55 protein-coding genes, 2 tRNA genes and 1 riboswitch (1 of these 58 only partly in view) are annotated in these 55,029 nt (G+C 63.8%); of the genes, 34 read left to right on the top strand and 23 right to left on the bottom strand.

Going from position 1 to position 55,029, the window contains the following annotated elements; translation table 11 throughout:
- Both NKJ08_RS19030 and NKJ08_RS19025 read left to right on the top strand, forming a co-directional pair.
- Positions 1–291, top strand: partial view of an endonuclease/exonuclease/phosphatase family protein gene (locus NKJ08_RS19030; RefSeq protein ID WP_352776626.1) — the 3' end only. 822 nt of this gene lie to the left of the window's left edge; 291 of the gene's 1,113 nt are visible here — the last part of the coding sequence; its start codon lies beyond the left edge, outside the window; it ends in the stop codon at positions 289–291.
- Between the two features lie 7 nt (positions 292–298).
- Complete coding sequence (locus tag NKJ08_RS19025) at positions 299–1,015, top strand: hypothetical protein (RefSeq protein ID WP_352782670.1); 717 nt, start codon at positions 299–301, stop codon at positions 1,013–1,015.
- Between the two features lie 11 nt (positions 1,016–1,026).
- Here the strand turns inward: NKJ08_RS19025 and NKJ08_RS19020 are convergent, their stop codons facing one another.
- The 4 genes from NKJ08_RS19020 to NKJ08_RS19005 all read right to left on the bottom strand — a co-directional run bounded on the left by NKJ08_RS19020 (position 1,027) and on the right by NKJ08_RS19005 (position 4,711).
- The gene (locus NKJ08_RS19020; RefSeq protein ID WP_352524430.1) at positions 1,027–1,269 is read right to left on the bottom strand and encodes a hypothetical protein; all 243 of its coding nucleotides are present in this window, start codon (positions 1,267–1,269) and stop codon (positions 1,027–1,029) included.
- 101 nt (positions 1,270–1,370) lie between these two features.
- The gene (locus tag NKJ08_RS19015; protein WP_352782667.1) at positions 1,371–2,588 is read right to left on the bottom strand and encodes an ABC transporter permease; all 1,218 of its coding nucleotides are present in this window, start codon (positions 2,586–2,588) and stop codon (positions 1,371–1,373) included.
- Between the two features lie 118 nt (positions 2,589–2,706).
- A complete protein-coding gene (locus NKJ08_RS19010) occupies positions 2,707–3,414 on the bottom strand; it encodes an ABC transporter ATP-binding protein (RefSeq protein ID WP_352782664.1) in 708 nt (235 codons plus the stop codon).
- Positions 3,415–3,418: 4 nt separating this feature from the next.
- Positions 3,419–4,711, bottom strand: a complete 1,293-nt coding sequence (locus NKJ08_RS19005) for an efflux RND transporter periplasmic adaptor subunit (RefSeq protein WP_352782662.1) — start codon at positions 4,709–4,711, stop codon at positions 3,419–3,421.
- 111 nt (positions 4,712–4,822) lie between these two features.
- Here NKJ08_RS19005 and NKJ08_RS19000 point away from each other — a divergent pair, with 111 nt between their 5' ends.
- Positions 4,823–5,728: a PhzF family phenazine biosynthesis protein gene (locus NKJ08_RS19000; RefSeq protein ID WP_352782659.1), complete on the top strand. Its 906-nt coding sequence runs from the start codon at positions 4,823–4,825 to the stop codon at positions 5,726–5,728.
- 106 nt (positions 5,729–5,834) lie between these two features.
- Positions 5,835–5,910 (top strand) — tRNA-Lys (locus NKJ08_RS18995).
- Positions 5,911–6,054: 144 nt separating this feature from the next.
- Here the strand turns inward: NKJ08_RS18995 and NKJ08_RS18990 are convergent.
- The 8 genes from NKJ08_RS18990 to cbiE all read right to left on the bottom strand — a co-directional run bounded on the left by NKJ08_RS18990 (position 6,055) and on the right by cbiE (position 12,759).
- Positions 6,055–6,324, bottom strand: a complete 270-nt coding sequence (locus tag NKJ08_RS18990; protein WP_352782656.1) for a hypothetical protein — start codon at positions 6,322–6,324, stop codon at positions 6,055–6,057.
- Positions 6,325–6,400: 76 nt separating this feature from the next.
- Positions 6,401–7,411: a nicotinate-nucleotide--dimethylbenzimidazole phosphoribosyltransferase gene (cobT, locus tag NKJ08_RS18985; RefSeq protein WP_352782654.1), complete on the bottom strand. Its 1,011-nt coding sequence runs from the start codon at positions 7,409–7,411 to the stop codon at positions 6,401–6,403.
- A 24-nt stretch (positions 7,412–7,435) separates the two neighbouring features.
- Positions 7,436–8,209, bottom strand: coding sequence for an adenosylcobinamide-GDP ribazoletransferase (cobS, locus tag NKJ08_RS18980; protein WP_352782652.1), 774 nt, complete (start codon positions 8,207–8,209; stop codon positions 7,436–7,438).
- 3 nt (positions 8,210–8,212) lie between these two features.
- The gene (locus tag NKJ08_RS18975; protein ID WP_352782651.1) at positions 8,213–9,562 is read right to left on the bottom strand and encodes a cobyrinic acid a,c-diamide synthase CobB; all 1,350 of its coding nucleotides are present in this window, start codon (positions 9,560–9,562) and stop codon (positions 8,213–8,215) included.
- Positions 9,559–10,374: a uroporphyrinogen-III C-methyltransferase gene (gene cobA, locus NKJ08_RS18970; protein WP_352782649.1), complete on the bottom strand. Its 816-nt coding sequence runs from the start codon at positions 10,372–10,374 to the stop codon at positions 9,559–9,561. The genes NKJ08_RS18975 and cobA overlap by 4 nt, the downstream gene beginning before the upstream one ends.
- Positions 10,371–11,135 carry a precorrin-4 C(11)-methyltransferase gene (gene cobM / locus NKJ08_RS18965; protein WP_352524441.1) on the bottom strand — a complete coding sequence of 255 codons (765 nt, stop codon included), beginning with the start codon at positions 11,133–11,135 and terminating at the stop codon, positions 10,371–10,373. Before cobM ends, cobA begins: the two co-directional genes overlap by 4 nt.
- Positions 11,132–11,518: a cobalamin biosynthesis protein gene (locus tag NKJ08_RS18960; protein ID WP_352524442.1), complete on the bottom strand. Its 387-nt coding sequence runs from the start codon at positions 11,516–11,518 to the stop codon at positions 11,132–11,134. The genes cobM and NKJ08_RS18960 overlap by 4 nt, the downstream gene beginning before the upstream one ends.
- Positions 11,515–12,759, bottom strand: a complete 1,245-nt coding sequence (gene cbiE, locus NKJ08_RS18955) for a precorrin-6y C5,15-methyltransferase (decarboxylating) subunit CbiE (protein ID WP_352782647.1) — start codon at positions 12,757–12,759, stop codon at positions 11,515–11,517. The genes NKJ08_RS18960 and cbiE overlap by 4 nt, the downstream gene beginning before the upstream one ends.
- Before the next feature lies 1 nt (position 12,760).
- Here cbiE and NKJ08_RS18950 point away from each other — a divergent pair, with 1 nt between their 5' ends.
- Positions 12,761–13,528: a cobalt-precorrin-6A reductase gene (locus NKJ08_RS18950; protein WP_352524482.1), complete on the top strand. Its 768-nt coding sequence runs from the start codon at positions 12,761–12,763 to the stop codon at positions 13,526–13,528.
- Here NKJ08_RS18950 and NKJ08_RS18945 read toward each other — a convergent pair.
- The 8 genes from NKJ08_RS18945 to NKJ08_RS18910 form a co-directional block, all read right to left on the bottom strand.
- The gene (locus tag NKJ08_RS18945; protein ID WP_352782645.1) at positions 13,492–14,256 is read right to left on the bottom strand and encodes a precorrin-3B C(17)-methyltransferase; all 765 of its coding nucleotides are present in this window, start codon (positions 14,254–14,256) and stop codon (positions 13,492–13,494) included. The genes NKJ08_RS18950 and NKJ08_RS18945 overlap by 37 nt on opposite strands.
- Entirely contained in the window at positions 14,253–15,014 is a 762-nt protein-coding gene (locus tag NKJ08_RS18940; RefSeq protein WP_352782644.1) for a precorrin-2 C(20)-methyltransferase, read from the bottom strand. The genes NKJ08_RS18945 and NKJ08_RS18940 overlap by 4 nt, the downstream gene beginning before the upstream one ends.
- Complete coding sequence (locus NKJ08_RS18935; protein WP_352524447.1) at positions 15,011–15,664, bottom strand: precorrin-8X methylmutase; 654 nt, start codon at positions 15,662–15,664, stop codon at positions 15,011–15,013. The genes NKJ08_RS18940 and NKJ08_RS18935 overlap by 4 nt, the downstream gene beginning before the upstream one ends.
- Entirely contained in the window at positions 15,661–17,145 is a 1,485-nt protein-coding gene (gene cobG / locus NKJ08_RS18930) for a precorrin-3B synthase (RefSeq protein ID WP_352524448.1), read from the bottom strand. Before cobG ends, NKJ08_RS18935 begins: the two co-directional genes overlap by 4 nt.
- Positions 17,142–20,660 (bottom strand): cobaltochelatase subunit CobN, encoded by a 3,519-nt coding sequence (cobN, locus tag NKJ08_RS18925; RefSeq protein ID WP_352524450.1) that lies wholly within the window; start codon positions 20,658–20,660, stop codon positions 17,142–17,144. Before cobN ends, cobG begins: the two co-directional genes overlap by 4 nt.
- A gap of 16 nt (positions 20,661–20,676) precedes the next feature.
- Complete coding sequence (gene cobW, locus NKJ08_RS18920) at positions 20,677–21,714, bottom strand: cobalamin biosynthesis protein CobW (RefSeq protein ID WP_352782641.1); 1,038 nt, start codon at positions 21,712–21,714, stop codon at positions 20,677–20,679.
- Positions 21,711–22,145, bottom strand: coding sequence for a DUF1636 family protein (locus tag NKJ08_RS18915; protein WP_352524452.1), 435 nt, complete (start codon positions 22,143–22,145; stop codon positions 21,711–21,713). Before NKJ08_RS18915 ends, cobW begins: the two co-directional genes overlap by 4 nt.
- 37 nt (positions 22,146–22,182) lie before the next feature.
- A riboswitch (cobalamin riboswitch) is annotated at positions 22,183–22,388 on the bottom strand.
- Positions 22,389–22,406: 18 nt separating this feature from the next.
- The gene (locus tag NKJ08_RS18910) at positions 22,407–23,615 is read right to left on the bottom strand and encodes a winged helix-turn-helix domain-containing protein (RefSeq protein WP_352524483.1); all 1,209 of its coding nucleotides are present in this window, start codon (positions 23,613–23,615) and stop codon (positions 22,407–22,409) included.
- Between the two features lie 334 nt (positions 23,616–23,949).
- Between NKJ08_RS18910 and NKJ08_RS18905 the strand changes: the two genes are divergently transcribed.
- From NKJ08_RS18905 to NKJ08_RS18795, 23 genes are all read left to right on the top strand, one after another.
- Positions 23,950–24,315, top strand: a complete 366-nt coding sequence (locus tag NKJ08_RS18905; protein ID WP_023798850.1) for an NADH-quinone oxidoreductase subunit A — start codon at positions 23,950–23,952, stop codon at positions 24,313–24,315.
- Positions 24,306–24,887, top strand: coding sequence for a NuoB/complex I 20 kDa subunit family protein (locus tag NKJ08_RS18900; RefSeq protein WP_192257659.1), 582 nt, complete (start codon positions 24,306–24,308; stop codon positions 24,885–24,887). The genes NKJ08_RS18905 and NKJ08_RS18900 overlap by 10 nt, the downstream gene beginning before the upstream one ends.
- Before the next feature lie 5 nt (positions 24,888–24,892).
- Positions 24,893–25,495: an NADH-quinone oxidoreductase subunit C gene (locus NKJ08_RS18895; RefSeq protein WP_352524453.1), complete on the top strand. Its 603-nt coding sequence runs from the start codon at positions 24,893–24,895 to the stop codon at positions 25,493–25,495.
- Positions 25,496–26,686, top strand: coding sequence for an NADH-quinone oxidoreductase subunit D (locus NKJ08_RS18890; protein WP_352524454.1), 1,191 nt, complete (start codon positions 25,496–25,498; stop codon positions 26,684–26,686).
- 2 nt (positions 26,687–26,688) lie between these two features.
- Positions 26,689–27,063, top strand: a complete 375-nt coding sequence (locus NKJ08_RS18885; RefSeq protein ID WP_352524455.1) for a hypothetical protein — start codon at positions 26,689–26,691, stop codon at positions 27,061–27,063.
- A complete protein-coding gene (gene nuoE, locus NKJ08_RS18880) occupies positions 27,064–28,131 on the top strand; it encodes an NADH-quinone oxidoreductase subunit NuoE (RefSeq protein WP_352782638.1) in 1,068 nt (355 codons plus the stop codon).
- 10 nt (positions 28,132–28,141) lie between these two features.
- On the top strand, positions 28,142–29,446 hold the full coding sequence (nuoF, locus tag NKJ08_RS18875; protein WP_352524458.1) for an NADH-quinone oxidoreductase subunit NuoF: 1,305 nt from the start codon (positions 28,142–28,144) through the stop codon (positions 29,444–29,446).
- 77 nt (positions 29,447–29,523) lie between these two features.
- Positions 29,524–30,219 (top strand): helix-hairpin-helix domain-containing protein, encoded by a 696-nt coding sequence (locus NKJ08_RS18870; protein ID WP_352782636.1) that lies wholly within the window; start codon positions 29,524–29,526, stop codon positions 30,217–30,219.
- A gap of 74 nt (positions 30,220–30,293) precedes the next feature.
- Positions 30,294–32,375 carry an NADH-quinone oxidoreductase subunit NuoG gene (gene nuoG, locus NKJ08_RS18865; protein WP_352782634.1) on the top strand — a complete coding sequence of 694 codons (2,082 nt, stop codon included), beginning with the start codon at positions 30,294–30,296 and terminating at the stop codon, positions 32,373–32,375.
- Positions 32,376–32,377: 2 nt separating this feature from the next.
- Positions 32,378–33,421, top strand: coding sequence for an NADH-quinone oxidoreductase subunit NuoH (nuoH, locus tag NKJ08_RS18860; RefSeq protein WP_352524461.1), 1,044 nt, complete (start codon positions 32,378–32,380; stop codon positions 33,419–33,421).
- A complete protein-coding gene (gene nuoI, locus NKJ08_RS18855; protein ID WP_023676622.1) occupies positions 33,421–33,912 on the top strand; it encodes an NADH-quinone oxidoreductase subunit NuoI in 492 nt (163 codons plus the stop codon). Before nuoH ends, nuoI begins: the two co-directional genes overlap by 1 nt.
- Before the next feature lie 118 nt (positions 33,913–34,030).
- Positions 34,031–34,651, top strand: coding sequence for an NADH-quinone oxidoreductase subunit J (locus NKJ08_RS18850; RefSeq protein WP_352782632.1), 621 nt, complete (start codon positions 34,031–34,033; stop codon positions 34,649–34,651).
- 1 nt (position 34,652) lies between these two features.
- The gene (gene nuoK / locus NKJ08_RS18845; RefSeq protein ID WP_023676620.1) at positions 34,653–34,961 is read left to right on the top strand and encodes an NADH-quinone oxidoreductase subunit NuoK; all 309 of its coding nucleotides are present in this window, start codon (positions 34,653–34,655) and stop codon (positions 34,959–34,961) included.
- Between the two features lie 10 nt (positions 34,962–34,971).
- Positions 34,972–36,945 (top strand): NADH-quinone oxidoreductase subunit L, encoded by a 1,974-nt coding sequence (gene nuoL, locus NKJ08_RS18840; protein WP_352524463.1) that lies wholly within the window; start codon positions 34,972–34,974, stop codon positions 36,943–36,945.
- The gene (locus NKJ08_RS18835) at positions 36,945–38,450 is read left to right on the top strand and encodes an NADH-quinone oxidoreductase subunit M (RefSeq protein ID WP_352776650.1); all 1,506 of its coding nucleotides are present in this window, start codon (positions 36,945–36,947) and stop codon (positions 38,448–38,450) included. The genes nuoL and NKJ08_RS18835 overlap by 1 nt, the downstream gene beginning before the upstream one ends.
- An 18-nt stretch (positions 38,451–38,468) precedes the next feature.
- Positions 38,469–39,905 (top strand): NADH-quinone oxidoreductase subunit NuoN, encoded by a 1,437-nt coding sequence (nuoN, locus tag NKJ08_RS18830; protein WP_352524465.1) that lies wholly within the window; start codon positions 38,469–38,471, stop codon positions 39,903–39,905.
- Positions 39,906–39,909: 4 nt separating this feature from the next.
- Positions 39,910–40,731: a biotin--[acetyl-CoA-carboxylase] ligase gene (locus tag NKJ08_RS18825; protein WP_352782629.1), complete on the top strand. Its 822-nt coding sequence runs from the start codon at positions 39,910–39,912 to the stop codon at positions 40,729–40,731.
- Between the two features lie 66 nt (positions 40,732–40,797).
- On the top strand, positions 40,798–42,468 hold the full coding sequence (locus NKJ08_RS18820; RefSeq protein ID WP_352524468.1) for a ribonuclease J: 1,671 nt from the start codon (positions 40,798–40,800) through the stop codon (positions 42,466–42,468).
- 108 nt (positions 42,469–42,576) lie between these two features.
- The gene (gene mce, locus NKJ08_RS18815; protein ID WP_352524469.1) at positions 42,577–42,981 is read left to right on the top strand and encodes a methylmalonyl-CoA epimerase; all 405 of its coding nucleotides are present in this window, start codon (positions 42,577–42,579) and stop codon (positions 42,979–42,981) included.
- Positions 42,978–43,262, top strand: a complete 285-nt coding sequence (locus NKJ08_RS18810; protein WP_292663027.1) for a DUF1467 family protein — start codon at positions 42,978–42,980, stop codon at positions 43,260–43,262. The genes mce and NKJ08_RS18810 overlap by 4 nt, the downstream gene beginning before the upstream one ends.
- Positions 43,263–43,823: 561 nt before the next feature.
- Positions 43,824–45,152, top strand: coding sequence for a proline--tRNA ligase (gene proS / locus NKJ08_RS18805; RefSeq protein ID WP_352776652.1), 1,329 nt, complete (start codon positions 43,824–43,826; stop codon positions 45,150–45,152).
- A complete protein-coding gene (locus tag NKJ08_RS18800) occupies positions 45,149–46,435 on the top strand; it encodes a lipoprotein-releasing ABC transporter permease subunit (RefSeq protein ID WP_352776653.1) in 1,287 nt (428 codons plus the stop codon). The genes proS and NKJ08_RS18800 overlap by 4 nt, the downstream gene beginning before the upstream one ends.
- On the top strand, positions 46,432–47,115 hold the full coding sequence (locus NKJ08_RS18795) for an ABC transporter ATP-binding protein (protein WP_254818120.1): 684 nt from the start codon (positions 46,432–46,434) through the stop codon (positions 47,113–47,115). The genes NKJ08_RS18800 and NKJ08_RS18795 overlap by 4 nt, the downstream gene beginning before the upstream one ends.
- Before the next feature lie 388 nt (positions 47,116–47,503).
- On the opposite strand, the gene lipB is transcribed toward NKJ08_RS18795, so the two are convergent.
- Entirely contained in the window at positions 47,504–48,247 is a 744-nt protein-coding gene (gene lipB / locus NKJ08_RS18790; RefSeq protein ID WP_352782625.1) for a lipoyl(octanoyl) transferase LipB, read from the bottom strand.
- A 177-nt stretch (positions 48,248–48,424) separates the two neighbouring features.
- Between lipB and NKJ08_RS18785 the strand changes: the two genes are divergently transcribed.
- The 4 genes from NKJ08_RS18785 to NKJ08_RS18770 all read left to right on the top strand — a co-directional run bounded on the left by NKJ08_RS18785 (position 48,425) and on the right by NKJ08_RS18770 (position 50,747).
- Positions 48,425–48,509, top strand: a tRNA-Leu gene (locus NKJ08_RS18785).
- 117 nt (positions 48,510–48,626) lie between these two features.
- On the top strand, positions 48,627–49,400 hold the full coding sequence (locus NKJ08_RS18780; RefSeq protein ID WP_352782623.1) for a DUF6538 domain-containing protein: 774 nt from the start codon (positions 48,627–48,629) through the stop codon (positions 49,398–49,400).
- Positions 49,357–50,031, top strand: coding sequence for a site-specific integrase (locus tag NKJ08_RS18775; RefSeq protein WP_352782690.1), 675 nt, complete (start codon positions 49,357–49,359; stop codon positions 50,029–50,031). The genes NKJ08_RS18780 and NKJ08_RS18775 overlap by 44 nt, the downstream gene beginning before the upstream one ends.
- Positions 50,032–50,552: 521 nt before the next feature.
- A complete protein-coding gene (locus tag NKJ08_RS18770; RefSeq protein ID WP_352782621.1) occupies positions 50,553–50,747 on the top strand; it encodes a hypothetical protein in 195 nt (64 codons plus the stop codon).
- A gap of 215 nt (positions 50,748–50,962) precedes the next feature.
- Here the strand turns inward: NKJ08_RS18770 and soxR are convergent, their stop codons facing one another.
- A complete protein-coding gene (gene soxR, locus NKJ08_RS18765) occupies positions 50,963–51,397 on the bottom strand; it encodes a redox-sensitive transcriptional activator SoxR (RefSeq protein ID WP_127862987.1) in 435 nt (144 codons plus the stop codon).
- Between the two features lie 86 nt (positions 51,398–51,483).
- On the opposite strand from soxR, the gene NKJ08_RS18760 reads away from it, so the two are divergent.
- Positions 51,484–52,206, top strand: coding sequence for an SDR family NAD(P)-dependent oxidoreductase (locus NKJ08_RS18760; protein WP_352782619.1), 723 nt, complete (start codon positions 51,484–51,486; stop codon positions 52,204–52,206).
- Entirely contained in the window at positions 52,203–53,375 is a 1,173-nt protein-coding gene (locus NKJ08_RS18755) for an S-adenosylmethionine:tRNA ribosyltransferase-isomerase (protein ID WP_352782617.1), read from the top strand. Before NKJ08_RS18760 ends, NKJ08_RS18755 begins: the two co-directional genes overlap by 4 nt.
- Positions 53,376–54,285: 910 nt before the next feature.
- Here the strand turns inward: NKJ08_RS18755 and NKJ08_RS18750 are convergent.
- Positions 54,286–54,519 (bottom strand): GcrA family cell cycle regulator, encoded by a 234-nt coding sequence (locus NKJ08_RS18750; RefSeq protein WP_352530957.1) that lies wholly within the window; start codon positions 54,517–54,519, stop codon positions 54,286–54,288.
- Between the last annotated feature and the right edge of the window lie 510 nt (positions 54,520–55,029).

Below are 55,029 nucleotides of genomic sequence, written 5' to 3'. Positions count from 1 at the left end.
GGCGGTTTTTGCGAAAACGCGGTCGAGCGGCGGCCGGAAATGGACCGCTGGACTTTCTATCACACGCGCGGACCGGAAGAGCGGCATCTCTGCCAGCTCGACTACATCCTTTTGTCGAGGGCGCTAGCCAGGCAGAACGCCACCGCCGTTCCCGATATCATCCGTAACGGGCAGCCTTGGCGCACCATATTTCCGGCGGGCCAGGAGGTCGAGCGCTTCCCACGCGCCGGGTGGGACCGGCCGAAGGCATCCGACCATTGCCCGGTAGCAATTGCCCTCGACATGGCGTGAGACAGGCGTGAGTTTCGATCTGCCGCGCAACGTCATCCTGCCGGTCGATGCCATCGACGTCAGGCTCGATCCCGGCCCGCATCCGTTCGAGCGCGATAATGCCGAGGCGATCGCGGCGAACTGGCGGCGTGAGACCGCAGCCAGGCCGGCGCTTTTCGACGGCACCGTGGTGCTGCTTTCCGCACTCAGCTACCGCGACAATCGCCTCGTCGGCCGCTGCCATGCGGTGCGGTATTCGACCTTCATGCTTTGGCGCAGCAATAGACAGGTGCCTGGCGCCGAACATGCCTACGCGCACGCCATGCTGGTCGCTGGCGACAATGCGCTGGTGGCGATCCGCATGGCGCCGCATACGGTCAATGCCGGGCGCATCTACTTCGCCGCCGGTTCGTTCGAGCCCACCGATTTCCGCGACGGCCTTGTCGACGTCGACTTCAACATGATCCGCGAGGTACGGGAGGAAACCGGGCTCGATCTATCAGGCGCGACACGCGGCAGGCGCCACTACGCCCTGTCGACGGCAAGCGGCACGGTGATCTTTCGCCGCTACCGCGAGACGGCCTCCGCCGACGAGATCGCGCAGCGCATCAGCGACTTTGTCGCCACCGAGCCAGAGCCGGAAATCGAAGGACCCGTCATCATCCGCAATGCCGCCGACCTGCCGGACGGGCTGATGCCGCATATGGGGCCGCTGATAGAGTGGCATTTTGCGAGCAGGGATTAGAACATCCGACTCTAACGTCGCGACCTGCCTTCAATGGCCTTGCGGTCGTTGCGGGCGGCGACAAAATACAAGAGCGCGCCGAGACCCAGGAGCGCGCCCATCGCCGTTCCCATCGTCTGTCCAATAACCTGCTGGAAGTCAGGGGTGACGCGATCGGGATTGTCCATCCCATAACGGATCAAATTCCACCAAAGCCCTGCCAAGGCGGCTTCGACGATCACCATCGCCAGAGCCAGTCGCCCTTTCTTGCTCATCCATTATTCCCCCCTTATCCCCAACAGCATTGCTATCATTGCAGATTGTGCCCCGACAAGGGCAGGCTGCATAAAAAATTGGCAGCGTCTGGAGGCGCTCTCTACTCGTGCCTCAGCGCATCGATCGGGTCGAGCCGGGCGCCGCGCAGTGCCGGGAAGAAGCCGAACACCATGCCGATCAGTGCGGAAAAGCCGACGGCAAGCAGGATGACCGCCGGGCTCGGCGCAAACGGGATCGTCAGCGTCACCGAGGCGAGGCCGGCCAGCGCCAGGCCGATCAGGATGCCGATGATGCCGCCAAGCAGCGACAGCACCGTCGCCTCGACCAGGAACTGGATGAGGATGTGCTTTTCGTGGGCGTCGATGGCGAGCCTGATGCCGATCTCGCGCGTGCGCTCGGTGACCGAGACCAGCATGATATTCATGATGCCGATGCCGCCGACGAGCAGGCTGACGCCGGCGACGGCGCCGAGCATGCCGGTCATCGTGGTGGTGGCGCTGGCCATGGCGTCGGCAATCTGGGTCATGTCGCGGATCGAGAAATCATCGTCACGGTCTGGCGTGATGCGGCGCGCGTCGCGCAATATGTCCTCGACGCGCTGCTGCAGCACCGTGGTTGGCGTACGGTCGTCGGCGGCGACATAGATCGATTCGATGTCGCGATTGCCGGCAATGCGACGCTGATAGGCCGCAAGCGGCATCAGCACGACATTGTCCTGGTCTTGACCGAAGCCGGTATAGCCCTTTGGTTCGAGCAGGCCGATAATCTTGCAGGAGGTGCGGTTGACGCGGATGATCTCGCCTTCTGGGTCGCCCGCGCCGAAGAACTGCTGGCGCACCGTCTCGCCGATGAGGCAGACGCCGGTGCCCGAGCGGGTTTCCGAATCGCTGAACGGACGGCCCGAAACCAGCTTCCAGTCGCGCGCATCGAGATAGGCGCTGTCGGTACCGGTGACGCCCGAGGTCAGGCTTTCGGTGCCGAAAATGACGCGCACCTGTTTTTGCGAGGCCGGCGAGACCGCGCGCGCGCCGTCCAGATGCGCGACAAGTGCTGCAAGATCCTTGTCGCCCAGCGGCCGGACTACCTGGTCGAGCCCTCCCGGTCCGCCGGGCCCGGCCGGGCGGCCGGAACGGATGACGAGCAGGTTGCTGCCGAGCTTGGAGATGTCGGACTTGACTTTCTCGGTGGTGCCCGAGCCGATGGTCAGCATGGCGATGACGGCGGCAACACCGATGACGATGCCGAGCAGCGTCAGGAACGAGCGCAGCACGTTGCGGCGGATGGAGCGGAGCGAGAGGCGGACGGTTTCCCAGATCATGAGCCTGATCCATCCCGATAGAGCCGGGATGGGGCTCTATCTTTTTGTTTGGCCATGATCTCTTCCGAAAACCGGATTCCACTTTTGGCTGACGCGGTCCTTCGGTTCGGGATCATGGCTAGGCCATCTCGAGATTGGCTGTATCCGAGGCGACGTGGCCGTCGAGGAAGCGGATCGTGCGCTGGGCGTAGCCGGCAACATCGGCTTCGTGCGTGACCATGGCGATGGTCAGGCCGAGCTCGGTGTTCAGCTGCGTCAGGAGCTCCATGATCTCGTGTGTGCGGGCGGTGTCGAGATTGCCGGTCGGCTCGTCGGCGACGAGCAGCATCGGCCTGGTGACGATGGCGCGGGCGATCGCCACGCGCTGCTGCTGGCCGCCGGAGAGTTCGGCCGGCGTATGATGCTCGTGGTCGACAAGGCCGACCTCGGCAAGTGCCTGCATTGCAAGATCGCGGCGCTCGCGGGCACCAACGCCGCGATAGATCAGCGGCAGTTCGACATTCTCGGCGGCCGTGGTGCGCGGCAAGAGGTTGTAGCCCTGGAAGACGAAGCCGACATAGAGGTTGCGCAGCACGGCGCGGCGGTTGCGGTCGAGACGGCCGGCGTCGATGCCTTCGAAGCTGTAAGTCCCGGCGGTCGGCGTGTCGAGGCAGCCAATGATGTTCATCGCCGTTGATTTGCCTGAGCCAGACGGCCCCATGATGGCGACGAATTCGCCGCGCCTGATGGCGAGGTCGACGCCGGCCAGCGCGTGCACCCGGGCCTCGCCCTGGCCATAGCTTTTCCAGACCTTGTCGAAGCTGATGAGGGCCGCGCCCGACGCCACAGTCTCAGCTCCGCTGCTGCGAGGCGGTAATGACTTGTGCGCCTTCCTCCAGGCCGGAGACGATCTCGGTCAGTTCGCCGTCGGTCGAGCCGACCCTGACGTTGACCGGATGCGGCAGGCCGTTCTCCAGCACGTAGAGCGTGCGCGAGCCGTCGGTGGGCTTCGTCGCCACCTGGCGCTGGCGGTTGCCGCCGGGGCGTCCCATGCGGCCGGTAAACAGGTCGGTGAGGCTCCAGCCGCGCTCCGCCGTCTGCGCCGGCCGGTAGCGGAAGGCGATCGATGGCACGGTGAGCACGTTCCTGGCCTGCTTGGTGACGACCGAGACGGTGGCGGTCATGCCGGGCCGCAACAGAAGCTCGCTGTTGTCGACATCCAGCCTTGCATCGTAGGTGACGACGCCGTCGGTGGTGACCGAAGCATAGGAAATGTCGCGGATTTCGGCGTCGAACGGCCGTTCCGGGAAGGCATCGACGGTGAAGCGCGCATGCTGGCCGGGCCTGACGGCGCCGATATCGGCCTCGTCGACTGCGGCTTTCAGTTCCATGTTCTTCAAATCCGCGGCGATGACGAACAGCACCGGCGCCTGCAGCGAGGAGGCGACCGTCTGGCCGGGATCGACCGAGCGCGTCAATATGATGCCGTCGATCGGAGCGTAGATGGTGCTCTTGGCAAGATCCGTCTGCTGCGCCTTGAGATCGGCACTGGCCATGGCGAGGTTGGCTCTGGCAATATCGAGCGCCGCCTTCGAGCGGTCGCGCGTGGCGGTCGCCGCTTCAAGCGACTGGTCCGTCGCCATGCCGCGCTTGGTCAGTTGTGCCGCGCGCACCAGACCCATTTCGTTTTCGGCGAGGGTTACGGTGGCGTCCTCGACGCTCGCCGCTGCTGCCTTTGCGGAAGCCTGGGCGCGCTCGATCTGTACCTCCAGCTTGGCAGTGTCGAGCGCAGCCAGCACATCGCCTTTCTTCACCAGCTGGTTCTCGTTGACCGAGACCGAGCGGACGACGCCCGAGAGTTCGCTGGAAATATCGACCTGGGTGAGGGGCTGCAGCGTGCCGGTAGCCGAAACCGCGACGGTAAGATCGGCCATGGCGGCCGGTGTCGTGGTATATTCGATCTTGGCGGGCGAGCCGGAATACCACTGGTAGCCGACAACCGGCGCGGCCACTGCGAGTAGCGCAAGCAGCGCGTAAAGCCAACCGCGACGGCGTTTTGTCTTCAGGCCCTGGTGGTCAAGCCCGAGCGCCGTCTCGATGGCGGAAGCGGATTCCGTCTTTGGCAGATTGACAATCTGGTCCACGCCGGACCCCTATGTTCAGTGATATCCCATCAGTGCACAAATCAGGCCTTATGGTTCAAAATTCAAATTAAATTTCGCTCATGTTGGGAATGAGGCAGAGGACTTACTGAAATGCAGCCGCGGAATTACTTGCTTTACGACGTATTTACCACCAACCGGCTGGCCGGCAATCCGCTGGCCGTCGTGCTGGACTGTGACGGGCTGGACGTCGCGGCGATGCAGGCGGTGGCGCGCGAGTTCAACCTGTCCGAAACCGTCTTCGTGCTGCCGCCCGATAATCCCAAACACCGGGCCCGCATCCGTATCTTCACACCCGACTATGAAATGCCGTTCGCCGGCCACCCGACCGTCGGCTCGGCGATAGCGCTCGCCGAAATGGCGGGAGAGGCCGCCGGCATCTTCGTGCTCGAGGAGAATATCGGCCCGGTGCGCTGCGCTGTCAGCAAGCACGATGGTTCGACCTTTGCCGAGTTCGACCTGGCGAAACTGCCGGCGCAGCTGGAATTGTCCGCCGATCCCGAGGCGATCGGCGCCGCACTTGGCCTTGGGCCGCACGAGCTCGGCTTCGAGAACCACCGCGTTTCGTTCTGGTCGGCGGGCGTGCCCTACGTGACCATCCCCGTCGCCAATCTGGAGGCGGCCGCCCGGATCAGGCTGGACAACCAGGCGTGGACGGAACTGGGGCCGCGCAAGAGCGAATGGGCCTTCGCCAGCCCCTATGTCTATTGCCGCGAGACGGTGCACCATGACAGTGCCTTCCATGTCCGCATGATGGTGCCCGGCAATCCGTCCTACGAAGACCCGGCGACCGGCTCGGCGGCGGCCGCCTTCGCCGGCGCGATCATGCATTTCGACCGGCCGACGGATGGTGCGTCGCAGCTGTGGATCGAGCAAGGGCTGGAGATGGGCCGGCCGTCGCGCATCCGCCTCGAACTGAATGTCGAAGGCGGCAAACTGGCGGCCGCCCGCATCGGCGGCCATGCGATCAAGGTGGCTGAAGGTAAGTTGTACGTCTGACCAGGTGGGGCACTTCGGCGATTTGTCGGGAAATGAATCCCACGGGGCTGGACATGGCGGATGTCGGCGGCTATATGCCCGCCAACGCCGGTTTTACCGGCCGAGTGGGTGCGTAGCTCAGTTGGTAGAGCAGCTGACTCTTAATCAGCGGGTCCACAGTTCAATCCTGTGCGCACCCACCAAAAATCTCCAGGATTTGGTGGAAAGACCTTAAAACGAGCCGGTTTCATTCGCCGCGCTCGTTTCATCAACTTTGGGTTGCCTTTGGAGTCCGATGGTCTTTGGCGAGGCGTGCTCTTAGCTCGCAGCGCTCGCAGCCGACTGGATCAAACGCTGCGATTGCCGCGCCCAAAAACGCGGCTCAGAAACTTGCCGAACGGAAAAGCGATGCCATTGTCAGCACTCTGACGTCTGTCAGCATCAACATCGGCTTTTCCCCCGGAAAAGTCGCTGATAAGCCACCAGAAGAAGATCAAGAACAGGACGAGAATCGCGGTGTCGATCGGACCGTAGCTGGAATATCTGCCGCGCGAAATTAGCGCACCGCTACCGACAATGAGAAACGCAGCAGAGTAGGTGGGGTGAAACTTTTTCATCCCACCAGATTTATCTGAGAATCACTGCGAACGGAAGCTGCTGCCTTAGTGGATCGAGTTCATCGGCCGAATCCGATCACTTCTCCGAAACACCAGCTTCCGCAAAACTTGCCATGCGGGCATGGCATTCGAGAGCCGAGCGGACGATGTTGACGGCGAGGCAGGCGCCGGAGCCTTCGCCGAGCCGCATGCCGAGGTCGAGCAGCGGCGGCAGGTCGAGCGCTTCCAATAGACGACGGTGGCCCGATTCGGCCGAGACATGGGCCGCCAGCGTGTGAGCGAGGCCGGCGGGGTGCAGCCTCGCCAAGGGTGCTGCTGCGGCGGTGCAGACGAAGCCGTCGAGCAGCACCGGCACGCTCAGATGGCGCGCCGCCAGCGTTGCACCCAGGATCGCGGCAAGTTCGCGTCCGCCAAGGGCTGCAGCTATCTTCAGCGGATCGGCTAACACCGTGGCCTGGTGCTTCAGGCCAGCCTCGATGGCGACGATCTTGCGCACAAGGCCGGCGTCGTCGACGCCGGTGCCGCGCCCGGTCCACCTTTCCGCGCCGCCGCCGAACAGCGCGGTTGAAATGGCCGCCGCCGGCGTGGTGTTACCGATACCCATTTCGCCGAAGCAGACAAGGTCGAGTTCCCTGCTGATCGCGTCGTAGCCCGCGGAGACGGCGGCGAGGAAGGCCTCGTCGTCCATTGCGGGCTCTTTCGTGAAATCGCCGGTCGGGCGGTCGAGGTCGAGCGGGATGACGTCCAGCTCCGCGCCGGCGATGCGGGCAAGCTGGTTGATGGCGGCGCCGCCACCAGCGAAATTCGCCACCATCTGCACTGTGACCTCCGAGGGGAAGGCCGATACGCCCTGCGCGGTGACGCCGTGATTGCCGGCGAAGACCAAGACCTCGACGCGATCGAGCCTTGGCATGTCGCGGCCCTGCCAGCGCGCCAGCCAGGCGGCAATTGTCTCCAGCCGGCCGAGGCTGCCTTGCGGCTTGGTCAGCGTGTCCTGGCGGCGGGCGACGGCATTGGCCGCGGCGTCGCTGCCGTTGGGCAGGTCGAGGCAGGCGGTGCGCAGTTCATCGAGCGATTTGAAAGGCATGGGGGCAAAATCTCCGAAACAGAGTCAGGATAGGGAAACGGAAGCGACGAGCAGGATTGCGATCTCGCCGAGCTGCTGAAGGGCGCCGACGGTGTCGCCGGTCTGGCCGCCGATCTGGTTGAGGCAAAGCGCGCGGAAGGCGAGGAATACCAGCCCAAGCAGGATGAGTGCTGTGAAGGCGCCGCCGAGCCCAAGCGCCAGCAGCGCGACCGCGCTAAGCATGGCACCGATACCAGCGGTTTCGGCGGAAACAGTGCCTGCTTCGGCCGAAAGGCCGTCGCTGCGGGCCGGCGGCAGCAGGTGCATGAAGGCGCCGAGCAGACCGCGCGACGCGGCATGCGCGGTAATGAGGGCCAAGAAGACATGAGCCGGGCCGGCGAGTTCCGAGAGCACGCTCCAGCGGATCAGCAGCGAGACAGCAAGCGCACAAGCGCCGTAGGCACCGATGCGGCTGTCGCGCATGATCTCCAGCTTTCTGTCGCGTGTCTTGCCGCCGCCAAAACCGTCGGCGACATCCGAAAGCCCGTCCTCATGCAGGCAGCCGGTGGCGAGCAAGATCGCCGCAAGGGTCAATGCGGCGGCAGACCCTCCGGCCAGGCCGAGCCTTGTGCCGACGGCGTAGACCAGCGCACCGACGAGAGCGACGGCGAGGCCGGCCACGGGCGCCGCCCAGATCGCGGCGGCAAGGCTGCGGCCGCGGAAGTCGGTTCCGGGCAGCGGCAGCCGGGTGAAGAAGACGAGGCAAAGCGCGACGTCTTCGAGGATCTGCCGTTGCGAGGGGATCTGGAGTTTGAGCATGATCTATTCCGAAAACCGGCTACCACTTTTCGGGATCATGCTCTCGCCCCTCGCAATGGCATGAAAGAACGTGCCGCTGACATTGCCGCGCCGGTAGCCGGAGGGGCCGAGCGGATTGCCTTGACCGTCGGCGAGGTCGGCCAGCGGCTCGTCATTGCCAGTCGCGATCATCTGCGCGTAGTGGAATTCGTGGCCGCGGATCAGCGTGCCTTGGCTGCCGAGCGGACACTCGGAACGCAGCCGTGCCTCTCGGTAGCCGAGGTTCATCTTGCGCTTGGCGAAGCTGGTCGAATGGCCGAGCAGGCCAAGCATCAGATGCGTCTCGCCCGATGCGTCCTCGAGCGCCTCGCCGAGCACCATGAAGCCGCCGCACTCGCCATGCACCGGCCGCGTGGCGGCGAACCTCGCCATGCCCGCCCTGAAATTCGCGGCGGCGGCGAGGCGGCCGGCGTGGAGCTCGGGATAGCCGCCGGGCAGCCAGCAGACATCGCAATTGTCGCCGGGCGCTTCATCGGCGAGCGGCGAGAATGGGACGATCTCGGCGCCGGCCTTGCGCCAATGCGCGGCGACATGCGGATAGAGGAAGGTAAAGGCGGCGTCCTCGGCCAACGCAATGCGTTGGCCTGGCGGCGGCAGCGCGTCGCCGAAGTTGCCGGGCGCCGGCGTGAAAGGGGCCGCCAGCGCCATGATCGCGTCGAGGTCGAGCGAGCGCTCGACCATGTCGGCCAGCCGGTCGAGATGCGCCATCAGATTCTCATATTCGCCGGCCTGGACGAGGCCGAGATGGCGCTCGGGCAGGTTGAGCGAGGGATCGCGCAGGATGGCGCCGACGACGGGCAGGCCGAGCGCTTCGATGGCATCGCCGCAAAGCCGGCGATGGCGCTCGCTGCCCAGCCGGTTGAGCACGACGCCGGCCATGCGCACATCCGGATCGTAGGTGGCAAAACCCTTGGCGACCGCCGCTGCCGTGGTCGACTGGCCGGAGACGTCGAGCACCAGCAGCACCGGCAGGGCGTAGAGCCGGGCGAGGTCGGCCGCCGAGCCAGAACGGCCTGGAGCAGCAGGGATCCCGTCGAACAGGCCCATGGCGCTTTCGAGGAAGATGAAGTCGGCGTCCTCGGTCGCTTCGCCGGCCAGCGAGTTGAGCAGTGCGGGCGGCATCGCCCAGCTGTCCAGATTGACGCCGGACAAGCCCGTGGCGGCGGTGTGGAAGCCGGGATCGATATAGTCGGGGCCGGATTTGGCGCCGCGTACTTTCAGGCCACGCCGGGCGAGGGCGCGCAAAATGCCGATGGTGACGCTGGTCTTGCCCGAGCCCGAGCGCGGCGCGCCGATGATGATCGCGCGGGTCATGGCTCACCCGCCAGTGCAGCGCGCATCGCGACGATGCCGCCAATGACAATCAGCGCCGGCGAGGTCAAGCCGGCTGCCGCCGCTTCCTCGGCAATGGTCGCGAGCGTGGCGATGACGATCCGTTCCTGCGGTGTCGTCGCAGCGACGATCACCGCGGCGGGCGTCGAAGGCGCCAGTCCGCCCTCGAGCAGCGAGGCGGCGATCAGCGGCAGATTGGCCATGCCCATATAGATGACCACCGGCTGGCCGGTACGGGCGATGGCCGCCCAGTCGAGATCGTCATCGGTGCCGGCGGCATGGCCGGTCGCCAGAATAAGCGCCTTGTTGATGCCGCGCATCGTGCCGGGAATGCCGGTGGCAGCCAGCGCGCTGAGGCCGGACGTCAGGCCAGGCAGAATGCGGAATGGGATGGTTTCCCCTGCCAGCGCCAGCGCCTCTTCGCCGCCACGCCCGAAAACATAGGGATCGCCGCCCTTCAGTCGGACGACGCGCCGTCCCTCGCGCGCCAGCCGGACCAGCAGATCGGTGATGTCGTCCTGCTTCATCGATGGCTTGCCACCGCGCTTGCCGGCATAGAACAGTTCCGCGCCCTCGGCGACGGCGACGACTTCGGGCGAGACCAGCGCATCATAGACCAGCGCGTCGCACTGTCCGAGGGCGGCCAGCACTTCCAGCGTCAGGCAGCCGGGATCACCGGGGCCGGCGCCGGCCAGCCAGACATGGCCGGGCTCCAGCTGGCGCGGCTTGAAGTTCAGCCGGGCGAGCGCCTGCTCGACCGTGTTGGTTTCGTTTCTGTTGCCGCCGCCGCTCACAATCTGTCCCGCCCGCGAAAACGCCGCTGGTAGTGGGCGTCGTAAAGTGAACTTTCGCCAAAGTCTTCCGCCGCCAGCGAGCGGCCGACGAAGATGATCGCCGTGCGCTCCATCGGGTCGGCAGCCAATTGCGCTTCAATTGTCGCCAGCGTGCCGGTCAGCACGCGTTCGTCCGGCCAGGAGGCGCGGAAGACGACCGCGACCGGACAGTCGGCGCCGTAGTAGGGCGTCAGCTCGGCGACCACACGGTCGACGGCATGGATGGCGAGGTGGATTGCGAGCGTGGCGCCGGTGCGGCCGAAGCCGGCCAGGGTTTCGCCGGGCGGCATTTTCGAGGCGCGGCCGGAGATGCGGGTCAGCACCAGGCTTTGCGCGACTTCTGGAATGGTCAGCTCGCGGCGCAGCGCTGCCGCCGCGGCGGCGAAGGACGGCACGCCTGGCGTCAGCGTATAAGGGATACCATGCTTCTCCAGCCGGCGGATCTGCTCGGCAACTGCGCTCCATACCGAAAGATCGCCGGAATGCAGGCGGGCGACATCATGGCCGGCCTCGTGAGCTGCCAGATATTCCGCCTCGATCTCGTCGAGCGACATCGGCGCGGTGTCGATCAACCTCGTTCCGGGCGCGCAGTGCTGCAACAGCTCCGGCGCGACGATCGATCCGGCATAGAGGCAGACCGGACAGCTCGCCAGCAGCCTGCTGCCGCGCAAGGTGATCAGGTCGGCAGCACCTGGACCGGCGCCGATGAAATGGACGGTCATGCCGCGTCTCCGCTGATGGCGATGGCGCAGGTGACAGGACCGAGCACGGTGCGCGGCCCGAGCAGTTTCGCGCCTTTGCCGGCAGCAGCAAGCGCGGAGGCTTCGGAAACCGACGGCGTGCCGGCATGCGCCTGCGACAGGTCGGAATTGCTGGTTGTCTGGGACGATACGGCTTCGAGCTCGTCCTCTTCGATAACGATCACCGGAAGGCGGAGTTGTCGTCCGGCGGCGGAGATTGCGTTTTCGTCACGCTTGAGAGAAGCGGTGGCGAGTGCCGAAAGCGCCGTCAGCGCCAATCCGTGCGCTTCCAGCGCGGTTTCTATCGCGGCTAGCACGTCTCTTGCGCTGACGCCTTTGCGGCTGCCGATGCCCGCGACCATCATGGCTTGATCCAGCTCCATTGGGTGACCGGCATAGCCGGCCGCCAGGCCTGCATCGAACCAACTGGCGAAGCACGGGACATGGCGATGCGGGTGAGCTCGCCGCCGAGCGCGGCGTGACGGGAAAGCAGCAGCGCCTCCATCTCCAGCGTAACGGCGTTTGCGACGAGGCGGCCGCCGGCGGACAAGGCATCGATCGCGCCGTCCAGCACGCCGGCATCGCTGCCGCCACCGCCGATGAAGATCGCAGCCGGCGTTTCCAGTCCGGCAAGAGCCTGCGGTGCCGCACCTTTGACGACGGCGAGACCGGGAACCCCGCAGGCAGCAGCGTTGCGCCGGATGCGGGCGGCGCGGGCCGGATCGGCCTCAACGGCTATGGCGCGCATGGAGGGATGGGCCAGCATCCACTCGATGCCGATCGAGCCTGAGCCAGCCCCGATATCCCACAGCAATTCGCCGCGCCTGGGGGCGAGGGCGGACAGGGTGATGGCGCGGATCTCGCGCTTGGTGATCTGGCCGTCATGCTCGAACAAATGATCGGCAAGGCCCGCCGTCAGCGGCAGGATGCGTGCTTGCGGAGTCGAATCAACTTCGATCGCGAGCACGTTGAGCGGATTGATCTTTTCAAGATCGAAGGCGTCGGCCCGAGCTGTGCGCAGCCCTTCATTCGGCCCGCCCTGCGCCTCCAGCACGGTCAGCCGCGACGCGCCGAAGCCGAGCTCGGTCATGAGACGGGCAATCGCTCCCGGCGCATCGCCGTCCGAGGTCAGCGCGAGAATGCGAATGGCGGGATGCAGCAAAGGCCGGATCAGGTCGAGCGGGCAGCCATGCAGCGAGACGGTCTCGACATCCTGCAGCGCCCAGCCCAGGCGGGAAGCGGCCAGCGAGAAGGCCGAGGGCGCGGGGATCACCCGCATATCCTCCACCGCCACCTTGCGGGCTAGAGTGACGCCGACACCGTGGAAGAACGGATTGCCGGAGGCCAGCACACAGACGCGTCTGCCGGCGAGCGCCAGCACGTCGCGCATCTCGGCATCGAAAGGGGCCGGCCAGGCGCGCGCTTCACCTTTGACGAGCGAGGCGACAAGGGCAAGGTGGCGTTTGCCGCCGAAGACGAATTCCGCCTCTGCAATCAACCGCTTGGCCTCGTCGCCGAGACCCGCTACACCGTCCTCGCCGATGCCGACGATCGTGAGCCATTTTGGAGTGAGCACGGCGGCGCGCGATTGAGCTTCAGCAGGCATGATGACCCACCGCATTCTGATCCTCGGCGGAACCACCGAAGCCCGGCAACTGGCCGGAAAGCTGGCCGCGCGCACGGATATCTCGATCACGCTGTCGCTGGCGGGCCGCACCGAAAACCCTGTCGCGCAAGGGGTGCCGGTGCGGGTCGGCGGGTTTGGCGGCGTCGACGGGCTGGCGGCGTATCTCAGCGAAACACGCATTGACCTGCTGATTGACGCCACGCATCCCTATGCGGCGCAAATCTCCGCCAATGCGGCGGAGGCGGCGCGCCGATCCGGCGTGCCGATCATGGCGCTTAGACGCCCAGGCTGGGAGAGGGTCGAAGGCGACCGCTGGGTCCTGGTCGATACCGTTGTCGATGCAGTCAAAGCGCTGGGACCGATGCCGCGCCGCGTGTTGCTGGCGCTCGGCCGGCAAGAAGTCGCCGCCTTCGAGGCCGCACCTCAGCATCATTATGTCATCCGCAGCGTCGATCCTGTTGAACCGGAACTCGCGGTGCCGAATGCGGCGTACCTGCAGGCGCGCGGGCCATTCCCGGAGGCGGACGAACAGGCTCTGCTTCAGGAACATCACATAGATGTCGTCGTTTCCAAGAACAGCGGCGGCGAGGCGACCTACGGCAAGATCGCGGCAGCGCGGGCGCTGGGTCTTGAGGTGGTCATGATCCGCAGGCCGGCGCTGCCGGACGTTGCGTCGGCTGACACCGTCGAAGTCCTTGCCGCGATGGTCGATCATGTCCTCGAGCCCGCTGCCGAACGCGGCGTATAGACCAGGAGCTGCCGCTCGCCGCGCTTGATGATTCGGGTTTCCGGCGAGCCGATGATGATGCAGGTCGCCATGTCGGCTCTTTGCGCGTCGATGTCCGCCAGCAGGAAAACCTCGATGCGCTCGTCGGGGCGGCCGGCGGCGCGGCCGAAGATGACCGGCGTGGTGCCGGGCAGGATCGCGGCAAGGCATTCGAAGGCGCGGCCTAGCTGCCAGGGGCGCGCCTTGCTGATCGGATTATACAGCGCGATGACGAAGCCGGCGCCGGCCGCAGCCAACAGGCGCAGTTCGATCAGTTCCCACGGCTTCAGATTGTCGGACAGCGAGATGGCGCAGAAATCATGGCCGAGCGGCGCGCCGATGCGGGCGGCGACGGCGAGCATGGCGGTGATGCCGGGCACGATGGCGATGTCGACCGCGCACCATTCGGCCGGCCCTGCCTCGATCGCCTCACAGACGGCCGCCGCCATGGCGAACACGCCGGGGTCGCCGCCCGATACGACCGCAACCTCGTGGCCTTCGGCGGCCTTCAGCAGCGCGTCCCTGGAACGGGCGAGTTCCTCGCGATTGTCGGAGGCGACACGAATCTGGTCCGGGCGCAGCTCGAGCCGGTCGAGATAGGGCTTGTAGCCGTAGAAGAATTTTGCCTCGGCAACGGCGCGGCTTGCTTCCGGCGTCATCTGGTCGGCATTGCCGGGCCCGAGGCCGATGACGGTCAGGCGGCCGCTCATACCCCCGCCTCCATCAATGCTTCGGGACGGCCGGACCAGCCGGCCACCAGCACGATGGCGAAATAGGGCGCCTGGTCGTCCTGCTTGTCGGCAAGCCGCATCGAGACGCCGCCGGGCATGGTGCCGCGTTCCACGTAGATTGCCCGAGCCAGCTTGTCGGTGGCTTCCAGTGCGCGCCGGATCTTGGGCAGGTTGCGGCCGACCTTCATGATCACGGCGGCATCGGTATCGGCGAGGCGGCGGGTCAGCTCGAATTCGCTCATTGTGCCGGGCAGCACGGTCAGCACGTCGTCGCCCTGGACGATCGGCAGACCGGTTGCCGACCAGCAGCCGGACATGGCGGTGATGCCGGGAATGACTTCGGTCGGGAAGCGGTGCGCCAGCCTGACGTGGAGATGCATGTAGGAGCCGTAGAAAAGCGGGTCGCCTTCCGAAAGCACCGCGACCATCCTGCCGGCGCTGAGGTGCGCGGCGACCTTTTCGGCCGATTCCTCGTAGAAATCGGTGATCTGCGAGCGGTAATCGCTGTGATCCTTGTTAATTTCGGTGGTCACTGGATAAAGCAGCGGCAACTCTATCAAATCAGGGCGAAAATGGACGCCGACGATGGCGCGCGCATTGCTGTTGTTGCCGCGCTTGGCGAAATGCGCAACGACATCGGTCTCGGCCAGCGCGCGCACCGCCTTCAGCGTCAAAAGTTCGGGGTCGCCGGGACCGGTGCCGACGCCGACCAGTCGACCTTTTGCGATCGCGTTCATAGGCCCGGCCTCGCCAAAGCGTTGAGGGCTGCGGCGGTCATGGCGCTGCCGCCGAGCCTGCCGCGCACGATGGCGTAGGGCACGCCATAGGAATTTTCGGCCAGCGCAGCCTTCGATTCGGCGGCACCGACGAAACCGACCGGCATGCCGATGATTGCCGCTGGCTTGGGCGCGCCGTCGCGCAGCCTTTCCAGCAGATAAAACAGGGCGGTCGGCGCATTGCCGATGGCGACGACCGAACCACCCATGCGCTCACCCCACAGGTCGATGGCCGCGGCCGAGCGGGTGTTGCCGATCCTTTTCGCGATATCGGCGGTCCGGGGATCGCGCAGCGTGCAGATCACCTCGTTGCCGGCCGGCAGCCGGGCACGGGTGACGCCATGCGAGACCATCTGAGCGTCGCAGAAGATCGGCGCGCCGGCCCCCAGCGCCGTGCGCGCGGCGGCTACGAAATCGCTCGAGAAAACGAAGTGCCTGCAAGCCTCGACCTGGCCGCATGCATGGATCATGCGGATAGCGACGTCGGCCTCGGCCTCGGAAAAGCGCGACAGGTCGGCCTCGGCGCGGATGATGGCGAAAGAGCGCTCATAGATCGCCGTACCATCATGGATGTAGTCGTAGGCGATGGAGTTCTGGGCGGGCATGCTCATTCCTGTCGGTAGATTTCGGTGATGCCGGCCGTGCCAAGCCTTGCCAGGCAGGCAGCAGTGGTTTCGCCGGGATATCGTGCGCTGCGGATTGCCGTTGCAACGCGGCCGATGCCGTGCGCGACGTCGTAGCCCGGCCTGTATCCGGCGGGCAGTGCCTTTGCCGTCCCGTCCACGACAAGTCCGGCTCCGTTTTCGCCGCCGACCAATGTCAGTGCCGCCGGACCGGGATGGGCGCAGCCCTTGGCGCAGCCGGAGATGTGCAGCGTCAAGGAAGAATCGAGGATGTCGCGGTTTTCCACGGCGATGGTCTCGGCGATTTCGCGCGTCGCGATGCGGCCGGAGGCACAAGCCGGTGCGCCGGGGCAGGCGGCGATCCTGGTGCGCGGATCGGCAGCGTCGATGACGAAGCCGAGGGTTGCGGCGGCTTGCTGAAGCAGCAGGCAGGCGGCTGGCGCAAGGCCAAGGAAAAGCAGCGCGCGCTGCGGCGCCGAGCGGACTTCGGTTGCGCCAAGGGTGAGGGCACTCTGCACGAGAGCGATGATTTGGTCCGCCGGCATGCTGCCGAAGGGCAGGCCGATGCCGAGGGCGGTTCCGGCTGCAGCCAAGTCGAAAACTCCGATGGGCCGGCGATCCGTCGCGCCCCCCTCTGTCCTGCCGGACATCTCCCCCACTTGGGGGGAGATCGGCAGCTTCGCCGGCGGCTCACCCTTAGCATCCTTTGCGATTGGCGAAAGCTGAGACGAGGGCGCAATCTCCCCCCCTGTGGGGGAGATGTCCGGCAGGACAGAGGGGGGCGCGACGGAACGCCAATTTGCCAGAGATCTCAGCTGTCTCTCCGTCAAATCCCGCGCATGGGCATCGCGGCCTTTTTCGGCAATCATCCTTAGAATGGCGAGGGCGATGTCACAGGCCGCATCTTCCTCGCCCACGGCGAGCGGCGTCGCACCCTGTGCATCTCCGGCGACGGACACGCGCCATCGAGTTCCCTCGTGCTTCCGCGTGGCGACCAACCTGACATCGGCGCTCACCGTACCTATGCCAAGCTGACCGCCACCATCGACAACGACCGAAACCTTCGGCCCGAGGCGTTGCGTCAGCCCGGCCGCCTCGATGGTTTTGCGAATCCGCTCCGCCAGCGGGCGCGGGTCGGCGATCTCTTCGGGGTCGAGCCCCGCAAGTGGGCCGGTCTCGACCGGCACGCCGATGCGCACCGCGATGCCTAGCGCATCGACCTCCGTCGCCAGCAGCCGGGCGCTTTCGGGCGTCAGGCCGCGTATTTGCAGGCTGCCGCGGGCGGTCACTTCCATGATGCCGTTGCCCTGCCGCAGAGCCGATTCACCGAGTCTGATCAACGACTTCGGCGACAATCCTCCAGCAATCGGGCCTCCAGCAATGGGGTTGAGCCGCACCAGCAGCCCGTCGCCGGTTTCCATCGGCGCCGACAAAGCGGGGCAGGCGCCGCGGCGGGAGAAGGCGTTCATGCCGCCACCCCCAGCGCTTGCGCTTCGGCAATCAGTGCCGCGAGATCGTTATCGATTGAATTGCGCAGCGGATGCCAGAGACCGCGCCGCCGTGCCGACAATAAGCGCTCGGCGATGACTTTCGCCGCCACCGGGTTCTCGCGCAGTATGAAGGCGCGGACCACGGGGTCGCCGAGATAGGCGTCGTGCACGGCTTCGATCAGCGTGCCTGATATGGCATTTGTGGTTTCGGCAAAACCGACCAGCCGGTCGACGGTCTCGGCGAATTCCGAGGCGCCGCGCGGCCCGTGCCGCATCTGGCCGGCGATGAAGCGTGGATTGACGGCACGCGCCCGCACGACGCGCGACACGGCCTCGCTCACCGAGCGTGGCTTTGGCTTTTGCGGGTCCGTGGTGTCGAGGACGATGACGTCGGCGTTCTTGCCGAGTGTTGCAAGGGCTGCCGAAAAGCCGCCGATGAAGGCGACATCGGCCGAGCCTTCGAGGATGTCGCGGCCGGGATCGTCGCCGGTGTGGACGAGAAGGTCGGCCTCGGCGATGCGGCCCTCGAACGCGCCGGGTACCGAAACCCCTTCGCCCTCTGCGCCGCCATAGGCATGCGAGGTGGCGTCGAGATAGGCGCGGCCGATCTCTTCGCGCCCCGCCCAGTCGCCGCTCGACAATAAGTCCTCGACGCCGGCGCCGTAGGTGCCGGGCGAGGTGCCGAAAATGCGTGGGCTGATCTTGCCGTCGGCGCGAGTCTTGGCGGCAAGCGGGTTTTCCGACGCGTCCTCGTCGCGGGCGGCGACGGCGTTGGCTGCAGCGTCGATCAGCGCGATCTGGGTCGGGAACATGTCGCGGAACAGGCCTGAAATGCGCCAGGTGACGTCAACACGCGGGCGGCCGAGCGCTGCCGGCGGCAGCACCTCGATGCCGGTGACGCGGCCGGTGACGGAATCCCATTGCGGCCGGCAGCCCATCAGCGCCAGGCCTTGCGCGATCTCTTCGCCACCGGTGCGCAGCGAGGCCGAGCCCCAGAGATCGATAACCAGCGAGCGCGGCCAGTCGCCATGCGATTGCATGTAGCCGCGCAAGACCTCGTCGGCCGCCGCCCTGCCGAGATCGAAGGATGTCGGCGTCGGCATGGTGCGCGGGTCGGCGGTGAACAAATTGCGGCCGGTGGGCAGCACATCGCGCCGGCCACGCGCCGGCGCGCCAGCGGGACCGGCGGGGACGTGGCGGCCGTCGAGGGCGGCAAGCAGTGCGGCTTGCTCGGCTGCCGCGCTTTGCCGCCGCAGTGGATCGGCCTCGCCATTGGGCGAGCGGCCGTAGATGTGCAGGCCGTCCTTGATGGCGAAATCCTTGAGATCGCAGAGCCAGGCGTCGATGCGACGCAGCGCTTCGTCGGGGGCGTCGGTTCCGGCGACACCCGCCTCGGACGCGAGCCCGGTCGTTTGGGCGGTTTCGACGATCAGCTTCGCCAGCCGGTCGCGGCGGCGGCGGTCGAGCCCGTCGGCCTGGGCATATTCGTCGACCAGTCGTTCAAGCCTGTGCTGGTTTTCGTCCAGCCCGGCGCCGGTCAGCGGCGGCGGCAGATGGCCAAGCGTGACGGCGGCAATGCGCCGCTTGGCTTGTGCTGCCTCGCCTGGGTTGGAGACGATGAAGGGATAAATGACGGGCAGGGCGCCGGTGACGATCTCGGGAAAACAGGCTTCGCTAAGCGCGACGGTTTTGCCGGGCAGCCATTCCAGCGTGCCATGCGCACCGACATGGACGAGGGCATGGACGCCGAGGGACTTGCGCAGCCAGAGACCAAAAGCGATAAGCGCATGGCGCGGCGGCAGCGTCGGGTCGTGATAGTCGGCACGGCGGTCGGCCGAACGCCCGCGATCGGGAGCCAGCGCCACGGTGACGTTGCCGAAGGTGGCTGCGCGGAAGGGGAATTTTGCCGTAGGCGCTTGAACACCCCCCTCGCGCAAACCTGTCTCATCTTCAGCCTTCCCCCAAGCCGCCTCCACCGCAGTGATTGCCGCCGTCGGCAATTCTGTGGAGAAGGCCAGATAGTCCGCCAGACCCAATTCTTCGCCGCCGCGCTCCAGCACCTCAAGCAACTCACGCGGCGTTTGCGGAATTCCTTCAACGGCGTAGCCCTGCTCTCTCAGGTCATGCAGCATCGCCAGCACGCTGGACGGCACGTCGAGGCCAACGGCGTAGCCGGTGCGGCCGGGGGCGCTCGGATAATCGGGGATCAGGATGGCGAGCTTGCGTTCGGCGCGCGGCGTGCGCTGCAGGCGCACGAAGGCTTCGACACGGTTCGCCACCTGCGCCACGCGGTCCGGCTCCGGCCGGTTGGCGAGGGCGCGGAAGGCCAATGCGGGATCGGTCTCGCTTTCGCTCTTGAACGAAATGGCGCCCGCCAGGATGCGGCCGTCGAGTTCCGGCAGGACGACATGCATGGCGAGGTCGGCGGGCGCAAGGCCTCGCTGATTGTTTTGCCAAGTGTCGCGGCGTGTCGTCGCGACGATCACCTGGAACACCGGCACGCCGGCGCGGTCGAATAGGGTTTCGACGCCGGGCTCGGCGCCCGAGGCGAAGGCGGTCGCGGTGATGATTGCGGCAGGCTTCAACGATGCAAGCACGGTCTCGACGAAGGCGAGCGACGCGGGGTCCTTGAGGCTGGAGACGAAGATCGGCACGGGAACCATGCCGCGCGCTGTCAGCGCTTCAAAAAGCGCGTCGATGGGCGCGACATCGGCGGCGAGCAGCATCGAACGGTAGAAGAGGATTGGGATGACGGGGGCGACCTCTCCCTCCCCCTCGAGGGGTGGGTGGCCCGCAGGGCCGGGTGGGGTCGTTGCGGAAGTGCTCGACGCTTTCTGTTGGCGCGCTTCAAAGTGTTGGCACGCTTCAGAGAGGACCCTACCCCCGGCCTGCGGCCGGACCCTCCCCTCGAGGGGGAGGGGAACGTCGCGCTGTACGACGCCTAGTCCTGGTTGATAGTAGCCGACTTTCGGCACGCTGACCGGTTCGGCGACAGCCGCGTCTTGCCCCGCCAGTCGCGCCAGCCTCTGCACCAGCGCCGTCATATTTGCCGGGCCGCCTTCGCGGAAATAGTCGAGTAATCCATCGAGCTCTTCGCGCGGCAACGTCGAGCATTCGATCAGCCGCAAATCCTCGTCGCGGCATTCGCCGGGCAGCAGCGCCAGTTTTATGCCGCGCGCCCGGGCGGTCGAGGCAAGCTGGCCGCAGCCATAGCGCCACCACTCATAGCCGCCGAGGATGCGGACCAGGATAACCTTGGCGTGCCGGGCAACGCTGTCGATCCACAGGTCTACGGACATCGGATGGCGCAGATCGCGCAAGGCCGCGAGCCGCATCGACGGCAAGCGATCCGCATCTGCCTTCCACGCCGCCGCCAACCCTGCCAGGTCGCTGTCGGTGAAGGACAGCGCCACGACATCCGCAGGCGTTTGCCTGAGATCAACAGGCTCGGCGAGATCGTCGAGCGAGGCGGATGTGGTGGTGAGGATGTGCATCGCGGTTCGTGCTTTGTCAGCCGGCGAGTATACGCTCGATGGCCGGGCGGTTCAGCCCTTTCAGTCCGATGACGACGAGGCGCGAGCGGCGATCGTCTTCTGCGGTCCAGGCGCGGTCGTAATAATGGTTGACGCGCGGACCGACCGCCTGCAGCAAGAGTCGCATCGGCTTGCCACCGACCTCGACGAAACCCTTGACGCGCAGCACGTTTTCTTCCTCCGCAGCCGTGGCGACGCGCTGTGCCAGCTCGTCCGGATTGGACACCGACGCGATGTCGATGACGAACGAATCGAAATCGTCATGCTCGTGGTCGAGTTCGTCGTCGTGATGGGTCTTGCGGTTCTCGATGTCGTCCTCGACGGCGAGGCCGAGGCCGAGCAGCACAGACGGATCGACCTTGCCTTGTGAGGTCGGCACGATCTTCACCGCGCACGCCACGTGCTTGCCGATGACGGCATTGGCGCGGGCCGAGCCGGCGGCGTCCATCAGGTCGCTCTTCGACAATATGATCAGGTCGGCGCAAGCGAGTTGGTCTTCGAACACCTCCTCGACCGGATCGTCATGGTCAAGCGTCTCGTCCTGCGCGCGCTGCGCCCGCAGGGCGTCCATGTCATTGGCGACGCGGCCATCGGCCAGGGCCGGTCCGTCGACCACGGCAATGACGCCGTCGACCGTCACCCGGCTCTTCACCGACGGCCATTGGAAGGCCTGGACCAGCGGCTTGGGCAGAGCGAGGCCGGAGGTTTCGATCAGGATATGGTCGACCCTCGGCGTCAGCGACAGGATCTGGTCCAGCGCGGGGACAAAATCGTCGGCGACGGTGCAGCAGATGCAGCCATTGGCCAGTTCGACGATGTTTTCCTCGGGGCAAGTTTCAATGCCGCAGCCCTTGAGAATCTCGCCGTCGATGCCGATGTCGCCGAACTCGTTGACGATGATGGCCAGCCGCTTGCCTTTGGCATTTTCGAGCAGATGGCGGATCAGCGTCGTCTTGCCGGCGCCGAGAAAGCCGGTGACGACGGTGCAGGGCACGCGGGAGACGGAAGCGGTCATATCTGATCCTTCAAAAGGTCGAGGGGAGGGATTCGAGCCACAAGGCCGCGCTTCAGGCAATCGGGGCGGCCGCGCCATGGAATGAGACCGTCCGTCGAGGTGGCGAAGAGCTTTGCGCCGGCGACGAGGTCGGCGCCGCTGGTCGTGGTCAGATCGCCGAAGACATAGCTCCAGCAGCCGTCGCGCAGGATCGCGGCGCTGAGCCGGCGCTTGCAGTTGCCGAGGCACTCGACGCTGCGGATGCGGATATTTTCGCCGGAGGCGGCGCTGCGCGTGTCCTCGGCGAGCAACTCGCCGGCGCGAGGATGAGCGTCCGAGCCGGTTTCGTCGCGGCAGGAAGAGCAGACGATCACGGTAACGCCGGCCAGGGAATCGCCATGGCCGGACAATAAATCCGCTGTCTCAGCCAAAAAACTGCTGTCGCGTTCCAAATCAGGCTCCTTGCCCGGAAAACCCGCCAGGCGATCGGATTCTTTGTCCTAGACGGCAGGTCTCCTGGCTCGCGGGTCATCGCCTTGATGCCGCCTTCCCGGGAACGTCCCAGTGGTTTTCGGCCGAGGCTCGTCGCTTACAGTTGCGGGGACAGCCGCGGATTTGAAATCTTGCGATCTCGCACCGCATTCCCTCTTGGCTCCTCCCTTTGCCGAGAGGAGACCGTCTGAAGCGGATTTAGGCTTGTGGAGGCAGTTGTGTCAACGCACGTCTACGGCGGCAACATCGGCGAGCGGCTGGCCTAGGTCCCCGGCAGCCGTCACCTCGATGCGCTCAAGCCCGAGCCAGCCCTGCATCAGCTTCAGTTCCTCGAAGAGTTGGGCCGCGGTTTCAGCCGGCGCGCCGGGTTCGGCGTAGGCGGCATGGACACGCAGCACGCCGGCCGGGCGGTCGGCCTTGAGGTCAACGCGCGCCACGATCCTGTCGCCGAGCAGGAAAGGCAGCACATAGTAGCCGTATTGGCGCTTTTCGGCCGGCGTGTAGATCTCGATACGGTAGCGGAAGTCGAACAGTCTTTCGGTGCGCGACCGCTCGAAGACGACCGGATCGAACGGGGCAAGCAGGGCGCGTGCCTCGATCTTGCGCGGAAAACGGGCGTCCTTGTGGAGATAGGCTGTTTTATCCCAGCCTTCGACGCGTACCGGCAATAGCTCGCCCGCCTCGACCAGTTCCTCGATCCGGCCCTTGATGTCGGCGGGAGAGAGGCGGAAATAGTCGCGCAGGTCGCCTGCTGTCGCAACGCCGTGGGCGCGGGCGGAGATACGCAGCAATTCGCGATGCGCGTCCTCCGCGGAGGGCACCGGCAGGGCTAGGATCGCCGGCGGCAGCACGCGTTCGGGCAGATCATAAAGCCGCTCGAAGCCGCGACGCGACGCCGTTGTGATGCGGCCGGCCCAGAACAGCCATTCGAAAGCGTGCTTGGCGTCGCTCCAGCCCCACCAGCCGCCGGAGCCTTTCTGGCCTTCGAGAGCGGATGCGGCGACTGGGCCGCGATCAACCACCGCGCGATAGATGTCTTCAATGTAGGCGACGCGTTCACGCCCCCATTTCGCCAGCCCCAGATACATCTCGTCGCCGCGCTCGGCCCGCTGCATGCGCCAGCGCATGAGCGGATAGGTCTCGACCGGCAGGAACGAGGCTTCGTGTGCCCAATATTCGAAAACCAGGCGCTTGCGCGTCACGGCGGCGTCGTCGAGCAGCGCCAGCTTGTAGCGGCCAAGCCGCGAATAGAGCGGCATATAATGGGCGCGCACGACAGCGCTGACGGAATCGATCTGCAGCAGGCCGGTACGGGCAAGCACCCGGGCCAAATGCCGGCGGTCGGGCGTGCCGGTAGGGCGCGGGTCATTGAATCCCTGTGCCGCCAGCGCGATGCGGCGGGCCATGGCGAGCGAGATTTTTTCCTTTATCAAGGCGGCATCCTGATGATGTCAGACAGAGCAGAGGACCTGCGATTCCGCGCCATGCTAGCAGGGTTTTGGCGGGATCCATGTCAGGAGAGAAAAGTGGAGTGAAAAGTGAAGGAAATCAAACAGGAGCGGATCGGACCAGTTTTCCCGGATATGCCGTTCAGCGCCGCGATTTGAACAAGGTTTGACTTGCTTCGCCGAAAGCGCTGCGCTAACCCTCGCCGCGTTGCAGCATAGAGCCCCTAAAACGGTTCAGTGGTTAAACTGTCACGCTTCCGCAAGTGGGTCCCGTGCTGTAATCAGAGTGGATTGGCCGCCAACGGAAAGCTGCAGCATGAACGCATTGTTGAGTTCGTACCTGCCCATCGTCCTGTTCATCGGCGTGGCGCTGGTTGTCGGCCTGGCGCTGCTTGCCGCACCCTTCCTGGTGGCCTATCGCAACCCCGATCCGGAAAAGCTTTCGGCCTATGAGTGCGGCTTCAACTCGTTCGACGACGCCCGCATGAAGTTCGACATCCGCTTCTACCTGGTGTCGATCCTGTTCATCATCTTCGATCTGGAGGTGGCCTTCCTGTTTCCGTGGGCGGTGTCGTTCAGCCAGATCGGCATGCTCGGTTTCTGGTCGATGATGGTGTTTTTGGCGGTGCTGACCATCGGCTTTGCCTATGAATGGAAAAAAGGAGCGCTGGAATGGGATTGAACGACAGTTCCGGCACGCTCGTCGCGCCGAAGCCCAAAGGCCTCATCGACCCCAACACCGGCAGGCCGATCGGGTCTGACGACCCGTTCTTCCTGGAGATCAACAACGAGCTCGCCGACAAGGGTTTTCTCGTCACCTCGACCGAGGCGCTGATCACCTGGGCGCGCAGCGGTTCGCTGATGTTCATGACGTTTGGCCTCGCCTGCTGCGCCGTCGAGATGATCCATACCTCGATGCCGCGCTATGACTCGGAGAGGTTCGGCGTTGCTCCTCGCGCGTCTCCGCGCCAGTCCGACATCATGATCGTTGCCGGCACGCTGACCAACAAGATGGCGCCGGCGCTGCGCAAGGTCTACGATCAGATGCCGGAGCCGCGCTACGTCATCTCGATGGGCTCCTGCGCCAATGGCGGCGGCTATTATCATTATTCCTATTCGGTGGTGCGCGGCTGCGACCGCATCGTGCCGGTCGACATCTACGTGCCCGGCTGCCCGCCGAGCGCCGAAGCGCTGCTCTACGGCATCCTTCTCCTTCAGAAGAAGATCCGCCGCACCGGCACGATCGAGCGGTGAGCGGCATGACCCAGGCGTTGAATGACCTCTCGACCTATCTCGGCGAGAAGCTGATCGGCCGGATCGGCGAGGCGGTGTTCGCTTATGGCGAGCTCACCATTTCTGTCGAACCGCGCGACCTGATCGAGGTGACGACCTTCCTGCGCGACGACCCGAAATGCCAGTTCATTTCGATCATCGACGTCTGCGGCGCCGATTATCCGTCGCGGGCGAAGCGCTTCGACGTCGTCTATCATCTGCTTTCGCCGAAACAGAACATCCGCATCCGCATCAAGGTCCAGGCCGATGAAGAGACGCTGGTGCCGTCGATCACCGGTATTTATCCCGGCGCCGACTGGTTCGAGCGCGAAACCTACGATCTCTATGGCGTGCTGTTCTCAGGCCATCCCGATCTGCGCCGCATTCTGACCGATTACGGTTTCGAAGGCCATCCACTGCGCAAGGACTTTCCGCTGACCGGCTTCGTCGAGGTGCGCTACGACGATGAAGCCAAGCGCGTCATCTACGAACCGGTGGAATTGAAACAGGAATTCCGCAATTTCGATTTTCTATCTCCGTGGGAAGGTACGGATTACGTGCTTCCGGGGGATGAGAAGGCAAAACAGTGAATGGCTGAGACCTCGGTTCGCAACTTCAACATCAATTTCGGCCCGCAACATCCGGCGGCGCATGGCGTTTTGCGCCTTGTGCTCGAGCTTGACGGCGAAGTCGTCGACCGGGTCGATCCGCATATCGGGCTGTTGCACCGCGGCACCGAAAAGCTGATCGAGGCCAAGACTTATCTGCAGGCCGTGCCCTATCTCGACCGGCTCGATTATTGCGCGCCGATGAACCAGGAGCATGCCTTTGCGCTCGCCGTCGAGCGGCTGCTCGGCATCGAGGTGCCAAAGCGCGGGCAGTTGATCCGAGTGCTCTATTCGGAAATCGGCCGCATCATGTCGCATATTCTCAACGTGACGACGCAAGCGATGGATGTCGGTGCGCTGACGCCGCCTCTGTGGGGCTTCGTCGAGCGCGAAAAGCTGATGGTCTTCTACGAGCGCGCCTCGGGGTCGCGCATGCATGCCGCCTATTTCCGCCCCGGCGGCGTCCACCAGGACCTGCCGCAGAAGCTGATCGAGGACATCGGCAACTGGATCGACCCGTTCCTGAAATCGCTCGACGATCTCGATGCGCTTTTGACCGGCAACCGCATCTTCAAGCAGCGCAATGTCGACATCGCTACCGTCTCCCTGGCCGATGCCTGGGCCTGGGGTTTTTCGGGCGTCATGGTGCGCGGCTCGGGTGCTCCCTGGGATCTGCGCAAATCGCAGCCCTACGAATGCTATGCCGAGATGGATTTCGACATTCCGATCGGCAAGAACGGCGACTGTTTCGACCGCTATCTGGTGCGCATGGAAGAGATGCGGCAATCGGCCAAAATCATGCGCCAGTGCGTCGACCTTTTGCTCGGCAAGGAAGGCGCGGGGCCGGTGTCGAACCTCGACGGCAAGGTGGTGCCGCCGAAGCGCGCGGCGATGAAGCGCTCGATGGAAGCGCTGATCCATCACTTCAAGCTCTACACCGAAGGCTACCGCGTGCCGGCCGGCGAGGTCTATGCGGCCGTCGAGGCGCCGAAGGGCGAGTTCGGCGTGTATCTGGTCTCCGACGGCTCCAACAAGCCGTACCGCTGCAAGCTGCGCGCGCCGGGCTTTGCGCATCTCCAGGCCATGGATTTCTTGTGCCGCGGCCACATGCTGGCCGACGTCACCGCCGTGTTGGGTTCCCTCGATATCGTGTTTGGTGAGGTGGACCGGTGAAGATGGGGAGCGCCCTGCACGTTGCTGCCGGTTTTGCCGCCGGTGTCGCCGGCATGGGTGCAATTGCCGCCTGGGGCAGCTCGCCGCAAGCCTATTGGGTGTCCTGCGGGCTTGAGGGCGTGAAGACAGATGTCAAGTGCAGGGTGACCAAGATGGGCAGGCTTTGGAACCTGGATTCGGGTTGGTATGTCAGTGCCGATGCGCATTACCCGGATTGGAAGGTGGCACTTGGCGCGGATTGCTCGGATCGGTACCGCGAATATCGCGACTATGTCGACACTACTTGGGAAAAGATCGGAAACGATGAGAGTACCGCGGTCTTGGCCAGGTCCGACCCTCGTTTTTATTTCGACTGCTACAACAGAGCTCAAAACTAAATGTCAGTCCGTCGTCTCGCAGAAGCCAGCGTCCAGCCAGCCTCCTTCGCCTTCAACCGGGCGAATGCGGCAGCGGCGAAGCAGTGGATCAAGAAATACCCGAAGGGGCGCGAGCAGTCCGCCATCATCCCCTTGCTGATGCTGGCGCAGGAGCAGGAAGGCTGGGTGACCAAGGCGGCGATCGAGACGATCTCCGACATGCTCGACATGCCCTATATTCGCGGGCTGGAAGTCGCCACCTTCTACACGCAATACCAGCTCAATCCGGTCGGCACCCGCGCCCACATCCAGGTCTGCGGCACCACGCCCTGCATGCTGCGCGGCTCGGAAGCGCTGATGGATGTGTGCCGCTCGAAGATCCATCACGACCAGTTCCACACCAACGACAAGGGCACGCTGTCATGGGAGGAGGTCGAATGCCTCGGCGCCTGCGTCAACGCACCGATGGTGATGATATTCAAAGACACGTACGAGGATTTGACGCCGGAGCGGTTTGCCGAGATCATCGACCTTTATGACGCCGGCAAGGGTGCTTCGGTGAAACCGGGACCGCAAAACGGCCGCGTCACTTCCGAGCCGGCCAGCGGCCTGACGACCCTTAAGAGCGAAAAGGCGATCCTCAAGGCGACCCGCGACCGGGAAGCCAAAGCGGCAACCAAAGCCGCCAAGGAAGCGGCGCCGGCGGCCGCTGCCGCAGCACCGGTTCCACCAGCTGCTCCTGCCGCGCCTGCACCGGCGCCGGTTGCGCCGTCGAATGCCAGCAGGCCGAAGACCGATGCGGTCGAGACCAGCCCGGCAGTGAAATCGCCGTCGGCGACAAAAGTTGCGCCAGCGACGGAGAAGGCGGCGAGCGTTGCAGCCCCGCTGCATTCGGCCGCCAACGCCAACAAGGCCGAGCCGCAGGTCGAAGACGTCTCGAAACAGCGCAAAGGCCCCAAGAACAAGGCCGAGCCGGCGTCTGCTTTCAAAGCGCCGGAGGTCAAGGGCGCATCGGCGAAGGCTGCCGCCAAGCCGGCCAAGCCGTCGCCCGCAAACAAGAGCCGGCCGACCGGCAAGAAGCCGGTCTGAGGAACGAGCAATGCTTCAGGACAGAGACCGCATCTTCAACAATATCTACGGCCGCTTCGACAAGTCCCTGGCCGGCGCGATGGCGCGCGGCGCCTGGGACAACACGCCCGGCATCATCGCCAAGGGGCGTGACTGGATCGTCAACGAGATGAAGGCCAGCGGCCTGCGCGGCCGCGGCGGCGCCGGTTTCCCGACCGGGCTGAAATGGTCGTTCATGCCCAAGCAAAGCGACGGCCGGCCGAGCTATCTCGTCGTCAATGCCGACGAATCCGAGCCCGGCACCTGCAAGGACCGCGACATATTGCGCCACGATCCGCACACGCTGGTCGAAGGCTGCCTGCTTGCCGGCTTCGCCATGGGCGCGGTCGCCGCCTACATCTATGTGCGTGGCGAGTTCATCCGCGAGCGCGAGGCGCTGCAACGCGCCATCGACGAGGCCTATGCGGCCAAGCTGATCGGCAAGAACAATACCTCCGGCTACGATTTCGACATCTACATGCACCATGGCGCCGGCGCCTATATCTGCGGCGAGGAAACGGCGCTGCTGGAAAGCCTCGAAGGCAAGAAGGGCCAGCCGCGGCTGAAGCCGCCGTTTCCGGCCAATGTCGGCCTCTATGGCTGCCCGACGACGGTCAACAATGTCGAGTCCATCGCCGTGGCGCCAACCATTCTGCGCCGCGGTGCGGCCTGGTTCTCGTCCTTCGGCCGGCCCAACAATGTCGGCACCAAGCTGTTCTGCATCTCCGGCCACGTCAACAATCCGTGCACCGTCGAAGAGGCGATGTCGATCCCGTTCCGCGAACTGATCGAGACGCATTGCGGCGGCATCCGCGGCGGCTGGGACAATCTGCTGGCGGTTATTCCGGGCGGCGCCTCGGTGCCGTTGGTGCCGGCCGAGCAGATCATCGACGCGCCGATGGATTTCGATGCGCTGCGCGACCTGAAATCGGGCCTAGGCACCGCGGCTGTCATCGTCATGGACAAATCCACCGATGTCGTGAAAGCGATCGCCCGGCTTTCCTACTTCTACAAGCATGAGAGTTGCGGCCAGTGCACGCCCTGCCGTGAAGGCACCGGCTGGATGTGGCGGGTGATGGAACGGCTGGTGCGCGGCGAGGCGCAGAAGCGCGAGATCGACATGCTGCTCGACGTGACCAAGCAGGTCGAGGGACACACGATCTGCGCGCTGGGCGATGCGGCGGCGTGGCCGATCCAGGGCCTGATGCGGCATTTCCGCGGCGAGGTGGAGCGGCGCATCGACGAGTTTTCGCGCAACGCGCACCGCGCCGAACCGGTGTTGGCGGCGGCGGAATAGAAGAATTCGAAATGCGGGCGAATGTCCGAAACGAGGAAACGAGCGCGGGGCAGACGGAAACGACCAGGAGACCACCTATGTCGCTGTTTTCGATACCCGACGATTTGACGCCCGATATGGACCCGTTCTTGAAGATGAACCAGGACCTGACCAGGATGATGCCGAAGGAGATGGCCAGCGCCGTCAATCTCCTGGCGCATCCTGTCGCCGGCGCGGCGGCGATGACGGCACTCGGCATCGGCCTTGCCAACCACGCCTTTGGCATCTGGATGGGCGTGCTTTCAGGCGCGGCCGAGACCTCGCAGCGCCTTTGGCAGCCGGTCACCGAGGATTTCGAGGCCCGGACCGAACGCGTGTCTGCGACCGGCAAAAGCTCGTCGACAAAGGCGCGCGCAGCCACCAAAACCCTGATTGCCGAGGCGCAGTCCTTCGCCAATGACGTGACCGACATTGCGACAAGCACTGCGGCGCGGAGCGTGGCGAATGCGAGCACCGTTGCAGCGGACGCATCGGCCGGGCTGATGCCGGAAGATTTCAAGCAGCCCAAGCCGATGGACCGGCCAGCCGTGCCCGTCGACCTCAAGGCAATATCGGGCATCGGACCGAAACTGGAAAAGGTGCTGAACGGCCTTGGCATCTGGACATACGCCCAGATTGCCGCGTGGACGCCGCAAGAGATCGCCTGGGTCGAGGATTACATGTCGTTGAAGGGCCGTATCGGTCGTGACGGCTGGATCGGTCAGGCGGCCGCGTTGGCCGGGGCCAAAAAGTGAATTCGATGCCGTGCGCGGTCTCGGCTGCGCCCGGAAGGAAAGATTGCGGAACGTCCGCAGGGGTTTGAGGCGAAATGGCAAAGCTCAAGGTCGACGGGAAAGAGATCACTGTACCCGACCACTACACGCTGCTGCAGGCGGCCGAGGACGCAGGTGCTGAAGTGCCGCGCTTCTGCTTCCATGAGCGGCTGTCGATCGCCGGCAATTGCCGCATGTGCCTGATCGAGGTGAAGGGCGGGCCGCCCAAGCCGCAGGCGTCCTGCGCCATGGGCGTGCGCGACCTGCGCCCTGGCCCGAATGGCGAGCCGCCGGAAATCTTCACCAACACGCCGATGGTCAAGAAGGCCCGCGAAGGCGTCATGGAATTCCTGCTGATCAACCATCCGCTGGATTGCCCGATCTGCGACCAGGGCGGCGAGTGCGACCTGCAGGATCAGGCGATGGCGTTCGGCGTCGATTCCTCGCGCTACCACGAGAACAAGCGAGCGGTCGAAGACAAGTATATCGGGCCGCTGGTCAAGACGATCATGAACCGCTGCATCCATTGCACGCGCTGCGTCCGCTTCACCACCGAGATTGCCGGCATATCGGAGCTTGGGCTGATCGGCCGCGGCGAGGATGCCGAGATCACCACCTATCTCGAAAGCGCCATGACTTCGGAACTGCAAGGCAATGTCATAGACCTTTGCCCGGTCGGTGCGCTGACCTCCAAACCCTACGCCTTCCAGGCACGGCCGTGGGAACTGACCAAGACCGAATCCATCGACGTCATGGACGCCGTCGGCTCGGCGATCCGCGTCGATAGCCGGGGCCGCGAGGTGATGCGCATCCTGCCGCGTACCAACGAGGCGGTGAACGAGGAGTGGATTTCCGACAAGACCCGCTTCATCTGGGACGGCTTGCGCACGCAGCGCCTCGACCGTCCCTATGTGCGCAAGGATGGCCGGCTGGTGCCGGCAAGCTGGGCCGAGGCCTTTTCCGCCATCAGGGAGGCCGTTTCGAACGCCGCTTCCGATAAGATCGGCGCCATTGCCGGCGATCTCGCGGCCGTCGAGGAAATCTACGCGCTGAAGCTGCTGATGGCTTCGCTCGGCTCGAAGAACACCGACTGCCGCCAGGACGGTGCCGCACTCGATCCGTCGCTCGGCCGGGCGAGCTATGTGTTCAACCCGACCATCGAAGGCATCGAACAGGCCGATGCGGTGCTGATCATCGGCGCCAATCCGCGCTTCGAGGCGTCCTTGCTCAATGCCCGCATCCGCAAGCGCTGGCGGGCCGGCAATCTGCCGGTCGCCGTCATCGGCGATGTCGGCGATACGCGCTACGATTACGAGCAGCTCGGCGCCGGACCGGAATCGCTGAAGGATCTCGCAGAGGGCAACGGCAAATTCTTCCAGCTGCTGAAGAAGGCGACGCATCCGCTGATCATCGTCGGCCAGGGCGCGCTGGCGCGTCCGGACGGTGCGGCCGTGCTCGGCCAGGCGGCGAAGTTCGCCGTCGCCGTCAACGCCGCAAGGGCCGACTGGAACGGCTTTGCCGTGCTGCACACTGCGGCGGCACGGGTCGGCGGCCTCGATGTCGGCTTCGTGCCGGGCGAGGGCGGCAAGAACGTCGCCGGTATGCTGGGCGAGATGGACGTGCTGTTCCTGCTCGGCGCCGACGAAATCGACATGGCCAAAACCGGCGGCGCTTTCGTCGTCTATATCGGCACGCACGGCGACAAGGGCGCGCACCGCGCCAACGTCATCCTGCCGGGAGCCGCCTATACCGAAAAGTCGGGCACCTTCGTCAACACCGAAGGCCGCGTGCAGCAGACTAATCGTGCCGGCTTCGCGCCAGGCGAAGCGCGCGAGGACTGGGCTATTCTCAGGGCACTGTCGGATGTGCTCGGCAAGAAACTGCCGTTCGATTCGCTGCCGCAGCTGCGCGCAAAACTCTACGGTGAGTATCCGCATCTTGCCCGCATCGACAAGGTCGAGGCAGGCAACGCCGACGATATCGCCAGGGTGGCGAAGCTCGGCGGGCGGCTGAACAAGGGCACCTTCACCTCGCCGGTCAAGGATTTCTACCTGACCAACCCGATTGCGCGGGCCTCCGCGGTGATGGCGGAATGTTCGGCGCTGGCGAAAAACGGCTTCAGGCAGGCGGCGGAGTAGACATGGACACCTTCTTCTCCTTCTACGTGCTGCCGGCGCTGCTGATCCTGCTGAAGTCGGTCGTGCTGATCGTCGTTCTGTTGATCTTCGTCGCCTATGTGCTTTATGCCGACCGCAAGATCTGGGCGGCGGTGCAATTGCGCCGCGGACCGAACGTCGTCGGCCCATGGGGCACGCTGCAGGCTTTCGCCGACCTGCTGAAATTCGTCTTCAAGGAACCGGTGATTCCGTCCGGCGCCAACAAGGGCGTTTTCCTGCTGGCGCCCTTGGTGTCGGCGGTGCTGGCGATCTCGGCCTGGGCGGTCATCCCGGTCAATGAGGGCTGGGCGATCGCCAACGTCAATGTCGGCATCCTCTATGTCTTCGCCATCTCCTCGCTCGAGGTCTATGGCGTGATCATGGGCGGCTGGGCGTCCAATTCGAAATACCCGTTCCTCGGCGCGCTGCGCTCGGCGGCGCAGATGGTATCCTACGAAGTCTCGATCGGCTTCGTCATCGTCACCGTGCTGCTTTGCGTCGGCTCGCTCAACCTGTCCGACATCGTTTTGTCGCAGCAGGACGGGTTGGGCACGCGGATCGGCCTGCCGAATACCTTCCTCGACTGGCACTGGTTGTCGCTGTTCCCGATGTTCATCGTCTTCTTTATCTCGGCGCTGGCCGAGACCAACCGGCCGCCCTTCGACCTCGTGGAAGCCGAATCGGAACTCGTCGCCGGCCATATGGTCGAATATTCCTCGACGCCGTTCCTGTTGTTCTTCCTCGGCGAATATGTCGCCGTCGTCCTGATGTGCGCGCTGGCGACCATCCTGTTCCTTGGCGGCTGGCTGCCGCCCTTCAACTTCGCGCCGTTCACCTGGGTGCCGGGGCTGATCTGGTTTGTGCTCAAGGTCTGCCTGGTGTTCTTCATGTTCTCCATGGTGAAGGCGTTCGTGCCGCGCTATCGCTACGACCAGCTGATGCGGCTCGGCTGGAAGGTCTTCCTGCCGATCTCGCTGTTCATGGTGGTCGCCACCGCCGCCTTCCTCAAGATCACGGGGTTTGCGTGATGTCAGCATTGTCCCAGGCCGCCAAGTCACTGCTTTTGCAGGATTTCGTCAGCGCTTTCTTCCTGTCGATGCGCCAGTTCTTCGCGCCGAAGGAGACGATCAATTATCCGCATGAGAAGGGGCCGGTCAGCCCGCGCTTCCGTGGCGAGCATGCGCTACGCCGCTATCCGAACGGCGAGGAGCGCTGCATCGCCTGCAAATTGTGCGAGGCGATCTGCCCGGCGCAGGCCATCACCATCGAAGCCGGCCCGCGCCGCAATGACGGCACGCGGCGCACCGTGCGCTACGATATCGATATGGTGAAATGCATCTATTGCGGCTTCTGCCAGGAAGCCTGCCCGGTCGACGCCATCGTCGAGGGGCCGAATTTCGAGTTCGCGACGGAGACGCGCGAGGAACTCTATTACGACAAGGACAGGCTTTTGGCCAATGGCGACCGCTGGGAGCGCGAACTGGCGCGCAACATCTCGCTGGATGCGCCTTACCGCTGATATTTGACGCATGGACGGGGCAAAGGGCCTCGTTTAAGGAACACGCAACTTGCCGACCGGAGGCGGTGGCAAAAAACAGGACGAACGTCCTGTTCTGACAGGAAACCCGGGGGAACCCATGCTGAGTGGACTAGCGGCGGCCTTTTTCTACCTCTTCGCCTTTGTCGCGGTGGCATCGGCGTTCATGGTCATTTCGTCGCGCAATCCCGTGCATTCGGTGCTGTTCCTGATCCTGACCTTCTTCAACGCCGCCGGCCTGTTCATGCTGACCGGCGCCGAGTTCCTGGCGATGATCCTGCTCGTCGTCTATGTCGGCGCCGTCCTGGTGCTGTTCCTGTTCGTCGTCATGATGCTCGACGTCGACTTCGCCGAGATGAAGGAAGGCGCCTTGCAATATGCGCCGATCGGCGCGCTGGTCGGGCTGATCCTGGCGGCGGAGCTGATCATCGTGCTCGGCGGCTACACATTCGCGCCGAAACTGGCGGCGACGGTCGCGAAGCCCATCCCGGATCTGGCCACGCGCTCCAACACGGCAGCGCTCGGCGACATCCTCTATACGGATTACCTCTACTACTTCCAGATTGCGGGCTTGGTGCTGCTGGTCGCCATGATCGGCGCCATCGTGCTGACACTGCGCCACAAGCCGGGCGTCAAGCGGCAGTCGATCGCCGCCCAGGTCGGCCGCACGCCGGCAACCGGAATGGAAATCCGCAAGGTCAAGACGGGCGAAGGAGTCTGAGATGGTCGTCGGCATCGCGCACTATCTGACCGTTTCGGCGATCCTGTTCACGCTCGGCGTGTTCGGCATCTTTTTGAACCGCAGGAACGTCATCGTCATCCTGATGTCGATCGAGCTGATCCTGCTTGCGGTCAACATCAATTTCGTCGCCTTCTCGGCGGCGCTCGGCGATCTGGTCGGCCAGGTGTTCGCATTGTTCGTGCTGACGGTCGCGGCGGCCGAAGCAGCTATCGGCCTTGCCATTCTCGTCGTCTTCTTCCGCAACCGCGGCTCGATCGCGGTCGAAGACGTGAACATGATGAAGGGTTGACGGAACCAAAATGTATCAGGCCATCGTCTTCCTTCCGCTGCTCGGCTTTCTGATCGTCGGCCTGTTCGGCACCTCGCTCGGCGCCAAGGCCTCCGAATACATCACCTCCGGCTTCCTGGTGATCGCGGCTGTGCTGTCGTGGGTCGCCTTCTTCTCGGTCGGCTTCGGCGGCGGCGAGGTGTTCACCGTGCCGGTGATGCGCTGGATCCAGTCGGGCGGCATCGAGGCGGCATGGGCGCTCAGGATCGACACGCTGACGGTGGTGATGCTGGTCGTCGTCAACACGGTGTCGTCGCTGGTCCATATCTACTCGATCGGCTACATGCACCACGATCCGGACCGGCCACGCTTCTTCGCCTATCTGTCGCTGTTCACCTTCGCCATGCTGATGCTGGTGACGGCCGACAACCTCGTGCAGATGTTCTTCGGCTGGGAAGGCGTCGGCCTTGCCTCCTATCTGCTGATCGGCTTCTGGTACAAGAAGCCGTCGGCCAATGCCGCGGCGATCAAGGCCTTCGTCGTCAACCGCGTCGGCGATTTCGGCTTCGCGCTCGGCATCTTCGGCGTGTTCGTGCTGTTCGGCTCGGTCAACCTCGGCACCATCTTCGCTAATGCGGCGACGTTCATTCCGGCCGAAGGCGCGCAGCAGGGTCCGGCCGTACTGACGTTCCTCGGCTATGCGTTAGACAAGCAGGCGGCGATGACTGTCGTTTGCCTGCTCCTGTTCATGGGCGCCATGGGCAAGTCGGCGCAGGTGCCGCTGCACACCTGGCTGCCCGACGCCATGGAAGGGCCGACGCCGGTCTCGGCGCTGATCCATGCCGCGACCATGGTGACGGCCGGCGTGTTCATGCTGGCGCGGCTGTCGCCGCTGTTCGAGCTGTCGCATTCGGCACTGACCGTGGTCACTTTCATCGGCGCCTTCACCGCGTTTTTCGCGGCGACAGTCGGCCTCGTCCAGAACGACATCAAGCGCGTCATTGCCTATTCGACCTGCTCGCAGCTCGGCTACATGTTCGTGGCGCTCGGCGTCGGCGCCTATGGCGCGGCGATCTTCCATTTGTTCACCCACGCCTTCTTCAAGGCGCTGCTGTTCCTCGGCTCCGGCTCGGTCATCCACGCCGTCTCCGACGAGCAGGACATGCGCAAAATGGGCGGCCTCAGGACGCTCATTCCGACGACCTACTGGATGATGGTGATCGGCACGCTGGCGCTGACCGGCGTCGGCATCCCGGTGACGATCATCGGCACGGCCGGCTTCTTCTCCAAGGACGCCATTATCGAAGCTGCGTTTGCCGGCCACAATGCGGTCGCCGGGCTTGCCTTCATATTGCTGGTCGTTGCCGCCTGCTTCACCTCCTTCTACTCTTGGCGGCTGATCTTCATGACCTTCCATGGCGAGCCGCGGGCCAGCCACGAGGTCATGCACCATGTCCATGAATCGCCGCCGGTCATGCTGGTGCCGCTGTTCATCCTGGCGGCGGGCGCACTGTTCGCCGGCGTGATCTTCCATGGCGCCTTCATCGGCGAGGGCTATGCCGAATTCTGGAAGGCGTCGCTGTTCACGCTGCCGGTAAATCACATCCTGCACGAAATCCACGAAGTGCCGTTGTGGGTCGAGTTGTCGCCGTTCATCGCCATGCTGATCGGCTTTGCGATTGCCTGGCAGTTCTATATCCGCGCACCGGAAATGCCGAGGAACCTCGCTGCCCATCATCGCGGCCTCTACGCCTTCCTGCTCAACAAATGGTATTTCGACGAGCTCTACGATTTGCTGTTCGTGCGGCCGGCTAAGCGCCTCGGCAGCTTCCTGTGGAAGACCGGCGACGGCACCGTCATCGACGGGCTTGGGCCGGACGGCATTTCGGCGCGCGTCGTCGACGTCACCAACCGGGTTGTCAAGCTACAGACCGGCTATCTCTACCACTATGCCTTCGCCATGCTGATCGGCGTTGCCGCACTCGTCACCTGGATGATGCTCTGATGACCGCCTGGCCGATCCTATCGCTGGTCACCTTCCTGCCGCTGGTTGGTGTGTTGCTCATCCTCTTCGTGCGTGACGACAGCGAGAACGCGCGCCGCAACATCCGCGCCATCGCGCTGTTCACGACGATTTTCACGTTCGTGGTTTCGCTGTTCATCTGGACCGGCTTCGACAATTCGCAGCCCGGCTTCCAGTTCGTCGAGAAGTTCGCCTGGTTGGATTCCGGCATCTCCTACCATATGGGCGTCGACGGCATCTCCATGCTGTTCGTCATCCTGACCACCTTCCTGATGCCGCTCTGCATTCTCGCCTCGTGGGAATCGATCGAGAAGCGCGTCAAGGCTTACATGATCGCCTTCCTGCTGCTCGAGACGCTGATGATCGGCGTGTTCTGCGCGCTTGACATCGTCTTGTTCTACGTCTTCTTCGAAGCCGGTCTGATCCCGATGTTCATCATCATCGGCGTGTGGGGCGGCAAGCGACGCGTCTATGCCTCGTTCAAGTTCTTCCTCTATACGCTGGCCGGCTCGGTGCTGATGCTGCTCGCCATCATGGCGATGTTCTTCCAGTCCGGCACCACCGACATCCCGACGCTCTTGACGCACAATTTCCCAATCAGCATGCAGACCTGGCTGTGGCTTGCCTTCTTCGCTTCCTTCGCCGTGAAGATGCCGATGTGGCCGGTGCATACCTGGTTGCCTGATGCCCATGTCGAGGCGCCGACGGCCGGCTCGGTGATCCTGGCCGCCATCCTGCTGAAAATGGGCGGATACGGCTTCCTGCGCTTTTCGCTGCCGATGTTCCCGATCGCCTCGGAGATGTTTGCGCCGCTGATCTTCTCGCTGTCGGTCGTCGCCATCATCTACACCTCGCTGGTGGCGCTGATGCAGGAGGACATGAAGAAGCTGATCGCCTATTCGTCGGTCGCGCATATGGGCTTCGTCACCATGGGCATCTTCGCGATGAACCAGGAAGGCGTGCAGGGCGCGATCTTCCAGATGCTGTCGCACGGCCTCGTCTCCGGCGCGCTGTTCCTCTGCGTCGGCGTCATCTACGACCGCATGCATACGCGCGACATCGATGCCTATGGCGGGCTGGTCAACAACATGCCGAAATACGCCACCGTGCTGATGATCTTCACCATGGCCAATGTCGGCCTGCCCGGCACCAGCGGCTTCGTCGGCGAGTTTTTGACCATGCTCGGCGTGTTCCGGGTCAATACCTGGGTGGCGTTCTTCGCGGCGACCGGCGTCATCCTGTCGGCAGCCTATGCGCTGTGGCTCTATCGCCGGGTGATCTTCGGCGCGCTGACCAAGGAAAGCCTGAAGGGTCTGCTCGATCTTTCGACGCGCGAGAAGGTGATCATCTACCCACTCGTCGCGCTGGTCATCTTCTTCGGCGTCTACCCGGCGCCGGTGTTTGACGCGACGGCCGAATCGGTCAAGGCGCTCGTCACCAATGTCACCGCATCCATCGACTCCGCGCAGACCGCGGCGGCGAACTGACTGAGGATTTAGCGAACCATGACGGCGGACCTTTTCTCCAGCCTTTCGCTCTCGACGCCGGAGCTGATCCTCGCTGCCGGCGCGCTGGCGCTGTTGATGCTCGGCGCCTATTCGCGCGCCAACACCACCGTCACGGTGAGCGGCCTTGCCGTCGCCGTGCTGGTGATCGCCGGCGCCTGGCTGATCTTTTCCCCGGGGCAAGGCAATGCCTATGGCGAGGCCTTCGTCCAGGATCCGTTCTCCCGCTTCATGAAGATGCTGGCGCTGATCGGCTCGGCGGTGACGCTGGTCATGTCCGTCCGCTTCGCCCAGGCGGAGCATTTCGACAAGTTCGAATATCCGGTGCTGGTCCTGCTTTGCACGCTCGGCATGATGCTGATGATCTCGGCCAACGGCATGATCGGGCTCTATCTCGGCCTCGAGTTGCAATCGCTGGCGATCTACGTGCTGGCGGCGATCAACCGCGACAATCTGCGCTCGACCGAGGCCGGCCTGAAGTATTTTGTGCTTGGCGCGCTGTCGTCGGGCATGCTGCTTTATGGCATCTCGCTGGTCTACGGCTACACCGGCAACACCGGCTTCCATGAGATCGCCACGGCGCTGGGCGGCGGCGAGCGCCAGCTTGGCCTCGTCTTCGGCCTGGTCTTTGTGCTGGCCGGCCTTGCCTTCAAGATCTCGGCGGTGCCGTTCCATATGTGGACGCCCGACGTCTATGAGGGCGCGCCGACGCCGGTGACGGCTTTTCTGGCGGCGGCACCCAAAATGGCGGCGATGGCGCTGATGGTGCGCGTCACTATGGGGGCGTTCAAGCCGATCGCCTCCGACTGGCAGCAGATCATCGTCTTCATCTCGATCGCCTCGATGGCCCTCGGCGCCTTCGCGGCGATCGGCCAGACCAACATCAAGCGGCTGATGGCCTATTCCTCCATCGGCCATATGGGTTATGCGCTGGTCGGTCTTGCCGCCAACAGCCAGGACGGCGTGCGCGGCGTCGCCATCTACATGTTGATCTACCTGGTGATGACGCTCGGTACCTTCGCCTTCATCCTCGCCATGCGGCGCAAGGAAGGCAATGTCGAGCAGATCAGCGATCTCGCCGGCCTGTCGGCGACCAATCCGATCATGGCGACCATCCTCACCATCCTGATGTTCTCGCTGGCCGGCATCCCGCCGCTCGCCGGCTTCTGGGGGAAGTGGTACGTATTCCTTGCCGCCATCAATGCCAATCTCTACGCGTTGGCGATTATCGGCGTGCTGGCCTCGGTGGTGGGCGCCTATTATTATCTGCGCATCATCAAGATCATGTGGTTCGACGAACCGGTCGGCGGCTTCGTGCCGATGGCAACCGAGTTGCGGGTCGTGCTCGGCCTCTGTGGCGCCTTCGTGCTGTTCTACGTGCTGATCGGCGGCCCGATCGGCACGTATGCCGCTGCCGCAGCCAAGACCTTCTTCTGACGGAATGACGTTCAGGCTGGCTCCAACCGCGGCGTCGGAAGGGTTCCGGCTCGAGGCGCACGACACGGTCGGCTCCACCAATGCGCTGGCGCTGGAGCACGCGCGGGCCGGTGACCCGGGGAAACTCTGGGTCGTATCGAAAAAACAGGAAAGCGGGCGTGGACGCCGTGGGCGCGCCTGGGCGACGCCCGAGGGCAATCTGGCGGCGACACTGCGGGTGATCACCGATGCCGAGCTTCGTCTCGCCGCTACGCTCGGCTTCGTTGCCGGACTGGCGCTGGCCGACGCGCTCGACGCCGTCGTGCCTAAGGACAGGATCGCAATCGGCCTCGACGGCGCGAGCCAAGGCAAGAACCGCTTCGAGCTAAAATGGCCGAACGACGTGCTCGCTTCCGGCGCCAAGCTTGCCGGCATCCTGCTGGAATCGGCGATGCTCGATGGCAGCAAGTCCGCGGTGGCCGTCGGTATCGGCGTCAATGTGGTGGCTTATCCCAAGGATTTGCCCTATCCAGCGACGTCGCTCAACGCGCTGGGGTCTGCTTGCGATGCCGAGACGCTGTTTCTGGCGCTGTCGGATGCATGGAGCGAGAATGCCCGGCTGTGGAACGAAGGACGTGGGCTTGCCGCCGTCAGGCGGCGCTGGCTGGCGCGTGCGGCGGGGCTTGGCGGGCAGGTTGCTGTCAGAATTGACGGTAATGTGGTGCGCGGCACCTTCGAGACCATTGACGAGGACTGCCGTTTCGTGATCCGCGACGATCAAGGTTCGGTTCTGACGATTGCCGCCGGCGACGTGCATTTCGGCGCGGTTGCATCGGCCGGCGTTTGACTGGCCAATATTTGACCAGCTTGAATTTGACGGCCCAAGATTTTGACCGGCAAGGAAGGAAAGATCATGGCGAAAGCGGAAAACGCCGAACTTGTCTTCGTGCCGCTCGGCGGCGTCGGCGAGATCGGCATGAACTTCGCCCTCTACGGCTATGGGCCGGCCAATGCGCGCGAATGGATCGTCGTCGATGTCGGCGTTACCTTTCCCGATGCCACCCTGCCCGGCGTCGACCTGGTGCTGCCCGACACGCGTTTCATCGAGGAGAACCTCGCCAATCTGCGCGGCATCGTCATTACCCATGCGCATGAGGACCATTACGGCGCGCTGCACGACATCTGGCCGAAGCTCAAGGCGCCGGTCTGGATGACGCCGTTCAGCGCCGGCCTGCTGGAAGCCAAGCGGCAGGGCGAGCAAGGGGCACCGAAGATCCCGGTGACGATCTACCGGGCTGGCGAGAAATTCACCGTCGGCCCGTTCGAGATCGAAGCCATCCCCGTCGCGCACTCCATTCCCGAACCGATGTCGCTGGCGGTCACCACGCCGGTCGGCGTCGTCATCCATACCGGCGACTGGAAGATCGATCCGGCGCCGACGGTGGGGCCGATGACCGACGAGGCACGCTTCCGCGCCTATGGCGACAAGGGCGTGCTGGCGCTGATCTGCGATTCCACCAACGCGCTGCGGGAAGGGGACTCACCGTCGGAAGTGGCGGTGGGCGAGGGCCTCAAGGGTGTGATCCAGAATGCCAAGGGCCGTGTCGCCATCACCAGCTTCTCCTCCAATGTCGGGCGCATCGTCTCCATCGCCAAGGCAGCGCGGGATGCCGGCCGCCAGTGCCTGGTACTTGGCCGCTCCATGAAGCGCGTCATCGATGTGGCTGATGAACTCGGTTATATGGACGGGTTGCCGGAATTCATCGCCGAGGAGGATTACGGCTTCATTCCGCGCGAAAACCTCGTCATCATCTGCACCGGCAGCCAGGGCGAGCCGCTTGCCGCACTTGCCAAGCTGTCGCGCGACGAGATGAAGTCGGTGGCGCTGACGGCCGGCGACACGGTGGTGTTTTCCTCGCGCACCATTCCCGGCAACGAGAAGGCGATCCTCGAGATCAAGAACCGCCTGATCGATCTCGGCGTGAAGATCATCGAGGACGGCGATGCGCTGGTGCATGTCTCCGGCCATCCGCGCCGCAGCGAATTGCGCAAGATGTATGAATGGGTGCGGCCGCAGATCGGCGTTCCCGTGCATGGGGAGGCGGCGCATCTGGTGGCGCAGGGCTCGCTGATGTCGACGTCCGGCATCGGCCAGGTGGCGCAGGTGCGCGACGGCGACATGCTCAGGCTCTATCCAGGTGCTGCCGCGATTATCGACCAGGTGCCGTTCGGCCGCATCTACAAGGACGGCCGGCTGATCGGCACCGACCAGGCGATGGGCATTCGCGACCGTCGCAAGCTGTCCTTCGCCGGCCATGTCGCCGTCAATGTCGTGCTCGACGACAAATACGAACTCGCCGGCGATCCCGATCTCGTCGCCATCGGCGTGGCCGAGGCCGATGCCGGCGGCGAGAGCCTGGAAGACCTGATGATCGATGCGGCAATCGGCGCTGTGGACTCCATACCCCGCCAGCGCCGAAAAGACCTCGACTTGGTCCAGGAGGCGGTGCGGCGCGCAGTGCGCGGCGCGGCCAACGAGGCCTGGGGCAAGAAGCCGCTGGTGACGGTGTTTGTGACGAGGTAGTGAATAGTGAATAACAAGTAGTGAGCAGGCTGTTGTGGGTTAGCGGTTTTGCAATGCGCAATATTCCATTCACCATTCACTACTCACTACCCCAGACCTGGAGCCCTTATGCTCGGACGCCTCAATCATGTCGCGCTTGCCGTGCCGGATCTGACCGCGGCGACGGCGGCCTATCGCGATACGCTTGGCGCCCGGGTGACCGCGCCGCAGGCGCTGCCGGACCATGGCGTGACGGTGGTGTTCGTCGATGTCGGCAACACCAAGATCGAGTTGCTCGAGCCGCTCGGCGAAGGTTCGCCGATCGCGGCATTCCTTGAGAAGAATCCGTCCGGCGGCATGCACCATGTCTGCTATGAGGTGGATGATATTCTTGCGGCGCGCGACCGTCTCAAAGCCAGCGGCGCGCGGGTGCTAGGCGACGGCAATCCGAAGACCGGAGCGCATGGCAAGCCGGTGCTGTTTTTGCACCCCAAGGATTTCTTCGGCACGCTGGTCGAACTGGAGCAAGCATGAGCTGGGTTTCGTTTGTCGCCCTGTTCTTCGCCACATGGTGGGTGGTGCTGTTCGCAGTCCTGCCGTTCAGCATGAGGACGCAGGACGAGGACCAGGACGTGACGCTTGGCACGGTTCCGAGTGCACCGCGCGGACCGCATATGCTGCGCGCCGCGCTGCGCACGACGATCGCCACGCTGGTCCTCATGGGCATCTTCTACGGCATCACGAGAGGGCTCGGTCTCGGCATCGACGACATCCCGCACATCGTGCCGGATTTCAACCAGAGCCCCGCACATTAGCCGGCTACCCGATGTCCGGCTGTCCAAGGCCTACGCCGACGCCCTGAAATCAAGCTGAGCCATCAAGGTCAACCCAAGTAAAGGCCGGAGGCCGGGTTTGGGCTGACGCAACGTCATGTAGTTTGGCAATCTGTCGCGCTAACCAAATGATTGCACAAAAAAAATGCAAGGCGCGAGGCCTTGCAATTTAAACGCGTCCGATCTGTTTCCGGTGTCCGGCGGCAGCGAGTTACCGCGCCTAGATCGCATCCTCCCAAGACTTTGACCGCGTAGGAGGGCAGATTTTTCTCCGCCCTCTCGGTTATCGGGGCACACTAGCCTAAGGCGGGTGAAAATGTCACGAAGAATTTTGCCCGGAAACAGGCAATCTCGTGCTGCACTGCACAATAGTACGGCAGGCGTTGCTTGCGAAACGTCCAGCAAGCCGTGTGCGGCAATTGCGGCGCCTGTGCAGCGCCTGGGCCGGGTTTCCATTCCGCCATGAAATGGCTATGAAGCCGGGGCAAGCAAGCCTGCGCCGCGCCGATTCCGGCGCCGCCATCCTCTCTCACGGATCAGTCCATGCGTTTGTCGCGCTATTTCCTGCCCATCCTCAAAGAAAATCCGCGCGAGGCCGAGATTGTCTCGCATCGGCTGATGCTGCGCGCCGGCATGATCCGCCAGCAGGGGCAGGGCAGCTTTTCTTGGCTGCCGCTCGGCAAGCGGGTGCTGGACAAGGTCTGCCGGATCATTCGCGAAGAGCAGAACCGCGCCGGCGCGCTCGAAATCCTGATGCCGACCATCCAATCGGCCGAGCTGTGGCGCGAAAGCGGCCGCTATGAAGATTATGGCAAGGAGATGCTACGCATCAAGGACCGGCAAGACCGCGATATGCTCTATGGGCCGACCAACGAGGAGATGGTCACCGAGATCTTCCGTTCCTACGTCAAGTCCTACAAGGATCTGCCGCTCAACCTCTATCACATCCAGTGGAAGTTTCGCGACGAGGTGCGCCCGCGCTTCGGCGTCATGCGTTCGCGCGAGTTCCTGATGAAGGACGCCTATTCCTTCGACCTCGATTATGAAGGCGCCAAGGCCGCCTATAACCGCATGTTCGTGTCCTATCTCAGGACGTTTACGCGCATGGGGCTGCAGGCGATCCCGATGCGCGCCGACACTGGGCCGATCGGCGGCGACCTCAGCCATGAGTTCATCATCCTGGCCGACACCGGCGAGAGCGAGGTGTTTTGCCACCGCGATTATCTTTCGCTGGCAGTGCCCGGCGCGAACACCGATTTTTCGAACGACGCCGAGATCGGCGGCATCGTCGAGCAGTGGACGACGCCCTATGCCGCCACCGACGAGATGCATGACGAGGCGGCGTGGGAGAAGGTGCCCGCGAGCGACCGGGTCTCGGCGCGCGGCATCGAGGTCGGCCATATCTTCCATTTCGGCGACAAATATTCCAAGCCGATGGGCGCCAAGGTGACCGGTCCGGACGGCAAGGATCATTTTGTCTCTGGAGGTTCCTACGGCATCGGCCCGTCGCGGCTGGTCGCGGCGATCATCGAAGCCAGCCATGACGATAACGGCATCATCTGGCCGCAAGCGGTTGCGCCGTTCGATATCGGCCTGATCAACATGAAGGCGGGCGATGCCGAATGCGACCGCGTCTGCGGCGAGCTGCATGCCGCCTTTGCCGCCGCCGGCAAGGAGGTGCTCTACGACGACACCGACCAGCGGCCGGGCGGCAAGTTCGCCACCGCCGACCTGATCGGTCTTCCCTGGCAGGTGATCGTCGGGCCGCGGGGTGTGGCAGCCGGCGAGATCGAGATTAAGAACCGCAGGACCGGCGAGCGCGAGACGCTGCCGATCGGCGATGTGAAAAAGCGTTTCGGTGCCACCGTATGAGCGAAGCGGCAGCAGCGAAACCTTCGGCCGCGGGACCTTTTTCCGGCTTCGAGCGCATGGTGGCGTGGCGCTATCTGCGCTCGCGCCGCAAGGAGACGGTGATCTCGGTCATCGCCTCGATCTCCTTCCTCGGCATCATGCTGGGCGTCGCCACGCTGATCGTCGTCATGGCCGTCATGAACGGCTTTCGCGCCGAGCTGCTGACGCGCATTCTCGGCGTCAACGGCCATCTGATCGTGCAGCCGCTCGACATGCCGCTGGAGGACTACGCCCAGGTCGCCGGCCGCATCAACGGCCTGCCCGGCGTCAAATACGCCATTCCGCTGATCGATGGACAGGTGCTGGCGCAAGGCAATGTCGGCGGCGGGTCAGGCGCGCTGGTGCGCGGCATACGCGGCGAGGATCTCGGCAAGATCACGATCGTCGCCAACAACATCAAGGAAGGCTCGATTGTCGGCTTCGATACCGGCGAGGGCGTCGCCATCGGCAGCCGCATGGCCGAGAATCTCGGCCTTGTGCTCGGCGATACGATCACGCTGATCTCGCCCGAGGGCGACATCACGCCGCTTGGCACGACACCGCGCATGAAAGGCTATCCGGTTACGGCGATCTTCGAGGTCGGCATGTCGGAATATGACAGCTCCATCGTCTACATGCCGTTTTCGGAAGCGCAGCTTTATTTCAACATGGACGGCCGGGCGCAGACGATCGAGATCTACGCCGACAATCCCGACGATATCGACGCGCTGAAGCCGAAGGTCGAAGAGGCGGCGCAGCGGCCGATCAGCCTTGTCGATTGGCGGCAACGCAACAAGACGTTCTTCGACGCGCTGCAGGTCGAGCGCAACGTCATGTTCATGATCCTGACGCTGATCGTGCTGGTGGCGGCGCTCAACATCATCTCGGGCCTGATCATGCTGGTGAAGGACAAGGGCCACGACATCGCCATCCTGCGTACCATGGGCGCCACGCGTAGCGCGATCCTGCGCATCTTCCTGATGACAGGGGCTGCGATCGGCGTTGTGGGCACCATCGCCGGCGTGCTGCTCGGCATCTTGATCTGCCTCAATGTCGAGCGCATCCGCCAGTTCTTCTCCTGGCTGGCCAACGAGCGGTTGTTCAATCCCGAGCTTTATTTCCTTAGCCAGCTGCCGGCCCGCATGGATGCCAGCGAAACGATCTCCGTCGTTCTCATGGCGCTGGCGCTGTCGTTCCTGGCGACGCTGTTTCCGGCGTGGCGCGCGGCCAGGCTCGATCCGGTCGAAGCACTGAGGTATGAATGATGGCCGAGGCCATTATCGAGCTGAAGAGCGTCGAGCGGCACTATGTCCAGGGGCCACGCAAGCTGACCATTCTGAACGGCGCCGATTTTTCGCTGAAGCGCGGCGAGATGGTGGCACTGGTGGCGCCGTCAGGCACCGGCAAGTCGACGCTGCTGCACACCGCCGGGCTACTGGAACGGCCGGACGCCGGCGACGTGATCCTGGCGGGCCGTGCCTGCGGCCGGCTTTCCGACGACGAGCGTACGGCGATCCGCCGCAACGACGTCGGCTTCGTCTATCAGTTCCATCATCTGCTGCCTGAATTCTCGGCGCTGGAAAACATCATGATGCCGCAGCTGATAAAAGGGTTGCCGCGCAAGGAGGCGGCCGAGCGGGCGGCGCAATTGCTCGACTATATGCAGATCGGCAAGCGGGCGCAGCATCGCCCTTCCGAGCTCTCCGGTGGCGAGCAGCAGCGCGTCGCCATAGCCCGTGCGGTCGCCAATGCGCCGCTGGTGCTTTTGGCCGACGAGCCGACCGGCAATCTCGACCCGGTGACTGCTTCCTATGTGTTCGAGGCGCTGGCAGCGCTGGTCCGGCAATCGGGCCTGGCGGCGCTGATCGCCACCCACAATCACGAGCTTGCCTCGCGCATGGACCGCCGCGTGACGCTGGCCGACGGCAAGGTCGTGCCGCTTTAGGGTATATCGATATTCAGGTGATGCCGGCTTGTGAACTGGCGCAAGCTGTCCCGCCGTTTTCCGTGCGCTCTCTCGGCGCGAACGGATCGGCAATCTCCCTCTCAACCCTTACTTAACCCTGCCGAATTGACCGCGCGCAATTCCGGTCATCCGCGGATTCCGGCCGTTGACATTCGAACAAAATTAGAACAAAATACGAACATACTAACAACAGGAGAGAGTTATGACCGATCTTGTTCAGGATGTTGTCTCGCTGGTGTGCATGAGCACGTTCCTCATTTCCATGGCGATCTGGATCGGCGCGATGTGAGGATCGCTGAAAGATGTGGCTCGACGCTGATGATCGAGGGACACCTTTGAACCTTGGCGCAGCTGTTGGACGAGTGTTTCAGCCGGCCCTGCGGGCGGCTTCGACGGGCGACACCACGGCGGGGCCGAACACGTCCTCGAAAGCGGATTTCAGCGCCAAGTCGAGGTCGGCCATGGTCACCGGAAGGCCGAGATCGACAAGGCTGGTGACGCCGTGATCCTGGACGCCGCACGGCACGATGCCGCTGAAATGGCTAAGGTCCGGCTCGACATTGATGGCGATGCCGTGGAAGCTCACCCAGCGCCTCAGCCTGATGCCGATGGCGGCGATCTTGTCCTCGGCCGCTGAGCCGTCGGGCAGTGTGGGGCGATCCGGCCGCACCACCCAGACGCCGACGCGGTCCTCGCGGCGTTCGCCGCGCACGTTGAAGACGGCGAGCGTGCCGATGATCCATTGTTCGAGTGCCGCGACGAAGGCGCGGACATCCTCGCGCCGCCGCTTCAGGTCGAGCATCACATAGGCGACGCGCTGGCCCGGCCCGTGATAGGTGTATTCGCCGCCGCGCCCGGCGGCAAAGACCGGGAAGCGGTCCGGCTCGATCAGGTCCGCGATGCTGGCGCTGGTGCCGGCGCTGTAGAGCGGCGGATGCTCGACCAGCCAGACCATCTCGCCGGCGGCGCCGCTGCGGATTGCCTCGGCGCGCGCCTCCATCACTGCGAGCGCATCGGGATAGGCGGTGAGCCCGGGCTCGATGCACCATTCGACCGGCGCCGAGCCGGGCGAGGGCAGGAACGACGTGGCGATCTGGCTGCGTTCTGTCATGATATCTCGTCTCGCCACTCATATGGCGGCAATCGGTACAAACGTCCAGTTCCGGGCGCGTTCGGCCCTTTGAAGACTTATGCCGATGTCCGGCCGATTATTGCTGGCCGCGCACTTGTTTCACCGGAAACGATTTGCTACACGCCGCGGGCCGGTTCGTTCCGGCTCCTACCACGTGCGGTCGTGGCGGAATTGGTAGACGCGCAGCGTTGAGGTCGCTGTGGGGCAACCCGTGGAAGTTCGAGTCTTCTCGACCGCACCATCAAATTCGTGAACTGCGCATTGAAACGTCAGTTGGGCAGAGCGCCCCTTGTGGTGGCCCCTTGGCGTTCTAGCCTCAATCTGCGATACGAATTGAGATACATCACGAGTTTGGCCCATGCGAAAAGAGGCCGTCGCAGAGCCCGCCAGAGACCCGGATCGCTACCTCGTCCAGCGCGACGGAATTTTCTATTATCATCGGCGAATGCCCGCCAAGATGGTCGGCATAGACGATCGCGGCAGATTCATTCGCAAGTCCCTGGGAACGGACGAACGCCGCCTCGCACGTGCCATGCGCGACAAGCTCGAAGACGCGGACAAGACCCTGTGGACGGTGCTCCTTTGCGGCGGCGAGACGAGGTCGGCACTCGATCAGTATCGCGACGCCGTTCGCCGGGCTGAAGCCATGGGCGTTTCCTACCTTTCAAATGGACAGGTGGCAGGCTTTCAGAATGTCGATTCAATTTTAAAGCGTGTCGAGGCGCTGGAGCGCGTTCAAGCGGCCCCCGCGGTCGCCGACGCTCTCCTCGGCTGGGTGCAGGTGCCACCGGTCAAAGTCTCCAAAGCTTTTGATCTCTACGCCGATGAGATCATGGCCCATGAAGTCGTGGGTAAGAGCCAGTCGCAGCGCCGAATGTGGAAGAAGGTAAAGCAGAGAGCCGTCAACAATTTAGTTGCCCTGGTTGGTGATAAGCCGATCGGTGACGTCACGCGTGAGGACGGACTGACCTTCTACCGGTTCTGGCTCAAGCGTATTGCGCCGCCGCCAGACGTCGGACCAGCGACACATTCGGCGTCTGCCGGCAATCGAGATCTCGGCAACATGCGGGATCTCTACAGGCGCTATTTTGCTCATCTGGGCGAGGAACAAAAAAGGCACCCCATTCGATGACCTCCGCTTTTCGGAGCGTGGTAAACGCCGCCGCAAACGGCCGTCATTCGAACCCAAATGGATATCCAATCGGATCATGAGGCCTGGCGCTTTAGCATCCCTGGATGCTCAAGCGCGTCGCTGCGTACTGGCGCTGATCGAGACAGGCGCACGGCCAAGCGAGATATGCGCACGGCCAAGCGAGATATGCAATCTAGATGAGACCGTGATCTTCCTTGACACGCCGGTTCCGTATATTCGCATTGCCCCACGGGAGGACGCGGATGATCCCCGCGAAATCAAGACCGAATGGTCCGTGCGAGATGTACCGCTGGTGGGTGTCGCGCTGGAAGTTTTTAAGAAAAATCCGCAGGGCTTTCCGCGCTACCGCAATCGTGAAGAGGCACTTTCTGCAAACCTGAATAAATTCTTTAAAACACACAAACTTTTCCCGACACCGAAGCACAAGATTTACTCCCTCCGGCACAGTTTCGAGGATCGTATGAAAGAGGCAGGCATCGACAGTGAGCTTCGCAAAATCTTGATGGGCCATACGATAGAGCGTGTAGAGTATGGTACGGGCGGATCGCTGCAATGGCGACGCGACGAACTCAAAAAGATTGCTTTGCCGTTCGATCCCGAGATTGTTTGAGCCGCTCCTGGACGCGCAACATAGCGCCCGTCTCTGCAATCAATTTCTTCTTTTCGCGTTCAAGACGCTCGTAAATCGGAAGATACGCTCGTCCTTTGTTGCCAGCCTTGTGGATAGCTAGGGCGAGCGTATCCAGAGCGCGGTCAATTCTCTCTAAGGTCACAGGTTCAGGAACCGTGCTGACCTGTGGTAGAACACAGGTCATCCTCTGTTCCCATGTCTGTTTCCTGTTCGACGATGACACAGACGAGATAATGGCAGCAGGCGCAGGTGAGAAAAGCGGTTTGCCTCTCGCATCGTGCAGCGGCGGTACTTCGACGTAGAAATCGGAAAACACGCTTGCGGCAACTCTGCACGTCAGATGCTAGCTTTAGCTAGCCACATCCGGCCACATGAATTGCTGAGCGGACTCAGGCGGGTCGATGCCCTTGAAGCGGACACGAGACCGAATCGATCCACAGGCTGTCGGCGGGCCGGAATGCCTCATCCGATCCGACCAAACCGATCGGAGGACGCGGGCAATGCCGGACTTGGTACCGTTCGGGCAATCAACCAACGATTGGCGAAATTTTGCACAGGCTACCATTACCGATGGCCTAGACACCATCTTCGTCCTTCGTTGCCGCAAGAAAGGTATCCCCAACCGCCGGATCAATCCGATCAGCCTGTGCCAACGCGCAACGGCTCCAATTCTCAACCGTTTCGGGTGGGACTGAAGAGGTTGATGACCGCCGCACCCGGAGCAGTTCGACGTATTTCCTTATTTCGCTTGGCCCGCTGAAATGCAGCCGCGTTTTAGAAGGAACGACCGTCTGGCAGGACGACGCAAGCACTTGATAGCAAGGCCGTCGAGTGGAGGGAGAAAGTCAGCGACGAACAATATCGCCGCTGAACGTTACCGGGCCGCAGCGTCTCGCACTTGGCTGCCAACTCACCCCAGCCAATACCTCGGCCCCGGCCCCTTGCGTCCTGCCATATCGGCAGGGTTCGCAAGGCTACACCGGTCGATCGACAGGCAGCCGCAACCGATGCACTCGGTAAGCCCGGACCTCAGGCGCTGCAACTCGGCGATGCGCTGGTCGATGCGCTTAGTCCACTGGCCCGACAACCGCGACCAATCCCGACGCGACGGCACGCGATCGGCTGGCAACTTGGCGAGCTCGGCGCCGATCTCCTCAAGCGTCAGCCCAATTCGCTGCGCGAAGACGATGAAGGCGATCCGGCGCAGCACGGATCGCGGATAGCGTCTGTGTCCTGAGCCGGCCCGCTCGGACGCGATCAGCCCGCGCTCCTCGTAGAAGCGCAGGGCCGATGAGGCGACGCCGCTGCGCCGTGACACGTCGGTGATGGTCAGCATGGAATCCATGCATGAACGAAAGCACGATTCCCGCTTGACTTCAAGTTAACTTGAACTTGTAGCAAGGGGCCATAAAGCTTGAAGGAGCACCGGCAATGCAGTCGAATATTGATCTTCACGGACTTCGCGTGGCGGTTACGGGCGGCACCTCCGGGCTCGGAATGGCGCTTGTGCGGCAGCTGACCGCGCACGGTGCGTGCGTGGCCTTCGTCGCTCGCACCGCCGCGAATGTCGAACGCATCGCTGACGAGACGGGCGCGCACGGCATTGTCGGCGACGTCGGCAAGAAGGCGGACACCTACTCGATCGCGCTGCAGGTCACGGCAAACCTCGGCGGGCTCGACGTCCTGATCAACAATGCCTCGAGCCTCGGCCCTGTCCCACTGGCGCTACTCGCCGATACCGAATGCGAGGAGCTGGAAACGGCGCTCGCCGTCAACCTGGTCGGCGCGTTCCGGCTGACGAAGGCTCTTTTCGGTGCGCTTGCGGCGTCCGCGCGCGGCGGCCGTGGCGCGCTGGTGATCAACATTTCCAGCGATGCGGCGGTGAACGCCTATCCCGGCTGGGGCGCGTATGGCGCGAGCAAGGCCGCTCTTGCCCATTTGACGGCGATCTGGGACGAGGAGGCCAAAGCCGACGTCATACGGCTCCTTGCGCTCGACCCTGGCGACATGGACACTCCGCTGCACGCGCTGGCAATTGCTGACGCCGATCCGTCGACACTGAAACGCCCCGAGGCCGCTGCTGCCGAGGTCATCGAAAAGATGCTCGATGCGTTGCCGGTCGGCGCTACGCTTCGCGCCGGGGCACATGCATGATTGCCGCAGACCACCCCGATCGACGCTCCAGGCTGTTGGTGGTCGAGGCGGACGGCGCGATGCGCGACCTGCCGCGCGCTGAACTCGCGACACTATTCGATCCTGGCGATCTGGTCGTCGCCAATGACGCTGCCACCTTGCCCGCCAGCTTGTACGGCACGCATCTCCCCAGCGACGAGGCGATCGAGATCCGCCTGGCAGGCTGGCTGTCGTTTCCCGATCCCACACACTTCCTGGCGATTGCCTTCGGCGCAGGCGATCACCACACGCGCACGGAAGACCGGCTGGCTCCGCCGCCATTTTCACCAGGCGATCGCCTCCGGCTCGGCCCGCTTGAAGCCATCATCGAGCGCCTTTCGGGCCATCCTCGCCTTCTCGAGCTGCGTTTCTCCGGCAACCCCGTAGCGGTACTCGCGCGACTGGCGCGGCACGGCCGGCCGATCCAATACGCGCATGTTCCCAAGCCGTTGGCACTGTGGGATGTCTGGACAAAGATTGCAGCCGAGCCGGCCGCATTCGAAGCGCCATCAGCAGGCTTCGCGCTCGATTGGCGCACGCTCCAGGGCTGGCGTCGGCGCGATATCGGCTTCGCAACCCTCACGCATGCCGCGGGCGTTTCTTCCACCGGCGATCCCGCGCTCGATTCGCATCTTCCCTTCGACGAGCCCTACCGCATCCCCGAGCACACCGCAGCGCAGGTCGCGCGGGCGAAGCTCCGCGGCAGCCGCATCATCGCGATCGGCACGAGCGTAGTGCGCGCTCTGGAGGCAGCCGCCAATCCCGATGGCGGTGTGCGTGCCGGAAAACGCATTGCGACAGGGCGCATCGCGCGCGGCACGCCGCTTCGCGTGGTCGATGCGATTCTTACAGGCGTCCACCAGCCCGGCGAAAGCCATTTCGAGCTGCTGCGTGCCTTTGCCGACGATGCTCTGCTCGCCAAGGCCTCCGCAGCCTTCGCCGTGCACCGCTACCGTGCGCATGAATTCGGCGATTCCATGCTGCTTAATCACCAACCGCTGCTTCTATCGCGCGAACAGAATCGGGCCGAGGTGCTCGAGACGAAGCCTCTACTTGAGGTGTGCCATAATGTCGGCAGGATCGGTGGCAGTTCGGGCTCGGCGCGCGAGGAAGTCGGAGCTATGTTGCAGCAGATCAAATTCGGAATTTGACCCAATGCGGTCTTTCAGTTGCGAGCGTCGCTTGCTGGAGCTGCGTTAGTCAGTCGGAGGCCAATGATCTTTTTAAGGGAACGCTAATATACATAGGCGTTCGAACGAGCAGCGCCTGCCAATCCTTGAGGAATGCCATGCGAAGGTTCATTTTCACGGCAGTGTGTATCGCTGCTTCAACATCCGCTAACGCCCATGATTGGTACCAAGACAAGATTGACCCACAGACGAGATTCAACTGTTGCGGCGGTTCTGATTGCCACGCCGTACCTCGGTCTTCGGTGCAGTCGAGGATCGACGGGGGTTACATTTACTTGCCGCATAACTTCAACATCCCACGGAGCCGCGTACAGGAATCCCCAGACGGCCAATACCATATCTGCGAGGGTACCTACGTCGTAACTAATCAGCTGTATTTGCGTTGCTTTTTCGCACCTCGTGTCCTCTCTCTACTTCTCCCACGTTGAGGTAAATACTGCCCGTCGCTGCCGGGATCGACATCGGCAAGGTGCGCAACTGTGGCAAATTGGGTCGCGCCGCTCGCTGCCCTGAACGGACGTTCGCGTTCGCTACACGGGAAAGCATCCGATAGCGGATTGTCGGCTTCTGGCGCATTTGGGTCCTTATCGGCTGCCGGAGAGCCAATCGCTCTCGAGTGCAGGCACTCCAGTGGAGTCCAGACGTTGGATCGGACCCTCGACCTCTACAAAAGCACACTGAGCTTCGGGTCGGGCTACGACGGCATTCCGAAGCGATCGCTTCGGCGAGAAGTCGTCGTTCTCAATCGGGCGACGGGGGATACATCGGCGAAGACGGCATAAGGGAGGATGGGCCAGACCGAGCCGACGGAAAGGTCATAGCCAAGGCCTTGGAGCGCATAGCGTGGCCGGGAGGCCGCCGCCAGCCAGACTTACGCGGCGCGTCGTTGAGCGAGGTGGAGACCCGAACGGGCTCGACGAGGGTCCACGGCGGTCACAATGTTGTGGTGGTGATCGCAGTAGGCGCGATCCGGCGAAGTTGGCCCAGCACAAAAACGATAACCGCCGGGTACTGACGGGTCTTCGCTCACCGGGAAGCGGCACTGATAGAGGCCTAGCTGAATGAGGGGGACGTCTCTCGAAGTTAGTCTGATATTTTCAGGCATGATGGTTTCCTAGTTCATAGCAATTGCCGGCTGACGGCCGCAGTGCGACCCGTCGGGGCGAGCTTCTCTCGTTTTGGAGGGCTATGGATCACCATATGGTGTTGGTAGCACCGTCAATGAAGCCCGACGCCCTGCTTCTGAAGCCAATAGTTTGCGACTTAAGGCCACACGCGCGAACGCATTGGCAATCTACCATCGTGTCCCCGAGGCACCCGCCCGCCGGGGTTTGTCGGCGGCGGGGGTGGCACTGGCTTGTGGCCCCCCTATGAGACGCGCTCTGCCGACACCCTCGTTGACAGTCCGGACCACCTCATGCCGGGCCGCTCTAGCCGCCAAAACCCAAATCACTCTAAAACGACCGAGTTCCGACCCCTTGCAGTCGATCAGTTGCGAGCGTCGCATGACGCGATCTGACCGATTGTGTTGAAGAAGTCGGTGATTAAGCCAGGCGTTCTTTTCGCCGCGACGAGTTGCGATTGGGTCGAGGCGGCCTCCTTGCCCTAAGTGGCT

Source organism: Mesorhizobium sp. M0244 (assembly GCF_040321795.1).
Lineage (GTDB): Bacteria > Pseudomonadota > Alphaproteobacteria > Rhizobiales > Rhizobiaceae > Mesorhizobium.
Note: the sequence above shows the minus strand (reverse complement) of the source record. Positions and strands in the feature narration are given on the sequence as shown.

Bases quoted from the DNA above. Each gene is read 5' to 3' on its own strand.
- NKJ08_RS18890 (WP_352524454.1), top strand. From the start codon at position 25,496: ATGGCTGAGACCTCGGTTCGCAACTTCAACATCAATTTCGGCCCGCAA.
- lipB (WP_352782625.1), bottom strand. From the start codon at position 48,247: ATGACAGAACGCAGCCAGATCGCCACGTCGTTCCTGCCCTCGCCCGGC.
- cobM (WP_352524441.1), bottom strand. From the start codon at position 11,135: ATGACCGTCCATTTCATCGGCGCCGGTCCAGGTGCTGCCGACCTGATC.
- nuoI (WP_023676622.1), top strand. From the start codon at position 33,421: ATGTCAGCATTGTCCCAGGCCGCCAAGTCACTGCTTTTGCAGGATTTC.
- NKJ08_RS18960 (WP_352524442.1), bottom strand. From the start codon at position 11,518: ATGATGGTCGCGGGCATCGGCAGCCGCAAAGGCGTCAGCGCAAGAGAC.
- nuoN (WP_352524465.1), top strand. From the start codon at position 38,469: ATGACGGCGGACCTTTTCTCCAGCCTTTCGCTCTCGACGCCGGAGCTG.
- NKJ08_RS18945 (WP_352782645.1), bottom strand. From the start codon at position 14,256: ATGAGCGGCCGCCTGACCGTCATCGGCCTCGGGCCCGGCAATGCCGAC.
- NKJ08_RS18900 (WP_192257659.1), top strand. From the start codon at position 24,306: ATGGGATTGAACGACAGTTCCGGCACGCTCGTCGCGCCGAAGCCCAAA.
- nuoE (WP_352782638.1), top strand. From the start codon at position 27,064: ATGTCAGTCCGTCGTCTCGCAGAAGCCAGCGTCCAGCCAGCCTCCTTC.
- NKJ08_RS18870 (WP_352782636.1), top strand. From the start codon at position 29,524: ATGTCGCTGTTTTCGATACCCGACGATTTGACGCCCGATATGGACCCG.
- NKJ08_RS18990 (WP_352782656.1), bottom strand. From the start codon at position 6,324: ATGAAAAAGTTTCACCCCACCTACTCTGCTGCGTTTCTCATTGTCGGT.
- nuoF (WP_352524458.1), top strand. From the start codon at position 28,142: ATGCTTCAGGACAGAGACCGCATCTTCAACAATATCTACGGCCGCTTC.
- NKJ08_RS18800 (WP_352776653.1), top strand. From the start codon at position 45,149: ATGAGCGAAGCGGCAGCAGCGAAACCTTCGGCCGCGGGACCTTTTTCC.
- NKJ08_RS18810 (WP_292663027.1), top strand. From the start codon at position 42,978: ATGAGCTGGGTTTCGTTTGTCGCCCTGTTCTTCGCCACATGGTGGGTG.
- NKJ08_RS18825 (WP_352782629.1), top strand. From the start codon at position 39,910: ATGACGTTCAGGCTGGCTCCAACCGCGGCGTCGGAAGGGTTCCGGCTC.
- NKJ08_RS18795 (WP_254818120.1), top strand. From the start codon at position 46,432: ATGATGGCCGAGGCCATTATCGAGCTGAAGAGCGTCGAGCGGCACTAT.
- NKJ08_RS19015 (WP_352782667.1), bottom strand. From the start codon at position 2,588: ATGATCTGGGAAACCGTCCGCCTCTCGCTCCGCTCCATCCGCCGCAAC.
- cobW (WP_352782641.1), bottom strand. From the start codon at position 21,714: ATGACCGCTTCCGTCTCCCGCGTGCCCTGCACCGTCGTCACCGGCTTT.
- nuoL (WP_352524463.1), top strand. From the start codon at position 34,972: ATGTATCAGGCCATCGTCTTCCTTCCGCTGCTCGGCTTTCTGATCGTC.
- mce (WP_352524469.1), top strand. From the start codon at position 42,577: ATGCTCGGACGCCTCAATCATGTCGCGCTTGCCGTGCCGGATCTGACC.
- NKJ08_RS18835 (WP_352776650.1), top strand. From the start codon at position 36,945: ATGACCGCCTGGCCGATCCTATCGCTGGTCACCTTCCTGCCGCTGGTT.
- NKJ08_RS18905 (WP_023798850.1), top strand. From the start codon at position 23,950: ATGAACGCATTGTTGAGTTCGTACCTGCCCATCGTCCTGTTCATCGGC.
- cobG (WP_352524448.1), bottom strand. From the start codon at position 17,145: ATGAACGCCTTCTCCCGCCGCGGCGCCTGCCCCGCTTTGTCGGCGCCG.
- proS (WP_352776652.1), top strand. From the start codon at position 43,824: ATGCGTTTGTCGCGCTATTTCCTGCCCATCCTCAAAGAAAATCCGCGC.
- nuoH (WP_352524461.1), top strand. From the start codon at position 32,378: ATGGACACCTTCTTCTCCTTCTACGTGCTGCCGGCGCTGCTGATCCTG.
- NKJ08_RS18820 (WP_352524468.1), top strand. From the start codon at position 40,798: ATGGCGAAAGCGGAAAACGCCGAACTTGTCTTCGTGCCGCTCGGCGGC.
- nuoK (WP_023676620.1), top strand. From the start codon at position 34,653: ATGGTCGTCGGCATCGCGCACTATCTGACCGTTTCGGCGATCCTGTTC.
- cobS (WP_352782652.1), bottom strand. From the start codon at position 8,209: ATGCTCAAACTCCAGATCCCCTCGCAACGGCAGATCCTCGAAGACGTC.
- soxR (WP_127862987.1), bottom strand. From the start codon at position 51,397: ATGGATTCCATGCTGACCATCACCGACGTGTCACGGCGCAGCGGCGTC.
- NKJ08_RS18885 (WP_352524455.1), top strand. From the start codon at position 26,689: ATGGGGAGCGCCCTGCACGTTGCTGCCGGTTTTGCCGCCGGTGTCGCC.
- NKJ08_RS18770 (WP_352782621.1), top strand. From the start codon at position 50,553: ATGCCGGACTTGGTACCGTTCGGGCAATCAACCAACGATTGGCGAAAT.
- NKJ08_RS18850 (WP_352782632.1), top strand. From the start codon at position 34,031: ATGCTGAGTGGACTAGCGGCGGCCTTTTTCTACCTCTTCGCCTTTGTC.
- NKJ08_RS19000 (WP_352782659.1), top strand. From the start codon at position 4,823: ATGCAGCCGCGGAATTACTTGCTTTACGACGTATTTACCACCAACCGG.
- cobN (WP_352524450.1), bottom strand. From the start codon at position 20,660: ATGCACATCCTCACCACCACATCCGCCTCGCTCGACGATCTCGCCGAG.
- NKJ08_RS18935 (WP_352524447.1), bottom strand. From the start codon at position 15,664: ATGAGCATGCCCGCCCAGAACTCCATCGCCTACGACTACATCCATGAT.
- NKJ08_RS18755 (WP_352782617.1), top strand. From the start codon at position 52,203: ATGATTGCCGCAGACCACCCCGATCGACGCTCCAGGCTGTTGGTGGTC.
- NKJ08_RS19020 (WP_352524430.1), bottom strand. From the start codon at position 1,269: ATGAGCAAGAAAGGGCGACTGGCTCTGGCGATGGTGATCGTCGAAGCC.
- NKJ08_RS18975 (WP_352782651.1), bottom strand. From the start codon at position 9,562: ATGACCCGCGCGATCATCATCGGCGCGCCGCGCTCGGGCTCGGGCAAG.
- NKJ08_RS18895 (WP_352524453.1), top strand. From the start codon at position 24,893: ATGACCCAGGCGTTGAATGACCTCTCGACCTATCTCGGCGAGAAGCTG.
- NKJ08_RS18760 (WP_352782619.1), top strand. From the start codon at position 51,484: ATGCAGTCGAATATTGATCTTCACGGACTTCGCGTGGCGGTTACGGGC.
- nuoG (WP_352782634.1), top strand. From the start codon at position 30,294: ATGGCAAAGCTCAAGGTCGACGGGAAAGAGATCACTGTACCCGACCAC.
- NKJ08_RS18940 (WP_352782644.1), bottom strand. From the start codon at position 15,014: ATGAACGCGATCGCAAAAGGTCGACTGGTCGGCGTCGGCACCGGTCCC.
- NKJ08_RS18780 (WP_352782623.1), top strand. From the start codon at position 48,627: ATGCGAAAAGAGGCCGTCGCAGAGCCCGCCAGAGACCCGGATCGCTAC.
- cobT (WP_352782654.1), bottom strand. From the start codon at position 7,411: ATGCCTTTCAAATCGCTCGATGAACTGCGCACCGCCTGCCTCGACCTG.
- NKJ08_RS18750 (WP_352530957.1), bottom strand. From the start codon at position 54,519: ATGCCTGAAAATATCAGACTAACTTCGAGAGACGTCCCCCTCATTCAG.
- cbiE (WP_352782647.1), bottom strand. From the start codon at position 12,759: ATGCCTGCTGAAGCTCAATCGCGCGCCGCCGTGCTCACTCCAAAATGG.
- NKJ08_RS18950 (WP_352524482.1), top strand. From the start codon at position 12,761: ATGACCCACCGCATTCTGATCCTCGGCGGAACCACCGAAGCCCGGCAA.